Origin of the sequence: Microbacterium sp. K36, from assembly GCF_004794355.1 — a bacterium.
GTDB classification, from domain to species: domain Bacteria; phylum Actinomycetota; class Actinomycetes; order Actinomycetales; family Microbacteriaceae; genus Microbacterium; species Microbacterium paraoxydans_D.
This window is the reverse complement of sequence record NZ_SSDN01000095.1, coordinates 109,111-151,940: the sequence shown is the minus strand read 5'-3', so window position 1 is coordinate 151,940 and position 42,830 is coordinate 109,111. Positions and strand designations below refer to the sequence as shown.

The following is a 42,830-nucleotide window of genomic DNA, read 5'->3' as shown; positions in this document are numbered from 1 at the left end:
GTCGCGGTCGAGATTGTTCGTCGGCTCGTCGAGGAGGGTGATGGGAGCCCGCCGCAGCCGGATGCCGGCGATCGCGACGAGCCCGGCCTCCCCTCCGGACAGCTCGCCGACCGTGCGGTCGAGGAACGCGGGGGCGAGCCCGGCCTCCGCGAGGGAGGCCTCCGCCCGCGCCTCGATGTCCCAGTCATCGCCGACCGCGTCGAAGTGCGCGGGGTCGACGTCACCGGCGGTGATGGCCCGCACAGCATCGAGGGCGGCCGTCGCCCCGAGGAGGTCGGACACCCGGCGGTCCACGTCGAGGGTGAGCTGCTGGGGGAGGAAGGCGACCTCGCCCGAGGTGCTGAGCGTTCCGGAGGTGGGGGCGAGCTCCCCGGCGATCAGCCGGAGCAGCGTCGACTTGCCGGCGCCGTTTCGGCCGACCAGGCCCGTGCGGCCCGAGCCGAAGGCTCCGGAAACGCCGTCGAGGGCGACCGTGCCGTCGGGCCAGGTGAGGGACAGCCGGTCGAGGACGACGGCGGCGTGCGAGGAAGAGGGCTGTGACATGGGGTGTCTCCTGTCGAGTGCGAGGGTGCACTGACACCGAGCCCTTCGGACCGTGGAGTCACGGAAGCGGAGGAGGGCGTCTGCCGGGGAGTCGGCGATCGTCGGGTCAGCGCGCGAGAAGAGGGGCGCGGAGGCGACGATTCAGATCAAAGGACTTCCAGACACGGCGGACAGGACGCCACGACGATACCCGGGCGTGTCGCGCCGCGCAACTCCCGGGCGTGTCGCGGGTCCGTCGCGCGGGGGATGCGGCGCCGCTCCCAGGCTCCTACCGTGGAGGCATGGCAGACGATCGGAACCCCAGTCCCGACGAGATGCGCGCACGGACGGGCCTCGGCATCGGTCTCGCGCTCGGCGTGGCCATCGGCGTCTCGATGGGGATGGCGCTGGGCAACTGGATCCTCGGCATCGGGATCGGTCTCGCGATCGGCGTCGCCCTGTCCGTGGCGTTCCGCGGTTCCGGGGGTGGCAGGGGAGACGCGGCGGAGGGCGCCGCCGCCGACCCGGACTCCGCCGACGGCGCTCAGGACGGCCGGGACCCCTCCGCCTGATCCGCGCCGATCCCCTCGACCCAGGTCGTGAGGAACCGGTGCACGTCGCCGAGCTCCTCCTCCGAGATGCTGTGGGTGAGACCGCTGTAGACGCGACCGGAGAGGGACGAGTGCGCGGGGAGCCATTGCGCCGTGTGGGCGATCAGCGGCGCGGGGATGACGTCGTCGTGCGAACCGCGGCCCCAGAAGACCGGGGGGCTGACCTCCGCGAGGTGCGCATCGCCGGGGAGGGGGTCCGGGGCGGCGTACCCGCTCAGCGCGACGACCGCACCGAACCGCTCGGGGGCCAGCCGCAGAGCCTGCAGCGACACTGCGGCGCCCTGGGAGAACCCGAGCAGCGCCACCGACGGCGCGTCCGCCGCGGCGTCGTCGAGCCAGCGCAGGAACGCCTCGGCCGCGAGGGTGACGGTGGCGGAGCTGCGTCCGTCCAGCCCCTCGATCGGATACCAGGAGCGGCCGGGGGTCGGCCAGGGCGGGGTCAGCGGCGCGGCGACGGCGGCCACCGCGATCCCCGGGGGCAGATACGGGACGAGGCCGAAGAGGTCGTGCTCGTCGGCGCCGTACCCGTGCAGCAGCACGAGCAGCGGGAGCCCGGCGCGGTCGGTGGGCGACCAGCGCGTCGCCGCATCGTCGATCGTCAGGTTCTCGGTCACACCGTCATCCTGCCAGGGCTCGCGCCGGTGCTGCCCAGGAGCGAGGACGGCTGGTAGAAAGGAGGCATGGCGGTGCGCACACCCGATCCGGAGCCGGAGCCCGAAGACGAGGGCCTCGGTTCGTTCCGCGATGCGAACCCGCCGGTGCCGGATGCGAACCCCGGCTGGCTGAGCGATGTCGAGCTGGAAGAGGCGCGGCGCCACCTTCCGATGCTCTACGTCGAGGCGATCCCCGTGCGCACCGACGGCTCCGGCCAGGTCACCGAGATCGGCGTGCTGCTGCGGTCCACCCCGCTCGGCGAGATCACGCGCACGATCGTGTCGGGTCGCGTGCGCTTCGGGGAGACGATCCGCGACGCGCTGTTCCGCCACGTCGAGAACGATCTCGGCCCCATGGCCTTCCCGCTCCTGCCGCCGCAGCCGCTGCCGTTCACGGTGGCCGAGTACTTCCCGATCCCGGGGGTGAGCGCGTATCACGACGACCGTCAGCACGCCGTCTCCCTCGCCTTCGTGGTGCCCGTGACCGGGACGTGCGAGCCGCGTCAGGACGCCCTCGAGGTGACGTGGTTCTCCCCGGAGGCCGCCGCCTCCGACGCCGTCGCCGCCGAGATGGAGGGCGGCCGCGGCACCCTCATCCGCCACGCGCTCGCCAGCCTCGGCCTCCTCCGCTGACCTCGCTTCCCGACCTCCCCGCCGAAGCCCCGGCTTCGCGTCGACACCCCGGCATAGACCCGCGGGCACCCCGGGGTCTCGCCGCGAACCCGGGGTCTCGGCGATCAGGGGGCGGTCAGGGGCGCGTCAGGGGCGTGTCAGGGGCGGGTGAGGCGGGCGAGGGCGTCGACGAAGGCGTCGACGTCGGACTCCTCGGTGTCGAAGCCGCACATCCAGCGCACCTCGCGGCGGGCGGCGTCCCAGTCGTAGAAGCGGAACATGTCGCGGAGCTGATCGGCGATGCCCTCGGGCAGGGTCGCGAACACGCCGTTCGCCTGCGTCGGCTGCGTGAACTCCACCCCGACGATCGATCCGTCGGCGAGACCGTCCTCGATCCGTCCGCGGAGCCGGGCCGCCATGGCGTTGGCATGCCGGGCGTTGCGCAGCCAGAGGTCGCCGTCGAGCAGTGCGATGAGCTGCGCCGAGACGAAGCGCATCTTCGACGAGAGCTGCATGTTGAACTTGCGCGCGTAGTTGAGGCCGACGGCGGCGTCCGGGTTCAGCACGACGATGGCCTCGCCGAGCATGGCACCGTTCTTCGTGCCGCCGAAGGTCAGCACGTCCACCCCGACGTCGGTCGTGAACGCCCGCAGCGGCAGGTCCAGGGCCGCGGCCGCGTTCGACAGGCGCGCGCCGTCGACGTGCAGCTTCATGCCGCGCTCGTGCACGTGATCGGCGATCGTGCGGATCTCCTCCGCGGTGTACAGCGTGCCGAGCTCGGTGGACTGCGTGATCGAGACCACGAGCGGCTGCGCGCGGTGCTCGTCGCCCCAGCCCCAGGCCTCGCGGTCGATGAGCTCGGGGGTGAGCTTGCCGTCGTCGGTGGGGACGGTGAGGAGCTTGAAGCCGCCGATCTTCTCGGGGGCTCCGCCCTCGTCGACGTTGATGTGCGCGGTCGAGGCCGCGATCACGGCCCCCCAACGCGGCAGCATCGACTGCAGGCCGGTGACGTTCGCGCCGGTGCCGTTGAACACGGGGTACGCGGCGGCGGTGTCGCCGAAGTGCGCCTGGAACACCTCCTGCAGGCGGGCGGTGTAGGCGTCCTCGCCGTAGGCCACCTGATGGCCCCCGTTCGCGGCCGCGAGGGCCGCCAGGACCTCGGGGTGGATGCCGGAGTAGTTGTCACTGGCGAAGCCCCGGATGGCGGGGTCGTGCGGGATGCTCACCGGACAAGCCTAATCGCCTTCCCCTACCGGATGTCCGAGGCCCGCTCTACCCTCGAACCCATGGAACGCAGCGCGGCGAAGACCGCTTTCGCGAACGTCCTCGTCAACACGTTGGTCGCCAACGTCACGACGAGCTTCCTGTGGTTCGCCCTCACCTTCTGGGTCTACATCGAGACCCGGTCGGTGCTGGCCACGGGCATCATCGGCGGTGCCTACATGCTGTTCGTCGCGTTCTTCGCGATGGTGTTCGGCACCATCGTCGACCGTCATCGCAAGCACCGCGTCATGCTCCTGTCGAGCGTCATCTCGGCGGTGGCCTTCCTCGTCGCGGGCATCCTCTACCTCTGGCAGCCCGAGGCGTCCCTGCTCGACCTCGGCGGACCGTGGTTCTGGCTGTTCTCCGGCGTCATCCTGTTCGGCGGGGTGATCGAGCAGCTCCGCAACATCGCGCTGTCCACCACGGTGACGCTGCTGGTGCCGGAGGAGAAGCGCGCCAACGCCAACGGTCTCGTCGGCACGGTGCAGGGGCTCGCCTTCCTCGTCACGAGCGTCTTCTCCGGCCTCTCCATCGGCTTCCTCGGCATGGGCTGGACTCTGGGGATCGCGATCGTGGCGATGGCCCTCACCTTCGCGCACCTGCTGTTCATCCGGATCCCGGAGTCCGAGCCCGAGGTCGACCCGGAGGCGAAGAGCGCCGTCGACTTCCGCGGCAGCGTCCAGGCCATCCGCCAGGCGCCCGGACTGTTCGCGCTCATCGTCTTCTCGACCTTCAACAACCTCATCGGCGGCGTCTACATGGCGCTCATGGATCCGTACGGGCTCACGCTTTTCGACGCGCAGATGTGGGGGTTCGCCCTGGCCTTCGCGTCGACCGGATTCCTGATCGGCGGGGGACTGGTGGCCAAGTTCGGCCTGGGCAGGAAGCCCGTGCGCACGATGCTGCTCGTCGTGATCGCGATGGGACTCCTCGGGGCGATCTTCATGCTGCGGGAGTGGTGGCCGCTGTACGTCCTCGGCATGTGGGTGTACATGGCGCTCGTGCCGCCCGTCGAGGCCGCGGAGCAGACAGTCATCCAGAAGGTCGTGCCGTTCGCGCGCCAGGGGCGGGTCTTCGGCACCGCGGCGGCGATGGAGGCGGCGGCGGCCCCGATCACCGCGTTCCTCATCGCTCCGATCGCCGAGTTCCTCGTGATCCCGTACATGGACAGCGCGCAGGGGCAGCGGCAGTGGGGGTGGCTCCTCGGCGAGGGCGAGGCGCGCGGCATCGCGCTGATCTGCCTCTTCGCGGGGCTGATCATGGTGGTGGCAGCCACCCTGGCCTTCTTCACCAGGTCGTATCGCACGCTCACCGAGCTGTACGCGACCGCCCCCGACCCGGCTCCGGAGGAGGCTCCCGAACCGGCAGCCGACGCCGTGGACGAAGCGGGCGACGGCCCGCACGCGTTTCGAGACGCCCCACCGATCGTCCCCGGCATACCGCCCGAATCCCGGTGATCGTCCGAGGAGGGGTACTCAGCCCAGGTCGAGCACCCGGTCGTTGAGGTCCGCGGCGTCAGTGTCCCAGAGCCCCACGAGACGCGCGGCGAGGACATCGTGGTCGAGGGCCTTGGCGCGGAACACGACGGCAGCGGCCCGCAGCGGTTCGTCGGCCTCCCGCGCCGCCTTGGAGAATCCCTGGGCGACGGCGCGGGTCCAGGCCTCGCTCGCCGCTTTGACCGCTGCATAGTTCGCTCCACCCGCGAGGGGGCGTGCGACGACGGTCGACGATACGACCGCGAATCGTCCGGCGGCGGAGGCGCGGAGGTGGGCGTCGAAGGCGCGGCTCGTCGCCTGCACCGCCACCAGCGCCGGCAGCAGCGCCGCGAAGTCGTCGTCGGTCTGCCCGGCGAGTCCGCCGCCGCCCCGCCAGCCACCTACGAGGGGCACGACCGCATCGACCGTCTCGAGTCGCGAGGCGAGCGCCGTCATCTCGGCGAGGGAGGTCGCATCGGCGAGCTCGGTCTCGGCGCCCGCCTCGGCCAGCGGACGCAGCCGCTCGTCCGTACGGCCGGTGGCGATCACCCGGGCCCCGGCGTCGCGCAGCGCCCTCGTCGCCGCGAGGCCCGCCGCGCTCGTGGCTCCTGCCAGCACGACCACGCGGCCCTGCGCTCCCTCGATCTTCGGCGTCGTCATGCGGTGTCCTCTCGGTCGGAGATGCCTCTGCGGCCGGACCCGGGATCCGGGTCTCCGGCCGCAGAGGGGGTGCGCCCCAGCGTCACAACGAAGCGATGCGGATCAGTCGTCCGTACCGCGGATGCCGACCGTCGACTCGATGACCGGCTTCATCTTCTTGTCGAGCGTCTCGAAGAACATCGACAGCGGGAACTCGTCGTCCAGGACCGCGTCGGTGTAGCCCTTCGGTGCTCCGGCGAGGATCTCGTCCGACAGCCCGCGCGCCCACTGAGAGGCAGGATGCGGGGTCAGCGTGCCGCGGACCAGGTCATACGCGGCGAGCCAGTGCGCGACCTTGGGGCGGTCGATCGAGTGCCAGTACAGGTCGTCGATCGCGTCCCCGAGGGCCACGACGGCGTCCGGCACGTTCTCCCAGTCGAAGGCGAGCGCCGTGTCGGTCCAGTGCAGCACGCCGCGCTGGTGCAGCCAGGCGAACAGGAGCTGACCACCCACCGCGTCGTAGTTGCGCACGCGCGTGCCGGTGATGGCGAAGCGGAAGATGCGGTCGAAGATCACGGCGTACTGCACGAGGTGCGCGTACTCGTGCATCTCCCGCTCGGTCTCCGTGAGCTCCTCGCCCGCGGCGACCCGGGCATCCAGGGCCCGCTCGATCTTCACCGACTCGCGGAACGCCGTCATGTCGCAGCGCATCTCCTCCAGCGAGTAGAGGAAGAACGGCATCCGCTGCTTGATCATGAACGGGTCGAACGGCAGGTCTCCGCGCATGTGGGTGCGGTCGTGGATGATGTCCCACATCACGAAGGTCTTCTCGGCGACCTCCTGATCCTCCAGCATCGCCGCCGCACGCTCGGGGGGGTCGAGGTTGGTGATCTCCGAGGCCGCACGGACCACGCGGCGGTAACGGGCGGCCTCACGGTCCTGGAAGATCGCGCCCCAGGTGAAGGTCGGGATCTCGCGCATGGCGACGGTCTCCGGGAAGAGCACCGCGGAATTCGTGTCGTAGCCGGGCGTGAAGTCGACGAGGCGCAGCGAGACGAAGAGCTTGTTGCCGTAGTCGCCCGCCTCGAGTGCGGCGATGAACTCCGGCCAGATGGTCTCGACGATGAGCGCCTCGACCAGGCGGTCGCTGGAGCCGTTCTGCGTGTACATCGGGAAGACCACGAGGTGGCGGATCCCGTCGATGCGGTGCTGCTGCGGCTGGAACGCCACGAGCGAGTCGAGGAAGTCGGGCACGCCGAAGCCCTCGGAGGCCCAGCGCTCGAAGTCGGCGACGGAGGCGGCGAGGTAGTCCGCGTCGTGGGGGAAGGCGGGGGCGAGTGCCCGGATCGCCGCGGTGATCTCCCCGACGAGCGCGGTCGCCTGGTCCCGGGTCGCTGAGCTCGTCGAAGCGCCAGGGATCGAGCCGTCCTTGATCTGCAGCTCGCGGATGGCGATCGCCGCCTGCTTGAGCTGCGCCCAGGCGGGGGAGTTCTCGACGATCGACGCGTCCTCGACGACCTCGGGTTCGCCGACGACGGCCTGAACAGCGGAACTGTTGGCGGAAACGAGGGACATCGGAACCTCCGATCGCAGTGAAAAACGGAAAGATTCCGGTGATAACGGAATCCTGACGATAATCTTACAGCTATGGATGATTCTGTCGACCGTTCGATCCTGGCGACCATCTCCCGTGACGGGCGGGCCACGCTGTCTCAGCTCTCCGACGCCGTCGGGCTGTCAGTGTCGGCGGTGCAGTCCCGGCTGCGGCGGCTCGAGACCCGCGGCGTCATCACCGGCTACCGCGCGATCCTCGACCCCGAGCAGGCGGGCACTCCCTTGTCCGCCTTCATCGAGATCACGCCGCTCGATCCGGCCCAGCCGGACAACGCCCCCGAGCTCCTGGAGCACCTCGATGCGATCGAGGCCTGCCACTCCATCGCCGGCGACGCGAGCTACATGCTCTTCGTCCGCGTGCCGACGCCGCGCGACCTGGAGCAGCTCGTCCGCGACGTCCGGCTCGCGGCGAACGTGAGCACGCGCACGACCGTGGTCCTGCAGACCTACTACGAGCACCGGCCCATCATCCCGGTCTCGACCGCCGAGTAGGGCGGCGTCAGAGCAGCGCGCCGACGAGCGCCTCGCCCAAGGGCGTGCGCACGTGCTGCATGCGGGAACCGTCCCGCTCGCTCGCCACGAGCCCGGCGTCCCGCAGCACGGTGAGATGGTGCGACGCCGTCGACAGCGCGAGCCCCGCATCGGCGGCCACCTCCGAGGTCGTGCGGGGAGTCCCCGCGGTGAGGAGGATGCCGGCGCGCGCCGGGCCGAGCAGGGCGCCCAGGGCTGCCACGGTCTCGGCCGTGTCCCGTGCCCACCCCGCGGTCACGCCCCGGGCGGGATAGAACAGCGTCGGCTGTGCCGGCGGCTCGGTGAGCACAAGGCAGCCCCAGGACGAGAGGACGGAGGGCACCAGCACGAGGCCGCTGCCGCGACAGTCCACCTCTTCACTGTGTCGGCGGAGCGAGACCCGCACCGCACCCGCGCCCCACGAGACCTGGGGATGGAGGGCGCCGGCCATCCCGGCGATGCCGGTCGTCGCGATCACCCGGGCACGAACGGCGATGTCGGCCCGGAGGAGGCGCTCCAGCTGAGGCCAGGTCGGTGCCAACGCGGCCTCCCAGACCTCCTCCCAGGCGTCGGCGATCATCGCACGTGCGCGCGCCGGCCGGGCGGACAGGTCGCGCAGGGCCTGACGCTGTGCACCCGTCGAGCGCTGGATCCGCTTGCCGAGGTCGACGCGCAGCGGGTCGAGCGCCGCCTCCCGCAGGGCGGCGAGCTCGGCCTCGGGGGTCAGGTCGTCGCGCGGAGTGCTGGTGAGGAAGTCCGGAAGGTAGCCGTCGTCGCCGATCACCGTCGCCAGGAGCGCGAAGGCGTCGCGCGGCAGCCCCTCCCGCGCGGTGCGGAGCCACCCCCATTGCAGAGGGTGCGCCGCCGGGCGGAGGAGCACGCGCACCGCATGCGCCAGTTCGTGCCCAGGGGAGATGCCGAACCGCACCGCCTGGATGTCACCGGGACTCAGGTGGAACTCGACCCGGTGATCCGGGTGGTCGACGCCCTCGACGGGCACGGAGTTTCGATCCACGTCGAAACTCTAGGAGGTCCCACGTGTGCTGTCGACACTGGGGTCATGACCGAGACCGACCTTCCCGTCCTCGTCCCGAGTGGGGCGATCCGCATCGGCACAGGGCGCAGCCGCCGATTCGTCGGCGCCGAGCACGGAGCCGCCGTCTCCTACTTCTTCGTCGAGAACCAGCCAGGGGAGGGGCCCGGGCTGCACTGGCACCCCTACTCTGAGACCTGGATCGTGCTCGAGGGCACGGTGCGTATCCGGATCGGCGATGACGCCCTCGTCGCGCGAGCCGGAGATACCGCCACCGCGCCCGCCTTCACGCCACATGGCTTCACCAATGCGGGGACCGGGCTCCTCCGGATCCTCTGCATCCACGCGTCCGACACGATCATCCAGACGTTCCTCGACGAGGACTGAGAGCGGAGACCACCATGTCCTTCCAGGCGTACCTCGACAAGGTCGAGACCCAGACCGGCCTCACGCCGCGGCAGTTCATCGACCTCGCCCACGAGCACGGCTTCGACGAGAGCACGAAGTCCACCGTCGTCCTCAACTGGCTCAAGCAGGAGTACGGGCTCGGCCACGGCCACGCGCAGGCGATGGTCCACGTCATCCTCAAGGGACCGAAGATCAGCGACAAGCACGTCGGCACGACCGGGTCGCACGCCGACAAGACCGACGAGCTCTGGCTCGACGGCAAGGACAGCAACCCGCACCGCTGAGCTCGTCGCCTCGCCGCGACGACTAGGATTCCGTGGGTGGCAGCATCCTCCCAGCGCAAGAAGAAGTCCGGTCGTCGCACCCCGTCGCGCACCAGCGGCAACCCGGCCAAGCGGCCGGTCGTCGAAGCGGGTCCCGTGACGATCGGCGACTGGATCGGTGCGGCACGTCTGCGCACGCTGCCCCTCGCGATCGCCCCCGTCGTCATCGGTACAGGAGCCGCGCGGAGCACGGGTCCGGAGTTCCACTGGGTGATCGCGCTCGCGTGCCTCGCCGTGGCGGTCCTGCTGCAAATCGGCGTGAACTTCACCAACGACTACAGCGACGGCATCCGCGGCACCGATGCCCATCGAGTGGGCCCGGCGCGGCTCACGGCCTCCGGCCGCGTGAAGCCGCGCACGGTTCTCGTCATCGGCCTGGTCTTCTTCGCGCTCGCCGCCGTGGTCGGCGTCGCGATCGTCGTACGCACGGAGCAGTGGTGGATGCTCGCGGTCGGCGCGGCCTGCATCGTCGCCGCGTGGTTCTACACCGGCGGGAAGCGGCCGTACGGGTACTACGGCCTCGGCGAGGTCTTCGTGTTCGTGTTCTTCGGGCTCGTCGCCACCCTCGGCACCACCTGGGTGCAGGTCTTCATGCTCCCGCAGCAGGCCTGGCTGGGAGCGATCGCCGCCGGACTGTTCGCCTGCGCGGTGCTGCTGGCCAACAACCTCCGCGACATCGATCAGGACCGCGAGGTCGGCAAGCGCACGCTGACGGTCCTCATCGGCCGCCGCGCCACGCAGGTCCTCTTCACGCTCTTCGTGCTCGTGCCGTTCGGCATTGCCGTGTTCCTCGCGTTGCTGTTCCCGATCGCCTGGCTCGCGCTGCTCGCGCTCCTGGCCGGTCTCCCCGCGATCGTGATCGTCTGGACGTACCGGCAGCCGCGGGAACTGGTGATCGCCCTCGCGCTCACCTCTTTGACCTCACTGCTCTACGCCGGCGCCCTGTTCTGGGCCTTCGCCGGCTGACTCTGCTCCCCGTCGTCCGCGCCTCGCCGGGCACAGCTTCGGAGCTCGCGACGGACACGCCGTTGTCTCGGACCTATCCTCGGCGCGTCGTGCGGTCCCTCCGAAGTTGTGCCCGGTGACCATGCACAGGGGGCCGAGATGCCGGTCGAACCTATGGGTCAGCCGAGAGTTTTACGACCCGGTCCAACAATCGGACCTGCCTCGGATCTCCGAAGCTGAGCCCGGCGGGCGTGCGTCAGGGGCGGTCGTCGGGGGAGCGGTCGACGAGTTCGTCCTCGGCGTCGGCGTCGGCCTGCTGCCCGGAGACCCTTCCCTGTCGACGCTCGTGCAGGCGTGCCGAGGCATCGGAGAGCGGGGCGCGGAGGAACAGCATCGAGATGCTCACGCCGATGAGGGCGGCGAAGATCGCCGCCAGCCACCAGAACTCGCGGAAGATCGGGAAGAAGAGCCACAGGATGGCCAGCGGGACGAGGAACGCCAGCAGGCGCAGCACGGTGTAGACGAGGAGGGGGGCGGGCTTCTTCACCCCTTCAGTCTACGTTCGCGGATCTGTGCCCCCTCCGTGACGCCGGAGCCCGAGAGCCGCGAACGGGATGCCCCGCACCACGCGCCGCCACGGATGCTCGCCCAGGGTCCACAGCAGTTCGTCATCCGGATCGAGTGCCAGGTCTTCGCAGCCGACCGGCAGCGCCACCGGGGTTCTGGTGAGGGACGGGCGCGGTCCCGACCACAGCACTCCGGGGCGCAGGTGGTCGGACTGTGACACGAAGTAGCGGTCCCCCCACCGCACGGCTCCTTGCATGTGCCGGATCCCGGGGGTGAAGCGCTCCCGTTCCACGAAGCCGCCGTCGGTGCCGTCGGGGATCGTGAACTCGCCGATCGCCCCGGTCTCCTGACCCCGGTACTCGCCGATGAGCACGCGGGGGAGCGGCGTCCCGTCCGCGTCGAACACCCGGCCGAGGAAGGAGCAACGCAGGGCGACCGGGTGGCGTCGCGTCCGCACCGCGACGACCGTCGTCCGTCGGTCCCGGCGGCTGGTGCCTCCGCGGATCCGCTGCGCCTCCGTGCCGTGCACGCGCCGGAGCGCCCCCAGGTCGAACTCCCAGATGCCCTGACCTGTCGCCGCCGCGAACAGGCGGTCGCCGAACCAGGCGAGACCACCCGCATGGATGGGCGCGGGCTGGAGGACGCCGTCGTCGTCGGCGACCGCCAGCACGATGTCGATGCGGCGGGCGCGCTCGCGGTCCACGAGCACGACCCGCGAGGCGAGGTGGCGCCCCGAAGCGTCCTGGCGGAACCAGCTCACCGCGAGGGCGCGCCGTCCGCGGCGCTCGCCGACGTCGATGCCCTGGGGGTACCAGCGCTGCGTCCAGGAGCGGGCGGTGAGCCAGCGCAGCTCGATGCCGCCGCGCCGGCGACGCCGACGCATCGGACGCCACATCGTGTTCCACGGCCACCGCATCCCTCCATCGTCGCCGATCCGGAGAGCGCGTGCGAATTTTCACGGATTGACCTAGGTCGATTCGCACGATCGAACAGACAGTTGTATCGTGTTACGTGTTGAGTGCTGATCTTCATGGAGTCGCGCTCGACGACGCCTCGCGGTCCGCTGGTGGGGGCCAGTACCGCCGCGAGGTGGCCGTCGCCTCACGGTGACGGTTCACCGGGTGTTCGCATCCGGCAGTGCAACGCACTGGGGGTGTGGCTCGTTCGGGTGCGGGCCACACCTCAGCGCGCGTCTCGCGCCGTCACCGGGCGTTCATCACGCGGTCGCCCTCCGGACACCGTCGCCTGTCAGGATGACGAGCCCATCGTCCATCCCGGGAGCTCTGTGCGCACGCCCCTCGTCACCGTCATCCTGCCTGCCAAGGACGCCGGGCCGTACATCGGCACCACGCTGGAGACGCTCACCCGGCAGTTCGATGATCCGGCCGCCCTCAAGCTCGTGGCGATAGACGACGGCTCGCGAGACGACACCGGCACGCTCTTGGAGCACTACGCGGGTCGGTTCCCGCGCGCTGAGGTGCTCCGCAATCCGGAACCGCGCGGGCTCGCCTCGGCACGCAACCAGGGGCTCGCGCACGTGGAGGGCGAGGCGTTCTGCTTCGTCGACGGCGACGACTGGATGCAGCCGCAGCGCCTCGCGGTCCTCGCCGCGCGTCTGCGAGAGCTCCGATGCGACTTCCTCCGGACGGATCACGTGACCGTGTCCGGGATGCGGCGCGCGCTCGTCCGTGCTCCGTATCCGTGGCGGGAACGGGTCGTGCCGCCCCGGGAGGCGATCCTCCCGGTCGATGAGCCGAGCATGGTGGACTACCCGTTCGCCTGGGCGGGACTGCTGCACCGCCGCATGCTCGACCGCGGCCTGGCCGAGTTCCCCTCCGGCCTCTTCACGGCCGAGGACCGCCCGTGGGTCTGGCGCCTGCACCTGGAGGCCGCCTCATTCGCCGTGGTGGACGCCCCGGCGCTGCTCTACCGACGCGGCGTCGAGAGCTCGCTCACCCAGGTGCACGATCGCCGCCAGCTCGACTTCGCCCCGGCGCTGACCCAGGTGCTCGACCTCGTCCGGGCGGACCGCGAGGCCGACCGCTTCCTTCCGAAGGCCGTCTGGACCACGCTCGCCCTCAGCGCGCATCACCTGGTGCGCTCACGGCGCATGGCGCCGCCTGTGCGGAGGGAGATGCGCCGGCGCATCCGGCTGCTGTTGCAGGATCTCCCCGCCGCGGAGGTCGCCGGGGTGCTCGCCCGGCTCGACGGTCCCCGTCGGCGGGTGCTGGCGCGCAGCCTGCGCCGCGGAGGTCACGCCGGATGACTCGCCTCTTCGCCCTGCACAGCGCCTACGGACTCGCGACCGCGGCCGCCGCGATCGACGCCGGCCTGCTCGACGAGGACACCGACGGCGGCGATCGGATGACGGAGCGGGTGCTCGTGCCGTTCACCTCGTCGCGCGTCCCGGAGACGGTCGTGGGCATCGCCGAGGATCCTACGCTGCGCTCCCTCCGCGGCCGTTTCCATCGGGTGGAGGGGCTGGCCGACGTGCTCGGTCCCCTGCATCCGAGTGCGTGGGAGCCGACGGATGCCGACCTCCCCGTCTTGGGCCGGCTACTCGCGCGAGCGTGGCGGCTCGACCCGCGGGAGATCGAGCTCTTCGTGCAGAGCCCCCAGGTCGCACCCGCTCGCACGCTCCTCTCCCTGTTCCCGGAGGCCCGGGTGACCATCGTCGGCGACGGCCTCATGACCTACGCGCCGATGCGGGTCCGGCTGCCGCATGCGGTTGCGGCACGCATCGAGCGCGTCGTGTACGCCGACGTGGTGCCCGGCGTCCGTCCGCTGGCGGGGTCTCCGCACGCGGTGCCTGTCCCGGTGCCTCCCGCGCCCTTCACCGCCGCTCTGCGCGAGACGGAGGAATCCTCAGAGGGGCTCTCTGCTGCAGGGCCGGCGACCGTTCTCGTGCTCGGGCAGTACCTCGCAGCCCTCGGCCTCCTGACCGCGGCCGAGGAGCTCGCGCTCCAACAGCGGCTGGTCGACCGGGCGACGGCGGAGCATGCGGAGCGCATCGTCTTCAAGCCCCATCCCGCGGCACCGCCGCAGCTCGCCCACGCCGTGCGCGCGCATGCGGAGAGTCGCGGTCTCACGTTCGTGGAGGATCGCGGTCGCCTGCCTGCCGAACTCCTGGCGGAGCGCCTCGATGCACGCGCCGTCGTGGCGACCTTCTCGACGGCTCTGCCCACGGTCCGTACCCTGTTCGGGCGGACGATCGGGGCCGCAGGGACGACGGAACTGCTCCGCACCCTCGCCCCGGTGGAGAACAGCAACCGCATCCCGCTGACGATCGTCGATGCGCTCACCCGGACGCCCTCGCCCTACGCCGACTCGGATCGGCTGCAGCTCCTCGTCGACGCGGTGGGCTACATGATGCAGCCGGAGATCGCGGGGCACCTTCGCGCCAGGGCCGAGGAGCTGCTCGACGGCCTCGACCAGGACGAGCGCCGCCGTTACTTCTCGCCGGACCGGCTGAGTTCGCTCGCCCTCCCGGGAGGGTCGCCGCCGCGGGGCGCGCGCGGCCTGCTGGCTCCACGCGGAGGCGTGGGTCGGGTCGAGGAATGGCGGCTCACGGCTGTCGGCGCCCGCCGCCGAGCGGGCCGAGCCTGGCGGGAGATCCGGGGACGATGAGGAGACACGACATGGACGAACGCGTGCGGCAGGCGGTGGCGATCATCCCCGCGCGGGGCGGGTCGAAGCAGATCCCGAGGAAGAACCTCGAGCGTGTGGGAGGGGTTCCGCTGGTGGCCAGAGCCGTTGACGCCGCGCGGGCGGCGGCGTGCTTCGATCTCGTGGTCGTCTCGACCGACGACGACGAGATCGCCGCGGTGGCCGAGGAGGCGGGCGCACGGGTCATCCGGCGCCCGGCCGAGCTCTCCGGAGACACCGCAGTCTCGGAGGCGGCGATCCTCCATGCACTCGATGAGCTGGAGCGCGAGGGTGAGCGCTTCGAGGTCGTCGCCTTCCTGCAGGCCACCTCGCCGTTCCTCCCGAGCGCGGCGCTGGCCGATGCCGTCGCCGCCGTGCGGCAGGGAGAGTCCGACAGCGTCTTCTCCGCCGTCGAGACCTACGGCTTCCTCTGGCGCCGGGGAGCCGACGGCGCGGCCGAGGCGATCAACCACGAGGCCGGCCACCGCCCTCGCCGCCAGGACCGAGAGCCGCACTACCTGGAGACCGGAGCCTTCTACGTTTTCCGGGCCGACGGGTTCCGCGCCCATCGACACCGTTTCTTCGGTCGTATCGGGATCGCCCCCGTGCCCGACGAGACCGCGATCGAGATCGACGACGACGCACAGCTCCAGGCAGCCCGGGCCCTCGCGGTTCTGCACGAACGGCCTGGGCGCGTCCCCGCCCGCGCCGTGGTCACCGACTTCGACGGCGTGCACACGGACGACACCGCGATCATCGACGCCGCGGGCGGGGAGCGGGTGCGGGTCAGCCGGGAGGACGGGATGGGCGTCGCGCTCCTGCGGCGGGCGGGGGTGCCGATGCTGATCCTCTCCACCGAGGTGAACCCCGTGGTGCGAGCCCGAGCCGACAAGCTCCGTGTCCCCGTCCTGCACGGGATCGACGACAAGGAGGCCGCACTCCGACAGTGGGCCCGGGAGCAGGATGTGGCGCTCGCCGACGTCGCATACCTCGGCAATGACGTCAACGATCTGCCCGCGATGCGGATCGTGGGCTGGCCGGTCGCCGTCGCGGACGCGCACCCGCTCGTGCGGGCGGAGGCACGCGTCGTGCTACGGCGGCGCGGCGGCGATGGAGCCGTGCGCGAGCTCGTCGAGCGGGTGTTGTCGAGCTGACGGCCTCCGGTAACCGTCCGGTCGGCCGGTGTTCATCCGTGGCCCGTACTCAGGAAGGACGGGGTGAGAACCGCCCGACGACCGGAGGAATCATGACTGTCAGCATCGGATCGCACGTGATCGGCGGCGGACGTCCCGCCTACGTCATCGCGGAGATCGGCCTCAACCACAACGGCGACGTCGACATCGCGAAGCGCCTCATCGACGTCGCGGCCCGAGCCGGCGCGGACGCGGTGAAATTCCAGAAGCGCACGCCCGAGATCTCCACGCCGGAGCACATGCGCGACGTGCCGCGGGAGACGCCGTGGGGAACGATGACGTACCTCGACTATCGCCGTCGGGTGGAGTTCGGCCGTGACGAGTACGTCGAGATCGGCGACCACGCCACGATGCAGGGCCTGGACTGGTTCGCCTCGCCGTGGGACGTGCCGAGCGTCGCGTTCCTCGAAGGCCTCCACGTCGTGGCGCACAAGGTCGCGTCGGCGAGCCTGACCGACACGGAACTGCTCGTCGCGCTGCGGGAGACCGGGAAGCCGGTCATTCTCTCGACCGGCATGTCCACCATGGAGCAGATCGATCGTGCGCTGGACACGCTCGGCACCGACCGCGTCGTCCTCATGCACGCGACCTCGACCTATCCCCTCGAGCCCGAGGAGGCGAACCTGCGGGTGATCGCGACCCTGCGGGACCGCTACCCCGGGATCCCCGTCGGCTACTCGGGACATGAGCGCGGCCTGCAGATCTCGCTCGCCGCGGTCGCGATGGGGGCGGTCGCCGTGGAGCGTCACATCACGCTGGACCGGACGATGTGGGGCTCCGACCACGCCGCATCCCTGGAGCCCGGAGGGCTGGAGCACCTGGTCCGCGACATCCGGGTCATCGAGAGCGCGGTGGGCGACGGCGTCAAGCGCGTGTTCGACAGCGAGCGCGCGCCGATGGCGAAGCTCCGCCGCGTGCCCGCATGACCGCCGGCGCCGGGATGCGCGTGGTCGCCATCGCGGACGCCGACTCGTTCGTGAAGTGGGCGGCATCCCTGCTGGGGGCCGTGCCTGGCCTGCGGTCGCAGCTCCTGCTGGTGCGCACGCCGCTGACGGTGAGTGGCGCGCAGCAGGATGCGGCACTGGCGGGCACCGGCTTCGGCGCCGCTGACGTCACCCGGCTCGACCTCGACCGCGTCGCCGGATGGCTCGAGGCCGAGCGCCCTGACGTCGTGCTGCTCGCCGGGCGGGGACCGTTCGTCCGGCTCCTCGGCCGAGTCGTCGATGCGCTGCCGCATCGCCCCGTAACCGTCTCCGGGCTTCCCGGCATGGCGATCCCCGCCCAGCGCGGGGCGCTCGATTACCGGCGACACACCGACCTGCTGGTCGTGCACTCACACCGCGAGCGCCGGGCGTTCGCCGAGCTCGGCGAACGCATCGGGGTGCAGATGCCGATCGCGCTGGCGACCCTCCCCTTCGCGCGGGGTCGGGAGCGGTGGGGCGGCAGCCGTCTCCGGGAGTCCGGGGCGGCCGGATCCCTCTCCGCGCGTACGGGCGGAGTCGCTCTCGCGGAGCGTCGTGTCACCGCAACGCCAGCGGCGCTCCGGCGGCCCGGGGCGACGGATGTCGTCTTCGCTGCGCAGGCCCTCGTACCCGCCCGCCCCGAGCAGCGAGCGGCGATCGCCGCTCTGCTGGTGCGCGCCGCGGAGGCTGAACCGTCGCGCCGGGTGGTCGTGAAGCTGCGATCCCGGCCGGGGGAGGCCGAGACCCACCTGGATCGTGATCCTTACACCCGGCTCTTCGCCGGGGGCCGCCCGGCGAACCTCGTGTTCTCGCACGCGCCGATGGCGGCCGCTCTCGAGTCCGCCGCTGGCCTGGTCACGGTGAGTTCGACGGCGGCGGTCGAGGCGCTGGCCCACGGGGTTCCTGTGATCGCGCTCGACCGCTTCGGGGTGCACAAGAGCCTCCTCAACACGGTCTTCATCGGAAGCGGCCTGCTGGGCGGCGCGGGCGAGGTCGTCGCCGGCCGATTCCGCCACCCGCACCCGTCCTGGCTCCGCGACAACTACTTCCACTCGGAGGCGGAGTCGGACTGGTGGGACCGGGTACAGGAGCTCGTGGCGCTGCGGCGGGCCGGGGCCCTGCCGCATCGCCGGGTGCCCGCGGCCCGGGGCGGGGCATGGCATGAGGCCTGGCATCGCGCGAGCGTGCTCGGCCGCGCGGACCGCTCCCTCAGCGGACGCCTCGCGCTCGCCGCCGGCGTGCCCGCGACGCGTGCGCTCTCGGTGCTGCGGTCGGCTCGCCGTCGGACCGATCAGGACACCTGGGCCGACCCGACCACGGACTACACGCTCGAACCGAACCCCTTCCAGGACTCGATCCGCCGCTGAGTCGCGGCCGGTCCGCGCTTCAGACCGTGCGCCAGTCGTGGCTCTCGATCGCCGCACCCGCCTGTGGCCCCATCTGCAGCATCCCGCCGTCGATCACGACGGAGGCCCCGGAGATGTAGGCGGCCTCCGGCGAGGCGAGGAAGGCGATCAGGGCGGCCACCTCGCGCGCGTCGCCGGGGCGTCCGAGCGGGATCCCGGGGCGGTCCTCGGCGTGCGGATCGATGTCGGTCTGCCCGGTCATCGGGGTCGCGATCTCGCCTGGGGCGACGCTGACGGCACTGATCCCGTAGCGCCCGAGCTCCAGCGCGAGGTTCTTCATGAGGCCCCCGAGGCCGTGCTTGGCGGTGTCATACGCGCTCGCACCCACCATCGGCTGGTGCTCGTGCACGCTGGTCACGGAGATGAGCCGCCCCCCGCGCCCCGCGGTGACCATCGCCCGGGCCGCCCGCTGCAGGCAGACGAAGGCTCCGGTGAGGTCGGTGTCGAGCACGCGGTTCCACTCCTCGAGCGTGACGTCGAGGAACGGGGTCTGGAGTCCGGCGCCGGCGTTGTTGACGAACACGTCGACGCCCCCGAGTTCCGCGATCAGCTCGTCGATCACGTCGCCGCACGCGGGGATGTCGGAGACGTCGAGCTGTGTCACCACCGCGCGGGCGCCGTGGCTGCGCACCTCGTCCGCGGTCTCCTGGGCGCCGGCCTGGTCGCTGTGCCAGGTGATGCCGACGTCGATCCCTGCTGCGGCGAGGGCGACGGCGGTGGCCCGGCCGATCCCGGAGTCGGCCCCGGTCACGATCGCGCGGCGGGCCTCGGCCTCCAGCCGTGCCTGCGGCTCTCCGGCCTCCGCCATCGGTGTCGGGGTCTTGTCGTTGTGCTGAGATTCGGACATGTCGGCCTCCTGCTCGGTCGTCATCGGTGCGAGCGACGGTACGGGGGCGGCTCGGCGCGGGCGAACCGGTTGACGGCGAGCGACGGCGACGCTAGCGGGACGGGGTGCCGCCGCGGAGGGCGGCGGCACCCGAGTCCGAGCTCAGCTGCTTCGGCGGATCGCCCTCACACCGACCACGAGGCCCACCGCGGCGACCGCCAGTGCGGACACCCAGCCCCACAGGACGGTGACATCGCCGAGATCGCCCGCGAAGAGGGCGCGCTCCGCCTGCACCACCCAGTTCACCGGATTGACCGCGGCGACGACGCGCATCCAGTCCGGAGCCGCATCGAGAGGGAGCAGCATCCCGGACAGGATCAGCAGCGGGAAGATCAGCGACTGCTGCACGCCCCAGAACAGCCACTCGCGATCCTTCGTCGCCAGGGCGAGAGAGTACGAGAGCGAGCCGAGGCCCACGCCGAACACAGCGAGCAGCGCGAGGCCGATGAGCAGGCCGGGGATGTCGGCGGCGAAGCCGAACGGCCAGGCGATCAGCACGATGATGAGTGCCTGCACGACGATCGGCGCGATCTCCTTCAGTGCGCGGCCGACGAGCAGCGAGGATCGGGCCAGTGGGGCGACGAGAGTGCGCTCGTGCGAGCCGGTCATCATCTCGTACTGCAGGTTCGACCCGGTCGAGCCGGTGCCGAACAGCACGATCATCACGAGCACGCCCGGGACGAACCAGGCCAGCGTCTCCCCGGCCGGACGCCCGGAGTCGCCGATCAGCAGCGGGGCGAACAGGCCGAGGAAGACGAGCGGCTGGAGCAGGCTGAAGATCAGCGTGAACGGGTCGCGGAGTACGGGCTTGAGCTCCCGGCTCAGCACGTTCCTGGTGTCGCGCGCGAGGTTCGGACGCACGAGGGTGTCGGTGGGGATGGTCATGAGCGGGCTCCTGTCGTGCTGTTCCGGGAGGCGGCGGGCGCCGGTTCCATGGCGGATGCCTCATCCGCGGCATCTGCGCCCTCTCCGGCTTCGCGCAGGGTGCGGCCGGTGAGGGCGAGGAAGACGTCGTCCAGCGTGGGCGGCACCCCCGTCGCGCGGCGGACCAGGATGCCGGCACCGTCGAGTTCGCGCACGATCACCGGGAGCAGGCGGTCGCCGTCCGGAACCGCGAGCGACACGGCGGCCCCGTCGATCGTGACCTCGGCCGTGCTGAGCCCGGCGACCACGGCACGGGCCCTCTCCGCCTCTGTGGCATCCGCGAACCCGAACGTCAGCACGTCCCCGGCGAGTGTCGCCTTGAGGGAGGCCGCGTCGTCGTCGGCGATGATGCGTCCCCTGTCCATGACCATCACGCGCTCGGCGTAACGGTCGGCCTCCTCCAGGTAGTGCGTGGTGAGGAACACGGTGGTGCCGTGCTGCGTGCGCAGGTCGAGGATGTGCTCCCAGAGGTTCGCCCGACTCTGCGGGTCGAGTCCGGTGGACGGCTCGTCGAGGAAGATCAGCGGCGGCGCGTGCATGAGCCCGAGCGCGATGTCGAGCCGACGCTTCTGCCCGCCGCTGAGCTGCTGGACGGTGCGCGTGGCGAACGATGTGAGGTCGAGCGACTCGATGAGTTCGTCCGCCCGGTGCGCGCTGTCCCGCTTCGACATCCCGTAGAAGGCGCCCTGGCTCAGCAGCTCATCACGGACGCGCTGAGAGAAGCTGCCGCTGGTGAGCTGTCCGACGTAGCCGATGCGGGCCCGTACACCCGCCGCGTCGGTATGTATGTCGTGGCCCACCACCCTCGCACGCCCCGAGGTGGGCGGGATCAGCGTGGTCAGCATCCGCAGGGTCGTCGACTTGCCGGCGCCGTTCGGGCCGAGGAACGCGACGAGCTCTCCGCGGACGGCGGTGAAGGAGACGTCGGTCACGGCATGGACCGGCGTCTTCTTGACGGTGAAGGTCTTGGTGAGGCCTTCGGTCTCGATGAGGGGTTCGTTCATGACCGCGAGCGTAGAAGCGAACCAGGACAGATCCTGTCCGCGATATCTGGCAGTCTGGCGAACATGAGCGACACCACCGTGCGGGCCCTCGCCCTGCTCAACCTGCTGCAGACGCATCGGCACTGGCCGGGAACCGAGCTCGCCGCGCGCCTCGGTGTCACCGAGCGCACCGTTCGGCGCGACGTCGATCGGCTCCGCGAGCTCGGATATCGCGTCGAGTCGACACCGGGAGCCGCTGGAGGGTATCGGCTGGAAGCGGGGAGCGCCGTCCCGCCACTGCTCCTCACCGACGACGAAGCCGTGACCATGGCCATCGGCCTGCGGGTCGCCGCGACGCAACAGGTCGTCGGCGGCGCGGAGGTCACGCTCACCGCGCTCGCCAAACTCGAGCAGGTCCTGCCGTCGGCGCTGCGACAGCGGGTGAACGCGCTCGCGGCCTCGGTGCGTCCGCCGCGCATCGGCGACGCCCCCGCCGTCTCGCCCGTGGTGATCGGGGAGGTCGCCTTGGCGACGCGGGACGCCGAACGCCTGCGCTTGCGGTACGTCGACGGGGAGGGGACAGAGAGCGTGCGCCGGGTCGAGCCCCATGCCCTCGCGCCCGCCGGCCGCCGGTGGTTCCTGCTGTGCTGGGATCTCGACCGCGACGACTGGCGGACGTTCCGCGTCGATCGGATCGCGGCGGTGGAGCACACGCGGGTGCTCTTCACGCGGAGGCCTCTGACCGAGGAGGAGATCGAGGAGCGGGTCCTCATCGCCTCGTCGTGGTCTCCGCAGAAGATCGAGACGGACGCTGTGATGGACCTGCCGCTCGCCGAGATGCAGGCCCGGTTCGGACCATGGTCGCAGGGCGCGACGGCAGAGGACGCTCAGCGGACGCGCTGGCCGGTCGGCGGTTCGGACTGGCGCGAGGCGATGTACGGGCTGCTCTGGATCCCCGCGGGTGTCGAGTACACGACGAGCTTCCCGGAGCCGCATCGGTCGGAGTTGCGCGAGGCGGTGGAGCGTCTCCTGCGAGCGCTCGACGCGACGCCCTCCGCGTTATCCGGCGACTCATAGTGTTATCCCAGGCAACGGTCCTGGCGGGGATGATCACGGCCGGGTAACGTCATCCCCATCGCGGCGATCCGGGCGGTCCCGGGCCCCGGCTCATATCCGGAGGCGTTGCGGGTTCGACTCCCGCCGTCGCGTCCACTCGGTCCCCTGCGCGGCCGCTCATCCCGGATGATGGAGGCATGCCTTCCGCCCCTCGTCCCGGACTCCGGGTCTCCGCGGGTCTGACGATCCCGGAGGCCGAGCTGTCCTGGCGGTTCTCCCGGTCCTCGGGGCCCGGCGGTCAGGGCGTGAACACCACCGACTCCCGGGTGGAGCTGGTGTGGGACGCGGCGAACTCCGCGTCCCTGTCATCGACCCAGCGCGACCGGATCCTGGAGCGGCTCCGCGGACGGCTGGTCGACGGCGTGCTGACGATCGCCGCCTCCGAGCACCGCGCGCAGCTGCGCAATCGGGAAGCGGCCAGGGAACGGCTCGCCGCGCTCGTCGCGGAGGCGATGCGTCCGCCGGCGCCGGCCCGGCGGGCGACGAAGCCGAGTCGGGGATCGAAGGAGCGGCGGCTGACGGCGAAGCACCGCCGCACCGACGTCAAGAGCTTGCGACGGCGCCCCCGCGAGGACTGACGTCCGCCGGCCGCTCTGCGCTGGGCGAGCCGGTGAGCCGCTCCTCGATCGGGGCCCAGCCGTGCTCGAGGAGCGCGGAGCCGGCGTCGAGCACCTCCTGCTGGTCGTCGCTCTCGGTGACGAGGATCTGCATCTGCAGGACGAACCGCGCGTACACCCGGACCTCGGGGGTGGGGGTCGGGATGCCGAGCTCGTCGGCGATGGCCGCGGCGAGCGCATCCTCATGGCGCAGCCACATCTTCGACGCGTAGTCGCGGAGCGCCGGCGTCTCGTTGAGGAAGCGCAGGAAGACGCGGGCCACGTCGTCGCCGTGCTCGTCGAGGTTGGCGCCGACCTCGGCGGCGTAGAAGTCGTGGATGGCCCGATTGATCGTCACGCCGGTCGGCCGGTCGCGCACCGCCGAGACGAGGCGATCGCGCTGCTCGTCGTCCTCGTCGAAGACGAGCGCCTCCTTCTGCGGGAAGTGGGCGAACACGGTGGTGGGGGAGACATCGGCGGCATCGGCGACCTCGCGGATGCTCACGTTGTCGAATCCGCGCTCCAGGAACATCCGGGTGGCCACGTCGGAGATGTTCTTGCGGGTCGCGGCCTTCTTGCGCTCGCGGCGGCCCGGGGGCGGGGGCGTCGTCATGCGGCCACCCTATCGTGCACTCGCTCAAAAAGTGTATTGACATCAAAACTGGTATCGATACACTTTCGGTATGACTTCACCTCATCTTCCCGTTCGCGGCGCCGGCCGCGCCTGGGTCATGCTCGTCGTCCTGACGATGCTCACGGTCATCGGCATGACCGTCGTCCTTCCCGTCCTGCCGTTCGTCGTGCTGCAGTACGTCGCGCACGAACACGACCTCGCTCTCTGGGTCGGCGTGCTGGAAGCGGTCAACGGCCTGTGCGCCTTCCTCGCCGCACCGCTCCTCGGGCGGCTCTCCGACCGGTTCGGACGACGACCCGTCATCATCGTCGCGGCGTTCGGCGCGGCCTTCTCGATGGCACTGTTCGGCGTGGGCGGGGCGATCTGGGTGCTCGTGCTCGCCCGTGTCATCCAGGGGCTGACGGCCGGAGACCTTCCCGCCCTGTTCGCCTACCTGGCCGACATCACGCCGCCCGAGAAGCGCGCGCAGCGCTTCGGCCTCCTCGGCGCACTGACCGGCATCGGCACCATGATCGGTCCCGCCATCGGCGGTCTGCTCGCGGCGGTCGATCTGCGTTTGCCCGTGTTCCTGACCGCGGCGGTCGGCCTCACGATCGCGGTCCTCAGCATCTTCCTGCTGCCGGAGAGCCTGCGGCCGGAGAACCGCATCGCCCGGATCGCTCTCCGCGACGTCCAGCCGTTCGGCGTGTTCCGTACCGCGTTCGGTCGGCCCGAGCTCCGCGGACTGATGATCGCGTTCGCACTGCTCGCGCTGCCGTTCGGCTTCTTCGTGAACAACTTCAGCGTGCTGGCCCTCGACGCCATCCAGTGGGGACCGACGCAGATCGGCCTGCTCACGGCGGGGGTCGGCATCATCGACATCCTCATCCAGGGCGTGCTGCTCGGCATCCTGCTGCCGCGGATGGGGGAGCGCGGCGTGATCGTCAGCGCCATCACCGCGCAGGCGATCGGTCTCGCCGGTCTCGCGGTCGTGGCCTCGCTGCTCGCCCAGCCATGGCTCTTCATCGTCGGCGCGCTCCTGCTCGCCGCCGGTCAGGGCGCGGCGCAGGCCGCGATGGACGGGGCGATGTCCAACGCCGTCGGCGACGACGAGCAAGGCTGGCTCGGAGGCGCCACGCAGTCCCTCAACGCCGCGATGGGCACCATCGCCCCGCTGATCGCGGCGGCCCTCTACACCGCGGTCAGCCATGCCGCGCCGTACTGGCTCGGCGTCGGGATCATGGTCGTCGCCGCGCTCGTCGTCGCGCGCGCACACATCGCGAACACCGCGAAGCGCCCCGTCTCGGAGGCGCAGGACGCCGTCGGCGTCGCCGAAGCGCGGGTGTGAGCCGAGGTGTCCGGAGCGGCAGCGAGGATCCGCGGGGGTCAGCGCTCCCCGCGGACGAGCTCCACTCCTGCCCCGGCGAACTGCCGCAGCGTGGCATCGGGGAGGAAGGCCCGGGTGAGGGCGCCGCCGATGCGGGTGAGGTCGCTCTCGTCCCGGAAGAGGAGGTACATGGTCTCGTAGCGGGGGTGGAACTTCTCCTTGAAGCGGTGCAGCGAACGGAAGCCGTAGACGGGCTCGAGCGCGTCGGCCAGGCGCTCGCTCAGCGCGGCGATCACCCCCGCGTCCGGCGGGTAGTCGTGCGCGAGGGGAGCGCCGGAGAGCGACATGATCTCGGCGCCCTCCTCCGAGAACTGCTGAGCGGAGGCGCCGATCAGATACTCCATCACCGGTCCGAAGCCGCCCTCGCGGCGTCGCATGAGGTCGAGGGTCCAGCCGCGCACCACCCCGCCCTCCCCGTACACGGGCAGCCAGGACAGGAAGCCGTCGACGTCGCCGTTCGGAGCGATCGCGAGGGCGAGCCGCACCTCGGGGTCCTCCGCCTCCTCCAGGGTTCCCAGCGTGAACCGCATCTCCGGGAGATCCTTGTCGCCGACCCACGCCTCCGAGATCCCGCGGAGCTGCTGCCGCAGACCCCAGGTCTCCGCGGTCAGATGGGTGAGCCGGAAGGTCATCTGCTCCCGCCCCGCCCGGTTGAGGGAGGTGCGCACGGGCTGCCAGCGCTTGCCGGTGAAGGTGAGACCGGGGAGGTCGACGATCGTGTCATCGGCCACCACGAGGCTGCGCCACGTCTCCGGGACCGCCGCCCTCGTCGCCTCGTCCGCACTGAAGAAGCACGGCACGAGGCCGGCGTCCTCGGCCGCGCGGATGAAGTCGCGCACCGCCGTCACGCGGGACTCCGCCGGGCCGATCGGGTCGGCGAGGGCCAGGGCCACGCCGTTGCGGCGCTGGTACGCGACGATCCCGCCGTCCACGCGGGCATAGCCGTTGCCCTCCCAGGTCGTCATCCAGGAGAGCGTGCCGCCGCCATGTGCCCGCAGTTCGCGACGGAGCTGGTCCGTCGTCGGGGCGGGCTGCCGGCCGAGTCCGGTCGAGCGGCGCGCGCGGAAGGCCCGGCGCACGGCGATGAGGTAGACGAGCACGAGCGCCCAGAGCACGCCCGTGGCGAGCGTCAGCTCGGTCTCGGCGTCGATCACCGTCTCGAGCTGCGCCTCGCTCGTGAGGATGATAAGCACGAGCACGAGGGTGGCGGCCAGCACATTGAGCGGACCGAGGACGATGGCCACCACCCAGGCCCAGCGGCGACCGCGCCGCAGGCCGTTCGCGATGAACAGGATCACCGCGACGTCGATCGCCGTGTCGATGAAGCCGCCGGACGCCGGTTCCGTCGGGCCGAACGGACCGTCAGTCGGTACGAGGACCGTGATGATCTCGATGGCCACGAGCGTGAGCACCGCCATCACGGCGATCAGCCGCTGCTCCCGGACGGTCGTGCGCCGCACGCGCAGGCTCCGGTCGACGAAGAGGATGAGCAGCACCGCGAACAGGTGCTCGAGGTCGGCCAGCTTTCCCCAGAACATCATCGCGACGAAGACGAACCCGAGGAGCACCAGCCACGCGCGCACCCGCCAGGGCGGACGGAACAGGCCGACGGCGGCGGCGATGCAGGCCATGGTCCCGCCGGACGCCCCGACGTCGAGGGCCTGCGCCTGGGTCTGCGCCCACGCCCACGGCAGCTGCGACGCCAGCAGCAGGAACAGGGCGGTGGCGAAGACGGCGAAGAGCTGCCCGACCGAGAAGTAGGCGATGGCGACCCGGGTTCCGCGACGGTGCTCCAGGAAGCCCATGCCCCAGAACCCGGCGATGGTGAAGATGTACACCCAGGGTTCGTTGACAAAGAACGTCCCGGTGACCGGCGTCCACCACTTGCCCTCGGCCAGGCTCGGCAGCCCGTAGGCGACGGCGGGGAAGAGGGCAGAGTCCTCGAACGGCCGCCACAGCCCCTGCCAGATCACGCCGGTGAGCAGCACGAGACTAATCATCGTCAGCGTCGCCGGCGTGGTCCGCAGGGCCCCGAACAGGAGTCGGGCCGACGAGGGGCGCTCCGAGGTCATGCGCTCAGCGTAGAGGTGGGGCCGCCGCACGGCGACCCCACCCACCGGATCACTCGGCGACGGCCTTCGCGATCGCCTCCTCCAGGTCGTTCCACTCGACGAGCTCGACCTTCTCGCCGTCGACGAAAAAGGTCGGGGTGCTGCTCACGCCCAGCCGCTCGCCGTCGCGCTTGTCCTGCTGCACGCGGGCGAGGGTCGCCGGATCGGCGACCGCGGCATCGTACGCGGCCATGTCGAGCCCGAGCTCTTCGGCGAACGCGCGGAACACCTCGGGCGTCTCCGCCGACTGCTCGCCCCACTGGGCCTGCGTCTCGAACAGCCGGTGGAACATCTCCTCGTAGCGGTCCTGCTGCGCGGCGGCCTCGGCGGCGAGAGCGGCCTGGGTCGAGTTCACGTGCCCGGGCAGGGGGAAGTACCGGGTCACGTAGCGGATGTCGCCCTCGTAGGTGGCGCGCAGCTCCTCCACGATCGGGTAGAAGGCGCCGCACGCCTCGCACTCGAAGTCGAGGAACTCGACGACGGTGACGGCGTCGGGGCCGCCCTCGTCGAGCACGTGGGAGTCGGTGCGGACGGTGGGCAGTTTCTCGCCGGCCTCGGGATCGGGCTGCGCGGGCTGCTGACTGAGGGCGTAGACGATGCCGACGACGAGCAGCACGACGGCGACGGCGACGGCGATCAGGGTCGCCTTGACGGGGGTCTTCATGGGGTCTCCAAACACGGGTGATACGACGAGGGGTGCCGCGGAGGCGGCCGGAGCCGGCGTCGGATCAGGTGCGGGAGATGGAGAGCTGGATGAGCGAGACCGCGGGCAGGAACGGGCGGGGGCCGGCGCGGAAGCGTGCGGTCGTCCGCGGAAGGAGACCGCGGAACCGGAGGCCGCTGCGGGTGCGCAGGAGCCGGAAGAGAAGGACGAGGGCGGCGCAGCAGAGGGCCGCCGCCGCGCACGCCGCCGCGGCGGCCGGATCCGCCGGTGCGGTCTCGGCGACCGGTCCCGCCGCCGAGGTGTCGACCGGCTGCGAGACGCCCGGGGCGAGGCACAGGGTCGCATGCGCATCCGCCGACCCGTGGGAGGCCGACCACGCGCCGACGACGAGGAGGAGCGCGAGGCCGACGGCGATCACGATCCGGCTGTGCAGGATCCGCTCGGCGCGCGCTCGCGGCGTCGGGACGGGGGCGAGGGGCGGCATGTCCCGCGCAGTCTAGCAACGGGGTCTTTGCCGTCCCCCGGGGCCCGTCCGGCCCCGACATGCCTAGACTGGAGGGGTGGCGAGACTACTGATCGTCGGCGGCTTCCTCGCCGCCGTGTTCTGGGTGTACAGCATCGTCGACTGCGCCGTGCAGCCGGCGACGCGGCACCGGGGCGTGCCCAAGGCCGCCTGGGTCGCCATCGTCGTCCTCATCCCCGTCATCGGCGGGATCCTCTGGTTCGTCATCGGCCGTCGCCGGGCGAACGACCAGGGCGTGCCGCGGGTCGTCGCCCCCGACGACGACCCCGCGTTCCTCCGCAGCATCAGCAAGGCGGAGCAGGACGCCCGGATCCGGCGCCTGGAGGAGGAGCTCGCGCGGCTCGACGAGGAGACCGACGAGCCACCCGCCGCGGACCCGCGCCCGTGACGTCGTCGCCGGCGATGGAGGCGGCGGCCTCCCTGTTCGCCGAACTCGTGGCCCACGGCGTCCGTGATGTCGTGCTGTCCCCGGGGTCACGCTCGCAGGCTCTCGCGCTCGCCGCGGCGACCCTCGCCGACGAGGGCGCGCTCCGCGTGCACGTGCGGATCGACGAGCGGGTCGCCGGGTTCACCGCCCTGGGCATCGCCAGGGAGACGAGGGTCCCCGTCGCGGTCGTGTGCACGAGCGGCACGGCCGTCGCGAACCTCCTCCCGGCCACGATGGAAGCCTTTCACTCCGGAGTGCCGCTGCTGCTGCTCACCGCGGATCGGCCTCCCGAGCTGCGGGGGGTCGGCGCGAATCAGGCCACCGTCCAGGACGGCCTCTTCCACCCCTGGGTCCGGGCGCAGATCGACGCGCCCGTCCCCGGAGACGGTGACTGGGACGGACTCGCCGCACGAGTGGTCGCCCTCGCGCTCGGAGCGGTGGAACCCGAGTCCGGGCTTCCCGGCGTGGCCGGGCCCGTGCATCTGAACCTGCCGTCCCGCGAGCCGCTGTCGGGCGCGATGCCCGCGCGCACGCTGTCGCCGGGGGAGGCGCCGCGGCTTCCCGAGCCCGAGGCGTTCCCGCTGGAGCGCGGTCCGCGCACGGTGGTCCTCGCGGGCGCCGATGCGGGTGCCGCGGCGGAGGAGATCGCCCATGCCGGGGGGTGGCCGCTCATCGCGGAGATCGTCAGCGGCGCGCGGTTCGGACGCCAGGTGGTCCATGGGTATCGCCGGCTGCTGTCCCGCGACGACCTCGGCGGGCGCATCGAGCGGGTGGTCGTGCTCGGACGCCCCACGCTCAGCCGCGAGGCCGCGCGCCTGCTGTCCCGCGCCGACGTGGAGGTGATCGCGGTCCGGAAGGGCGGCGAGGAGCTGAACCTGAACCACCGCACCCGTGCCGTCGCGGCTGTCACGGTCGCCGCGGGGGAGACCGACCGGGAGTGGCTCGGCGGGTGGATGCGGGCCGCCGCCGACGAGGCCGTGGATCTCAGCGAGAACGCGCCCGACACCGAAGGACTCTTCTCCACCGACTTCGCCGCCCGCCGCGACGCCGTGCGCGCGGAGCTCGACGCCGTGCGGCGCCCGCTCGACCGCGAGCGCCTCGTCGATGCGGTGTGGCGGGCGACCTGGCCGCATGACCGTCTCGTCTTCGGATCGTCGCGCCTGGTCCGCGTCGCCGACGAGGTGCTCGGCGGCAAGAAGGTCCCCGTGCACGCCAACCGGGGACTCGCCGGGATCGACGGCACGATCGCCACCGCCACGGGCGTCGCCGTCGCGAGCCAGGCCGCCGGGGCGCCGGGCGTGACCCGCGTGCTGCTCGGCGACCTCGCGTTCCTCCACGACGTGGGGGCGCTGCTGTTCCCGGACGACGAGACGGAGCCGCGCCTCCAGGTCATCGTCGGCAACGACGGAGGCGGGACGATCTTCGACGGCCTGGAGGTGGCGGGCACCGCGCCGGCCGCACACCTCGATCGCGTGTTCTACACCCCGCACGGTGTCCGCCTGGAGCACCTCGCGCTCGCCTACGGCTGGGAGTATCAGCGGGTGACCACGCGCACCGCTCTCGACCAGGCGCTGACGACGCCGCGCGGCGGCCGCCAGATCATCGAGGTGCCGCTGCCGCGGTGAATGGCATCATGTGCGTATGAGCGCGCACACCTGGACGCAGAACCTGCGGGTGCGGCCCGGCTTCCGCCTCGCCGAGGTCGATCCCGACGGCAAGCCCGGCTACGACCACGGCAAGTCCCGCGGCACGGCCGACCTCGAGGCCGGTCTCGAGCAGCTCAACGACCTGCAGGAGCGGCTGTTCGCCCAGAGCCGGACGGGCACCGCACAGGATGCGGTGCTGCTCGTCCTGCAGGCGATGGACTCGGCGGGCAAGGGAGGCATCGTCCGACACGTCGTCGGCGGCGTCGATCCGCAGGGCGTCGCGCTCGCCGCGTTCAAGGCGCCGACGGAGGAGGAGCGCCGGCACGACTTCCTGTGGCGCGTCGAGAAGCGGGTTCCGGAGCCCGGGTTCATCGGGGTCTTCGACCGCTCGCACTACGAAGACGTGCTCATCGGACGGGTGCGGCACCTCGCCGATCCCGCGGAGATCGAACGGCGCTATGACGCGATCAACGCGTTCGAGGAGCGCGTCGCGGCCTCCGGCGTCCGCATCGTCAAGGTCATGCTCCACATCTCGCCGGAGGAGCAGAAGGCGCGACTGATGGAGCGCCTGGAACGCCCCGACAAGCACTGGAAGTACAACCCGGGCGACGTCGATGAGCGGATGCTGTGGCCCGAGTACATGGAGGCGTATCAGACCGTCTTCGACCGCACGTCGACGGAGGCCGCCCCCTGGTACGTCGTACCGGCGAATGCGAAGTGGTACGCCCGGCTGGCCGTGCAGGAGCTGCTGCTCGCCGCCCTGGAGGACATCGATCCGCAGTGGCCGGTCGCCGACTTCGACGTCGAGGCCGAGAAGAAGCGTCTCGCCGCGAGCTGACCGCGCCGGGAATCAGGCCAGCGCGTCGACGAGCGGGCGGAACTTCACCCGCGTCTCGAGGAGCTCGCTCTCCGGATCGGATCCGGCGACGATCCCCGCCCCGGCGTACGCGGTGACCGCGATCGCGTCGTCCGTCGTCGCGAACTGCGCGCACCGCAGGGCGATGGCCCACTCGCCGTTGCCGTCGGCGTCGACCCAGCCGACCGGTCCGGCGTAGCGCCCGCGGTCGAACGGCTCGAGCTCCCGGATCGCGGCGATGGCCGTCGGTGTCGGGGTGCCGGCGACGGCGGCGGTCGGATGCAGGGCGCGCACGAGATCGAGGGCCGAGCGGCCGTTCTCCAGCTCGCCTTCCACATCGGTCGCGAGGTGGAAGAGGTTGGGCAGCTTGAGCAGGAAGGGCTGCTCGCTCGCCGCGAGGGCCCTGGTGTACGGGCGGAGGGACGCGAGCACGCTCTGCACGGCGTACTGGTGCTCGTCGAGGTCCTTGGTGCTGGAGGCGAGGTGCGCGGACGCGGCGGTGTCCGCGTCGGCGTCGGCCCCGCGTCCGATCGTCCCGGCGAGCACCCGAGCGGTCACCGTCCGGTCCTGCACCGTGACGAGGGTCTCCGGGCTCGCGCCGATGAGTCCGTCGACCGCGAAGACCCAGGTGTCCGGGTATCCGGTGGCCAGCGCGCGGACGAGTCGCCGCAGGTCGGAGCCCGCGGGGATGGTGCCCTGGAGGTCGCGGGCGAGGACGACCTTGCTGAGCTCGCCGTCCGCGATGCGGGCCAGTGCTCCCCGCACGGCGTCCTGGTAGCCCTGCGGGCTCTGCGCTCCGGGGCCGACAGTGCCCGCCCAGTGCGGTCCGTACTCCGCGGGCTCGACGGCACCCGGCGCACGCTCGTCGTCGGAGCGGCGGATGCGGGTCTCCCAGAAGCGGTCGCCGTGTCGGCCGAGGATCCGCGACGGGATCGTGAGCACGCTGTCGGCGCGCGAGTCCTCGTCGAAGGTGAAGGCCCCGAACGCGACGAGTCCGGTTCCGGGGAGTCGCAGCGGGTCGGAGACCTCGGCCGCCGCCGCGAGGCCCTGCCAGAGTGCCGCGAGGGTCTCGGCGCGGGTGCGCCCCTCCTCGGCCGACGGGCGGAGCTCGGCGAACGGCTCGCCCACCGCCACGATCCCGTCGCCGCGGCGGAACCAGGCGAGCGGGCGGGCGGGGTCCGCGAACGAGAGGAGGTCTTCGACCGGATCGAGCTCTCGGGTCTCCACGACCAGGGGGGTGTGCTGCACGACTCCAGCCTATTCCGCGGGGCGTGCCCGCAGCCCGCGGACGTAGGGTGGGCGGATGAGCGATGCGCGTCCCGCAGCCGGTGCCGAGATGATCTTCCAGTGGCGCAAGTGGGACGGGTCGCCGCACTGGCGTCACGAGTGCGTGTACCTCGGCGCCGATCGCTGGGGCGACTGGGTGGGGCAGCCCGCCGGCTGGCACAGCGCCCGCCCTGGGGCCGAGTTCCACGCCGCCACGCCGAACGTCACCCTCGTCCCGCCGAGCGCCGACTTCGCGCTCACCGTCAATCGCCGGCACCCCCGGGGGATGCGCATCTACATCGACCTCGGATGGGACGTGCGGTGGTCGGACGACCCGCTGCTCGCGACCGGGATCGACATGGACCTCGACGTCGTCCGGGTGGAGGGGGAGCGCGGCACCTGGGTCGACGACCGCGACGAATGGGCGGAGCACAGCGCCCGCTACGGCTACCCGGCCACCGTCATGCGGCATCTGGAGGAGCTGGCGCTCGACCTCGAGACGCGGGTCAGGGAACGCACGGCGCCGTTCGACGACGCCACGGCCGATCCCTGGCTGGACCGGCTCGAAGCGCTGGAGCTCGCGCCTAGACTGGACGCGTGACCGCGAACGACAAGAACCGCGCCGATCTCGGCAAGGACCCCGCCCGCGTCAGCGGCATGTTCGACCAGGTCGCCGCCGGGTACGACCGCACGAACACGGCGATGACGTTCGGCAACGACGCGCTGTGGCGGGCCGCGACCACCCGTGCCGTCGCCCCGAAGCCGGGCGAGCGCATCCTCGACCTCGGAGCGGGAACGGCGTCCTCCTCTGCCTCCCTCGCCCGCAGCGGCGCGCAGGTCGTCGCAGCGGACTTCTCGCCCGGCATGCTCGCCGAGGGCCAGCGCCGCCACGGAGCGATGCGCAACCTCTCCTTCGTGCAGGCGGATGCCACCGCCCTGCCGTTCGCGGACGACGAGTTCGACGCGGTGACGATGTCCTACGCCCTGCGCAACGTGAACGACCCGAAGAAGGCGCTGCGTGAGCTCTACCGGGTGACCAAGCCGGGGGGACGGCTGGTCATCAACGAGTTCTCCACCCCGCCGGGGAAGCTCTTCCGGGGGGCCTACCGGTTTTACAACGCGCAGGTGCTCCCGCGCGTGGCCCGGGTCGCCGGAACGAACGGCGACGCCTACGACTATCTGAACGAGTCGATCCGCGACTGGCCCGACCAGAAGCGGCTGTCCGAATGGATCAGGGAGGCCGGCTGGCAGGACGTCGCCTACCGCAACCTCACCTTCGGCATCGTGGCCCTGCACCGGGCGCGCAAGCCCGCGTGAGCACGGCGCGAACGGCGGCACCCGACGCAGGTAGGCTGGGAGCGTGACTTCGAGCCCCAGCGCCCCGGGTTCGCGACTCGCGAGCCGTCTCGGCTTCAGCGATCGCGTCTTCGTCGGTCCCGCCGCGCGTCGCATCGCCCGCACCATCGAAGACGGACTGGAGCTGGTGGAGACCGGGCTCGCGGACGACGTGCGTGTCGCCGACCCCCTCGCCGACGCCGCCAGCCGCTATCTGTACGAGGCCGGGGGTAAGCGCATCCGCCCCGTACTCACGCTGCTCGCGGCCCAGCTCGGCGACGGGAACACCCGAGAGGTGATCGATGTCGCGAAGGCGCTGGAGATCACCCACCTCGGCTCGCTCTACCACGACGACGTCATGGACGGTGCCGACCGCCGCCGCGGTGTCCCCGCCGCGCAGACGGTGTGGGGCAACAACATCGCCATCCTCACCGGCGACATCCTCTTCTCGCGGGCCAGCCAGCTCATGTCGCGCCTCGGCGAGCGGGCTATCCGGCTCCAGGCCGACACGTTCGAGCGTCTCGTCCTCGGGCAGATGCACGAGACCCTCGGTCCGCAGCCGGACGACGACCCGATCGCGTTCTACATCCAGGTGCTCGCCGACAAGACGGGTTCGCTGATCGCCGCGGCCACCCAGGGCGGCGTGATCTTCTCGAACGCCCCCGCGGAGTATGAGGAGCCGCTGCGCGTCTACGGCGAGAAGATCGGTGTCGCCTTCCAGCTCCTCGACGACGTGATCGACCTGTCGGCCAAGCCCGAGGAGACCGGCAAGGTCCCGGGCACCGACCTCCGCGCGGGCGTCCCGACCATGCCGTACCTCCTGCTCAAGGCGGAGGACGACGACGCCGCGGCCGACCTCGCCGCCCGCATCGATGACGGCGTGGCCCTCATCGCCGACGGTGCCGATCCGGCGATCCTCGACGGACCGCTGGACGAGCTCCGCGACCACGCCGTCACCCAGAAGACCCTCGAGCTCGCCCACGCGTGGACGCAGGAGGCGATCGACGCCCTCACCGCCCTTCCGCGCGGCACCGTGCGCGAAGCGCTCACCCGATTCGCCGAGACCCTCGCCGAGCGCTCCAGCTGACACCGCACGGGCCCCCGGCCCGGGTGTCTGCCGCGACGGCACACGAAAGGACCTCCATGACCAAGCTGAGACTGGCCATCGTCGGCGCCGGCCCCGCGGGCATCTACGCCGCGGACATCCTGTTGAAGGCCGAGCGCAAGTTCGATGTGTCCATCGACCTGTTCGAGCAGCTCCCCGCCCCCTACGGACTCGTTCGGTACGGCGTCGCCCCCGACCATCCCCGCATCAAGGGCATCATCACCGCCCTGCGCGACGTGCTCGACCGCGGCGACATCCGCCTCTTCGGCAACGTCCGCTTCGGTGAGGACATCACGCTCGACGACCTCAAGAAGCACTACAACGCGGTCATCTTCGCCACCGGAGCGATCCGCGACACGTCGCTCGACATCCCCGGCATCGACGCGGTGGGCTCGTACGGCGCCGCCGACTACGTGAGCTGGTTCGACGGCCACCCCGACGTGCCGCGCGAGTGGCCGCTGGACGCCGCATCGGTGGCGGTCCTCGGCAACGGCAACGTCGCCCTCGACGTCTCCCGCATGCTCGCGAAGCACGCGGAGGACCTCCTGGTCACCGAGGTCCCCGAGAACGTGTACGAGGGACTCAAGGCGAGCGCCGTCACGGACGTGCACGTGTTCGGCCGCCGGGGCCCTGCCCAGGTGAAGTTCACGCCGCTGGAGCTCCGCGAGCTGGGGGAACTGCGCGACGTCGACATGGTCGTCTACGACGAGGACTTCGACTACGACGAGGCCTCGAAGGACGCGGTCGCGAGCAACAAGCAGGTCATGGTCATCGACCGCATCCTGCAGTCGTGGCGCAAGCGCGACTCCGTCAACAACGCCGGCGGCACGGCGTCGCGCCGTCTGCACCTGCACTTCTGGGCTCGCCCGGTCGAGGTCCGCACCGACGAGAACGGCCGTGTCGCGGCTCTCGTGTACGAGCGCACCCAGCCGGACGGCCAGGGTGGCGCGGTCGGCACCGGGGAGCTGCGCGAGGTACCAGTGCAGGCGCTGTATCGCGCGATCGGCTACTTCGGCTCGCCGCTGCCCGGCGTCCCCTTCGACAAGAAGCACGGCGTCATCCCGAACCACGAGGGCCAGGTGCTCGCGAAGGACTCCAACGACCGCGTCCCCGGCGTGTATGCGACCGGCTGGATCAAGCGCGGCCCGGTCGGCCTCATCGGCCACACGAAGTCCGATGCCATGGAGACCGTCCGGCACCTCATCAACGACCAGGGCTCGTGGTGGCATCCGGAGGACCCGTCCGAGGAGGCCATCCCGGCGCTGCTCGCCGAGCGTGGCGTGGCCTGGACCGACCTGGACGGCTGGCACCGCCTCGACGAGCACGAGATCAACCTCGGCGCCCCGCAGGAGCGGGCGCGTGTGAAGGTCGTCCCGCGCGACGAGATGGTGCGCGTCTCCCGCGGCGAGTGAGTCGTCTCGGTGCCGGGGCGTGCTCCCGGCGCCGGGTCCGCGCAGCCCTAGGCTGAGGCCATGCGACCTCGTGCACTCCTGGCCCTCGGCGCCGTGGCCGTGCTCCTGCTGTCCGGCTGTGCGCCCGAGCCCGAGGTGAAGCCCACCGGAACTCCGACGGCCGCCGCCACGGTCGCGCCCACTCCCGCGTCGGCGGAAGCGCCCACTCCGGCCTTCGACGTGGACTGCATCGATGTCGCCGAAGCGATGTCGGGCTCCGCCGGCGAGGTCGAGGGTGAGGTGGCGGAGGTGCTGGGTGTGTGGTCGTCGCCGAGCTGGTACCCGGGCCCCGCGCAGCATATGTTCCAGCGGGCGGGCGGCATCGCCTGCTCGGCGGGGACGGTGGAGCACAACTGGGAGGTCACGATCCTCCCCGGGGCCGAGGAGACGATCGCGGGCGCGGAGTCCCGCGGTGGGTACTACGGTGAGGAGTCTCGCTGCGAGAGCGGCGGATACTGCTTCTTCCAGCTGGTCGACGGCGACGTCCTGGTCTCGGCGACCGTCGTGGACCCGGAGAAGGGGCCGGACGACACGGCGACGCTCGAGGAGGCCCTGCGCGGACTCGGCGCGGCAGCCGTGGCGTCGCTGCGGGAGGTGGATGTGCCGGAGAGTGCGGTCGAGGGCGTGGACTGCACGCGGTTCCTCACCGCGACGGAGCTCGCAGAGCAGGTCGACGCCGAGGTGCACGTGATCGACGCGTTCGGCGGGTGGTCCATCCCGGCCGAGGTCTACCAGGAGCGCAACGGTGCGCGGATCTGCTACTACGCCTCCGGGGACGACGAGTACGCCGCGCAGGGGTACATCATGCTCACCACGCTGCCCGGTGGCGCGTGGGCGTTCGACGGGCTCGAGGATGGAAAGGAGATCGCGATCGAGGGCGCGGATGCCGCCCGCACCGGCGTCGACGAACTCCGCCGTCCGGTGCTCGATCTTCGCGTGGGTGCGGATTGGCTGCGTCTCACGACGTTCGACGGGTCGGGGATCGACGACCTCGCGCCGATCGCGGCCACCATCGCGGACGACTTCGCCGTCGCCCGTCCCGGCGGCGAGTGACGCCGTGGGCTAGCCTGGGCGCGAGGGGGAGGACGCATGGCCGAGTGGGTTCCGGATGTTCTCGGCGATGAGTTCGCCCAGCTCACCCTCGACCTCGGCAGCGACGAGCAGGGTCCGGTGGTCGCCACCCTCGTGCGGGCTCTGCCGACTCCGGTCCCGTGGTGGGAGCGCGCTCGGCGCCGTCGCCCGTTGCTCGAGAGCGTGGACGTGCTCTACATCCACGGGTGGTCGGACTATTTCTTCCAGAAGCGGTTGGCCCGATTCTGGACCGCTCGTGGCGCCCGCTTCTTCGCCCTCGACCTGCGCAAGTACGGGCGCAGCCTGCGCGAGGGCCAGACCCCGGGCTACATCACCGACCTGTCCACCTACGACGAGGACATCGCCGCGGCCCTGGACGCGATGGGGCGCGGCGAGGATGGCGAGGAGAGCGGGCGACGCCTGATCCTGTTCGGACACTCCACCGGCGGCCTGACGCTGAGCCTGTGGGCGTCGCGGCATCCCGGTGCGGCCGACGCCCTCATCCTGAACAGCCCCTGGCTCGAGTTCCAGTTCGCTCCCGTGCGCGCCGCGATCGCCCCGATGGTCGAGTTCCAGGCACGGATCCGGCCGCTCGACGTCGCGCCGCAGGTCGACCTCGGCTACTACACCCGGGCGCAGCAGGAGGTGGCCGACCCGGACGACCCGATGGAGGTCAACACCACGTGGCGCCCGGTGCAGACGATGGCCGTGTACGCCGGGTGGCTCAATGCGATCCTCACCGGGCACAAGGCCGTCGCCGCGGGTCTCGACGTCGCGGCGCCGGTCTGCGTGCTCCTGTCGAAGCGGTTCGTGCCCCCGACCCGATGGTCGGACGACCTGACCTCCGCCGACTCCGTGCTCGTCGTCGATGACATCGCCCGCGCGGCCCTGCGGCTGGGGTCCACGGTGACCGTCGAACGGATCGACGGCGCCCTGCACGACGTGTTCCTGTCCCGGCACGACGCCCGGGAGGACGCGTACCGCCGCCTGCACCGCTGGGTCGTCGGCTGGCGCGCCGCTCAGACGTAGTACATCGCGCGCGCGAGACGCTCCGCCTCATCGCCGTCGCCGGTGCGCACCGCCTCGGCGAACTCCGCATAGACCTGTCGCATCCGCTCGCGATCGCCGGGACGCACCACCCACCCGCGCAGGTTCCGGGTCACGGCGACGGCGACGTCGTCGATGAGCATCCGGTGTTGGCGGTTTCCGCTGTGGTCGGCGAGGTAGGCGAAGACGGCCCACCGCGCCCGCGCCGTCGACGCCCCGTCGGTGAGCGATTCCTGCATCCGTGCGATGAGATCCTGCACGCGCTCGCGTTGGACGGCGCTCAATCTGGGCACCGCCATCCGCGCCGTGATGCCGCCCTGGTAGCCGGCGAACTCCAGCGATTCGGCCACCACCTGCGGCGTGACCATCGTCACCTCCGTGTACCGGCTCGGGTACATCGTCACCAGCCCCAGCCGCTCCAAGCGCTGCAGCGCTTCGCGCACCGGCGTCCGTGAGACGTGGAGCTCGTCCGCCACGTCGACGTCCCGGATCCGGTCGCCTTCGGCGAACTCTCCCTCCGTGATCAGCCGCCCGATGTGGTGGAACACCTCATCCGCCAGCAACTGCTTGTTCTCTCCGATGCTCTTCGACTCGATCTGCGCCATGGCCCAGCCCCCGGTGGTTCTTGGTCCGCGACCGACGTCCACTCCCGGGCGATGAGGGGAGCGACGGCCGCAGGATTGCCGTCATGCCTCCTCGGGGGGCCGATCCGCGTGGGGGCGCGCAGCGGGCGGGGAGGCCTGTCATGAACCCGGGACCCGTCGGCGTGCGACGTCGGCAGACCCCAGGCCGACGCGAGCTTCGGGGGGCCCGCGCCGCTCCCTCCCCTGAGCCGGCGTGGCATCCTCGAAGCGCATCCACCGCGGCGATCGGGTGTCGGGCGGGGATGGCGTCGGAGTCGTGACGAGTCACGACCGCTTCCAGTCTCGACGAAGAACACCGATATCTCGGTATGCGTTGACCGGGGAAAAGAAAGGGCTCGGGATGACTCCCGAGCCCTGGCCTCCGACGCGAGTGGCGTCAGCGGTAGTTGATGAACTGCAGATCGATGTCGAGGTCGCTGCCCTTGAGGAGAGCGATCACAGCCTGGAGGTCGTCGCGGCTCTTCGACTGCACGCGCAGCTCGTCGCCCTGGATCTGGCTCTTCACACCCTTGGGGCCCTCGTCGCGGATGATCTTGCCGATCTTCTTCGCGTTCTCGGAGGAGATGCCGTCCTTCAGGCTCGACATGATGCGGAACTCCTTGCCGCTGGCGAAGGGCTCGCCCGAGTCGAGGCTCTTCAGGGAGATGCCGCGCTTGATGAGCTTGGACTGGAACACGTCGAGGACGGCGTTCGCGCGCTCCTCGGTGTTCGCGGTGATGAGGATCTGCTCGCCGCTCCAGGCGATCGAAGCGCCGGTCCCCTTGAAGTCGTAGCGCTGCTCCACCTCTTTGCGCGCCTGGTTGAGGGCGTTCTCGGCCTCCTGGCGATCCACTTTCGAGACGATGTCAAAGGAACTGTCAGCCATGCCTCAACTGTATCCGGGGGTGTGCGGAAAGTCCCGTGGGCGAGCCTCCCCGAGGTGCGCGCCGCCCCGGCGCCTCGACTTCGTCGATGCCGATGTCCCCTGGCCATCGCCGCCTTGCCGCGTCGTGACTGGATCGACCGCGTCATCCGCGATGCGCCGCATCGTGCGGGCGGCGACGTCGCACGCTGACGCTTCCGCCACGGGGCCGGGGGCCCGCTAGCCGCCGCTCGCCGTGTAGACGTTCTCGGATATCCGAGTCATCCCCTCCGGAGCGGGCGCACCGTCGGGGACGACAGTGAACGTGCCCGTCATGCCTCCGACCGAGAAGAGCGCGCCGCCACCGCCGCACCCGAGCACCCAGCTCTCCTCGTCGGCGTACGCCAAGAGGCATGCGGAAGCGTCGTCGCGGGCGCGAGCGAGCCACAGGGATGTCCCTTCGTCTTCGCCGACGAACCGGGCTGTCGCCTGGTCCACGTCGTCCCACGCGTAGCCGGGCAGATCTGCCGGAACCTCGTCCCGCGCCGCGGCTTCCCGATCGAGCACAGCGTATGCGGCTCCCACACCGGTGCATCCGCTGAGCGCGACCGCGGACAGGACGGCGACGGTGGCGGCAGCCGCCCGAACGTGGATCCTCATCCAGCGATGCTCTCGCAGATGAGCCGTACGCGGAACCCGCTGACTCTGCCGCAGCGCCTCCGACGATTCGAACTCCGGCCGATATGGAAGCGTTTTCATGCGTCGTGCCCTGCGCTGGGCCGGTCACGGGTTGATATCAACGCGGTTGCGGATTGTGATCGCCTTTCGAAACGATGCATACTGTAAGCGCTTGCAGTCTTGCAGGCGCTCAGCACTGAGAGAGGCACACACCAATGAAGGTGAACAAGAGGGGCATGGTCGCCGCGGGCGCCATCGCCATCGTTTCGGCTCTGACGCTCGCCGGCTGCTCGACCGGCTCCGGCGGCGACGACTCTTCCTCCGGTGGAGACAGCGGCGGCACGCTGACCGTCTGGGTCGACGCCGAGCGGGTCGACGCGCTGCAGGGCGCGGCGGACGCGTACCAGGAGAAGACCGGTGTCACGGTCAAGCTGGTGGGGAAGTCCGTCGACGACATGAAGGACGACTTCATCCAGCAGGTCCCGACCGGCAAGGGCCCCGACGTGGTCATGGGCGCTCACGACTGGCTCGGCGAGCTCTCGACGAACGGCGTCGTCGCGCCGATCGAGCTCGGTGACAGCTCCGAGGACTACCTCCCCGTCGCGCTCCAGGCGGCGACCTACGAGGGCACCGTCTACATGCTCCCGTACGCGGTCGAGAACATCGCCGTCCTGCGCAACGCCGACCTCGTCCCCGAACCCGCGACGAGCTTCGACGACATGGTCTCTAAAGGCACCTTCGTGGTGGAGCAGGGCGCCGAGGGCAACCCGTACCACCTGTACCCGTTCCAGACCGCGTTCGGCGCTCCGGTCTTCGGCACCGACGACAGCGGCAGCTACGACCCGACCGACCTGCAGCTCGGCAGCGAGGGCGGCTTCGCCTTCGCCGACTGGCTGGGTGCGCAGGGCGCGGCCGGCACGCTGAACACCGACATCGACGGTGAGATCGCCAAGCAGCAGTTCCTCGACGGCACCGCCGCCTTCTGGCTGACCGGCCCGTGGAACGTGGGCGCGGCCACCGAGGCGGGCATCAACGTCGAGATCGACCCGATCCCGAGCCCGACGGGGGAGACGGCCTCGCCGTTCGCCGGCGTCAAGGGCTTCTTCGTGAGCGCCGAGTCGAAGAACAAGGTCGCGGCCAACGACTTCCTCGTCAACTACCTCGGTACGGAGGACGTGCAGCTGGAGCTGTTCAAGGCCGGCAACGTCCTCCCGGCCCTCACGGCTGCCGCCGACACCGCGGCATCCGACCCGATCATCGCCGGCTTCCAGTCCGTCGGCGCCGACGCGGTCCCCATGCCGGCGATCCCCGCCATGGGTGCGGTCTGGCAGTTCTGGGGCGTGGCCGAGGCCGCCATCATCAACGGCGAGGACCCGCAGGCGACGTGGCAGAAGCTCGTCGACGACGTGACCGCCGCGATCGAGTAACGGCCGACAAGATGACGACCCTGCCGGGGTGGGCCGACCAGCCCGCCCCGGCAGGACCATGACGAGGACGACATGACCGACACCGAAGAGCGCACCGCGCCCCCCACTCCTCGGCAGCGCCAGGCGGCGAAGATCGCCGAGGCGGCATCCCGACCGATCGGGTGGATGCTGCTCAAGATCCTGTTGCTGGCGATCGTGGACGCGATCGCCGTCTACGCCGTGTTCGTGCTGCTCGTGCAGCGCGAGTGGCTGGTGCTCGGCCTCGTCGTCGCGGTGACGGTCGTCGTCAACTACATCTACTTCTCCCGCAAGCGCATCGCGGCGAAGTACCTCACGCCCGGGATCATCTTCCTGGTCCTGTTCCAGGTCTTCACGCTCCTCTACACGGGCTACATCGGCTTCACGAACTACGGCACCGGTCACAACGGGAGCAAGGAGCAGGCGATCTCGTCGCTGCTCGCCTCCGCGCAGGAGCGCGTCGAGGACTCTCCGACGTACCCCGTCACGGTTGTCGAGCAGTTCGGCACCTACGGCCTCCTCGCCACGGATCCGGAGGACGGCGATGCGCTCCTCGGCACGGCGGAGCAGCCTCTCGCCGAGGTCGACGCGGAGTTCGACGGCGGCAAGGCCGTCGCCGTGGACGGGTGGACCACTCTTCCGCTCGCCACCGTCTTCACCCTGTCGGAGGAGCTGGAGCAGCTCTCCGTCCCGTTCAGCGACGACCCCAACGACGGCAGCCTCCGAGCGCCCGACGGACAGAACGGCTACCTCTACGTCTCGACGCTGACCTACGACGCCGATGCCGACACGATCACGGACACCGCGACCGGCACCGTCTACAGCGACACCGGC

Annotated in this window: 45 protein-coding genes and 1 tRNA gene (1 of these 46 running past the window's edge); 27 read left to right on the top strand and 19 right to left on the bottom strand. The window is 71.2% G+C overall.

The window, feature by feature from the left end:
• Positions 1 to 543 (bottom strand): ATP-binding cassette domain-containing protein (locus tag DW296_RS13745; RefSeq protein ID WP_136052667.1); only part of this gene is annotated, 543 nt, incomplete at its 3' end.
• Positions 544 to 824: 281 nt separating this feature from the next.
• Between DW296_RS13745 and DW296_RS13740 the strand changes: the two genes are divergently transcribed.
• Complete coding sequence (locus DW296_RS13740) at positions 825 to 1,094, top strand: hypothetical protein (RefSeq protein WP_136052666.1); 270 nt, start codon at positions 825 to 827, stop codon at positions 1,092 to 1,094.
• Here the strand turns inward: DW296_RS13740 and DW296_RS13735 are convergent.
• A complete protein-coding gene (locus DW296_RS13735; RefSeq protein ID WP_136052665.1) occupies positions 1,067 to 1,747 on the bottom strand; it encodes an alpha/beta hydrolase in 681 nt (226 codons plus the stop codon). The genes DW296_RS13740 and DW296_RS13735 overlap by 28 nt on opposite strands.
• Positions 1,748 to 1,813: 66 nt before the next feature.
• On the opposite strand from DW296_RS13735, the gene DW296_RS13730 reads away from it, so the two are divergent.
• Entirely contained in the window at positions 1,814 to 2,419 is a 606-nt protein-coding gene (locus DW296_RS13730) for a DUF4916 domain-containing protein (RefSeq protein WP_025102462.1), read from the top strand.
• Positions 2,420 to 2,556: 137 nt separating this feature from the next.
• Here DW296_RS13730 and DW296_RS13725 read toward each other — a convergent pair whose 3' ends face one another.
• Positions 2,557 to 3,624, bottom strand: coding sequence for a threonine aldolase family protein (locus tag DW296_RS13725; protein ID WP_136052664.1), 1,068 nt, complete (start codon positions 3,622 to 3,624; stop codon positions 2,557 to 2,559).
• Positions 3,625 to 3,684: 60 nt separating this feature from the next.
• On the opposite strand from DW296_RS13725, the gene DW296_RS13720 reads away from it, so the two are divergent.
• The gene (locus DW296_RS13720) at positions 3,685 to 5,118 is read left to right on the top strand and encodes an MFS transporter (protein ID WP_136052663.1); all 1,434 of its coding nucleotides are present in this window, start codon (positions 3,685 to 3,687) and stop codon (positions 5,116 to 5,118) included.
• A gap of 18 nt (positions 5,119 to 5,136) precedes the next feature.
• On the opposite strand, the gene DW296_RS13715 is transcribed toward DW296_RS13720, so the two are convergent.
• Both DW296_RS13715 and DW296_RS13710 read right to left on the bottom strand, forming a co-directional pair.
• Positions 5,137 to 5,796, bottom strand: a complete 660-nt coding sequence (locus DW296_RS13715) for an SDR family NAD(P)-dependent oxidoreductase (protein WP_136052662.1) — start codon at positions 5,794 to 5,796, stop codon at positions 5,137 to 5,139.
• A gap of 102 nt (positions 5,797 to 5,898) precedes the next feature.
• Positions 5,899 to 7,350: a DUF6421 family protein gene (locus DW296_RS13710; RefSeq protein ID WP_136052661.1), complete on the bottom strand. Its 1,452-nt coding sequence runs from the start codon at positions 7,348 to 7,350 to the stop codon at positions 5,899 to 5,901.
• Between the two features lie 72 nt (positions 7,351 to 7,422).
• Between DW296_RS13710 and DW296_RS13705 the strand changes: the two genes are divergently transcribed.
• On the top strand, positions 7,423 to 7,881 hold the full coding sequence (locus DW296_RS13705; protein ID WP_136052660.1) for an Lrp/AsnC family transcriptional regulator: 459 nt from the start codon (positions 7,423 to 7,425) through the stop codon (positions 7,879 to 7,881).
• Between the two features lie 7 nt (positions 7,882 to 7,888).
• On the opposite strand, the gene DW296_RS13700 is transcribed toward DW296_RS13705, so the two are convergent.
• A complete protein-coding gene (locus DW296_RS13700) occupies positions 7,889 to 8,914 on the bottom strand; it encodes an ArsR/SmtB family transcription factor (RefSeq protein WP_136052659.1) in 1,026 nt (341 codons plus the stop codon).
• Between the two features lie 45 nt (positions 8,915 to 8,959).
• Between DW296_RS13700 and DW296_RS13695 the strand changes: the two genes are divergently transcribed.
• From DW296_RS13695 to DW296_RS13685, 3 genes are read left to right on the top strand one after another with little or no spacing between them, the layout of a single operon-like run.
• Positions 8,960 to 9,319, top strand: coding sequence for a cupin domain-containing protein (locus DW296_RS13695; RefSeq protein ID WP_136052658.1), 360 nt, complete (start codon positions 8,960 to 8,962; stop codon positions 9,317 to 9,319).
• 14 nt (positions 9,320 to 9,333) lie between these two features.
• Positions 9,334 to 9,624, top strand: coding sequence for a DUF4287 domain-containing protein (locus DW296_RS13690; RefSeq protein ID WP_136052657.1), 291 nt, complete (start codon positions 9,334 to 9,336; stop codon positions 9,622 to 9,624).
• A gap of 36 nt (positions 9,625 to 9,660) precedes the next feature.
• Positions 9,661 to 10,629, top strand: a complete 969-nt coding sequence (locus DW296_RS13685; RefSeq protein WP_136052656.1) for a 1,4-dihydroxy-2-naphthoate polyprenyltransferase — start codon at positions 9,661 to 9,663, stop codon at positions 10,627 to 10,629.
• Positions 10,630 to 10,864: 235 nt separating this feature from the next.
• Here the strand turns inward: DW296_RS13685 and DW296_RS13680 are convergent, their stop codons facing one another.
• Together DW296_RS13680 and DW296_RS13675 are read right to left on the bottom strand one after the other, a co-directional pair.
• Positions 10,865 to 11,155, bottom strand: a complete 291-nt coding sequence (locus tag DW296_RS13680) for a DUF4229 domain-containing protein (protein ID WP_136052655.1) — start codon at positions 11,153 to 11,155, stop codon at positions 10,865 to 10,867.
• Between the two features lie 9 nt (positions 11,156 to 11,164).
• Positions 11,165 to 12,091, bottom strand: a complete 927-nt coding sequence (locus DW296_RS13675; protein ID WP_136052654.1) for a hypothetical protein — start codon at positions 12,089 to 12,091, stop codon at positions 11,165 to 11,167.
• Between the two features lie 369 nt (positions 12,092 to 12,460).
• Here DW296_RS13675 and DW296_RS13670 point away from each other — a divergent pair, with 369 nt between their 5' ends.
• The 5 genes from DW296_RS13670 to DW296_RS13650 all read left to right on the top strand — a co-directional run bounded on the left by DW296_RS13670 (position 12,461) and on the right by DW296_RS13650 (position 18,342).
• Positions 12,461 to 13,441, top strand: coding sequence for a glycosyltransferase family 2 protein (locus tag DW296_RS13670; RefSeq protein WP_205808005.1), 981 nt, complete (start codon positions 12,461 to 12,463; stop codon positions 13,439 to 13,441).
• Positions 13,438 to 14,802, top strand: coding sequence for a polysialyltransferase family glycosyltransferase (locus DW296_RS13665; RefSeq protein ID WP_136052652.1), 1,365 nt, complete (start codon positions 13,438 to 13,440; stop codon positions 14,800 to 14,802). Before DW296_RS13670 ends, DW296_RS13665 begins: the two co-directional genes overlap by 4 nt.
• 11 nt (positions 14,803 to 14,813) lie before the next feature.
• Positions 14,814 to 15,974, top strand: a complete 1,161-nt coding sequence (locus DW296_RS13660; protein WP_136052651.1) for an acylneuraminate cytidylyltransferase — start codon at positions 14,814 to 14,816, stop codon at positions 15,972 to 15,974.
• A 92-nt stretch (positions 15,975 to 16,066) separates the two neighbouring features.
• Complete coding sequence (locus tag DW296_RS13655) at positions 16,067 to 16,939, top strand: N-acetylneuraminate synthase family protein (RefSeq protein ID WP_136052650.1); 873 nt, start codon at positions 16,067 to 16,069, stop codon at positions 16,937 to 16,939.
• Positions 16,936 to 18,342 (top strand): DUF6716 putative glycosyltransferase, encoded by a 1,407-nt coding sequence (locus tag DW296_RS13650; RefSeq protein ID WP_136052649.1) that lies wholly within the window; start codon positions 16,936 to 16,938, stop codon positions 18,340 to 18,342. Before DW296_RS13655 ends, DW296_RS13650 begins: the two co-directional genes overlap by 4 nt.
• A gap of 19 nt (positions 18,343 to 18,361) precedes the next feature.
• Here DW296_RS13650 and DW296_RS13645 read toward each other — a convergent pair whose 3' ends face one another.
• From DW296_RS13645 to DW296_RS13635, 3 genes are all read right to left on the bottom strand, one after another.
• The gene (locus DW296_RS13645) at positions 18,362 to 19,189 is read right to left on the bottom strand and encodes an SDR family oxidoreductase (RefSeq protein WP_136052671.1); all 828 of its coding nucleotides are present in this window, start codon (positions 19,187 to 19,189) and stop codon (positions 18,362 to 18,364) included.
• A 180-nt stretch (positions 19,190 to 19,369) separates the two neighbouring features.
• Positions 19,370 to 20,152, bottom strand: a complete 783-nt coding sequence (locus DW296_RS13640; RefSeq protein ID WP_136052648.1) for an ABC transporter permease — start codon at positions 20,150 to 20,152, stop codon at positions 19,370 to 19,372.
• Complete coding sequence (locus DW296_RS13635; RefSeq protein WP_136052647.1) at positions 20,149 to 21,195, bottom strand: ATP-binding cassette domain-containing protein; 1,047 nt, start codon at positions 21,193 to 21,195, stop codon at positions 20,149 to 20,151. Before DW296_RS13635 ends, DW296_RS13640 begins: the two co-directional genes overlap by 4 nt.
• 63 nt (positions 21,196 to 21,258) lie before the next feature.
• Between DW296_RS13635 and DW296_RS13630 the strand changes: the two genes are divergently transcribed.
• The 3 genes from DW296_RS13630 (at position 21,259) to arfB (ending at position 22,868) form a co-directional block, all read left to right on the top strand.
• Positions 21,259 to 22,251, top strand: coding sequence for a helix-turn-helix transcriptional regulator (locus DW296_RS13630; protein ID WP_136052646.1), 993 nt, complete (start codon positions 21,259 to 21,261; stop codon positions 22,249 to 22,251).
• Positions 22,252 to 22,310: 59 nt separating this feature from the next.
• Positions 22,311 to 22,386: transfer RNA gene (locus DW296_RS16520), tRNA-Met, on the top strand.
• A 41-nt stretch (positions 22,387 to 22,427) separates the two neighbouring features.
• A complete protein-coding gene (gene arfB, locus DW296_RS13625) occupies positions 22,428 to 22,868 on the top strand; it encodes an alternative ribosome rescue aminoacyl-tRNA hydrolase ArfB (RefSeq protein ID WP_136052645.1) in 441 nt (146 codons plus the stop codon).
• Here arfB and DW296_RS13620 read toward each other — a convergent pair.
• The gene (locus tag DW296_RS13620; RefSeq protein WP_136052644.1) at positions 22,834 to 23,499 is read right to left on the bottom strand and encodes a TetR/AcrR family transcriptional regulator; all 666 of its coding nucleotides are present in this window, start codon (positions 23,497 to 23,499) and stop codon (positions 22,834 to 22,836) included. The genes arfB and DW296_RS13620 overlap by 35 nt on opposite strands.
• 70 nt (positions 23,500 to 23,569) lie before the next feature.
• On the opposite strand from DW296_RS13620, the gene DW296_RS13615 reads away from it, so the two are divergent.
• Entirely contained in the window at positions 23,570 to 24,847 is a 1,278-nt protein-coding gene (locus tag DW296_RS13615) for an MFS transporter (RefSeq protein ID WP_240743093.1), read from the top strand.
• A 38-nt stretch (positions 24,848 to 24,885) separates the two neighbouring features.
• On the opposite strand, the gene DW296_RS13610 is transcribed toward DW296_RS13615, so the two are convergent.
• From DW296_RS13610 to DW296_RS13600, 3 genes are all read right to left on the bottom strand, one after another.
• Entirely contained in the window at positions 24,886 to 26,958 is a 2,073-nt protein-coding gene (locus tag DW296_RS13610) for a bifunctional lysylphosphatidylglycerol flippase/synthetase MprF (RefSeq protein ID WP_136052643.1), read from the bottom strand.
• A gap of 49 nt (positions 26,959 to 27,007) precedes the next feature.
• Positions 27,008 to 27,661, bottom strand: a complete 654-nt coding sequence (locus DW296_RS13605; RefSeq protein WP_136052642.1) for a DsbA family protein — start codon at positions 27,659 to 27,661, stop codon at positions 27,008 to 27,010.
• Between the two features lie 64 nt (positions 27,662 to 27,725).
• Positions 27,726 to 28,145, bottom strand: a complete 420-nt coding sequence (locus DW296_RS13600) for a hypothetical protein (protein ID WP_136052641.1) — start codon at positions 28,143 to 28,145, stop codon at positions 27,726 to 27,728.
• Between the two features lie 76 nt (positions 28,146 to 28,221).
• Between DW296_RS13600 and DW296_RS13595 the strand changes: the two genes are divergently transcribed.
• From DW296_RS13595 to DW296_RS13585, 3 genes are read left to right on the top strand one after another with little or no spacing between them, the layout of a single operon-like run.
• A complete protein-coding gene (locus DW296_RS13595) occupies positions 28,222 to 28,572 on the top strand; it encodes a PLD nuclease N-terminal domain-containing protein (protein ID WP_136052640.1) in 351 nt (116 codons plus the stop codon).
• 14 nt (positions 28,573 to 28,586) lie between these two features.
• A complete protein-coding gene (gene menD / locus DW296_RS13590) occupies positions 28,587 to 30,236 on the top strand; it encodes a 2-succinyl-5-enolpyruvyl-6-hydroxy-3-cyclohexene-1-carboxylic-acid synthase (RefSeq protein ID WP_136052669.1) in 1,650 nt (549 codons plus the stop codon).
• 16 nt (positions 30,237 to 30,252) lie between these two features.
• Positions 30,253 to 31,095 carry a polyphosphate kinase 2 family protein gene (locus DW296_RS13585; protein ID WP_136052639.1) on the top strand — a complete coding sequence of 281 codons (843 nt, stop codon included), beginning with the start codon at positions 30,253 to 30,255 and terminating at the stop codon, positions 31,093 to 31,095.
• Between the two features lie 12 nt (positions 31,096 to 31,107).
• Here the strand turns inward: DW296_RS13585 and DW296_RS13580 are convergent, their stop codons facing one another.
• Complete coding sequence (locus tag DW296_RS13580) at positions 31,108 to 32,361, bottom strand: isochorismate synthase (protein WP_136052638.1); 1,254 nt, start codon at positions 32,359 to 32,361, stop codon at positions 31,108 to 31,110.
• 55 nt (positions 32,362 to 32,416) lie between these two features.
• Between DW296_RS13580 and DW296_RS13575 the strand changes: the two genes are divergently transcribed.
• Genes DW296_RS13575 through DW296_RS13550 form a run of 6 tightly spaced genes read left to right on the top strand, consistent with a single transcriptional unit; the run spans position 32,417 to position 38,370 of the window.
• Complete coding sequence (locus DW296_RS13575) at positions 32,417 to 32,980, top strand: DUF402 domain-containing protein (RefSeq protein WP_136052637.1); 564 nt, start codon at positions 32,417 to 32,419, stop codon at positions 32,978 to 32,980.
• Positions 32,977 to 33,696, top strand: a complete 720-nt coding sequence (locus DW296_RS13570) for a class I SAM-dependent methyltransferase (protein ID WP_101848414.1) — start codon at positions 32,977 to 32,979, stop codon at positions 33,694 to 33,696. The genes DW296_RS13575 and DW296_RS13570 overlap by 4 nt, the downstream gene beginning before the upstream one ends.
• Before the next feature lie 43 nt (positions 33,697 to 33,739).
• A complete protein-coding gene (locus DW296_RS13565) occupies positions 33,740 to 34,801 on the top strand; it encodes a polyprenyl synthetase family protein (RefSeq protein WP_060921235.1) in 1,062 nt (353 codons plus the stop codon).
• A gap of 56 nt (positions 34,802 to 34,857) precedes the next feature.
• Positions 34,858 to 36,231: an FAD-dependent oxidoreductase gene (locus DW296_RS13560; protein ID WP_136052636.1), complete on the top strand. Its 1,374-nt coding sequence runs from the start codon at positions 34,858 to 34,860 to the stop codon at positions 36,229 to 36,231.
• A gap of 60 nt (positions 36,232 to 36,291) precedes the next feature.
• Positions 36,292 to 37,323, top strand: a complete 1,032-nt coding sequence (locus DW296_RS13555; RefSeq protein WP_136052635.1) for a hypothetical protein — start codon at positions 36,292 to 36,294, stop codon at positions 37,321 to 37,323.
• 36 nt (positions 37,324 to 37,359) lie between these two features.
• Positions 37,360 to 38,370, top strand: coding sequence for an alpha/beta hydrolase (locus DW296_RS13550; protein ID WP_136052634.1), 1,011 nt, complete (start codon positions 37,360 to 37,362; stop codon positions 38,368 to 38,370).
• Here DW296_RS13550 and DW296_RS13545 read toward each other — a convergent pair.
• From DW296_RS13545 to DW296_RS13530, 3 genes are all read right to left on the bottom strand, one after another.
• Positions 38,361 to 38,993, bottom strand: coding sequence for a GntR family transcriptional regulator (locus tag DW296_RS13545; RefSeq protein ID WP_136052633.1), 633 nt, complete (start codon positions 38,991 to 38,993; stop codon positions 38,361 to 38,363). The genes DW296_RS13550 and DW296_RS13545 overlap by 10 nt on opposite strands.
• A gap of 415 nt (positions 38,994 to 39,408) precedes the next feature.
• On the bottom strand, positions 39,409 to 39,897 hold the full coding sequence (locus tag DW296_RS13540; RefSeq protein ID WP_062765250.1) for a YajQ family cyclic di-GMP-binding protein: 489 nt from the start codon (positions 39,895 to 39,897) through the stop codon (positions 39,409 to 39,411).
• 216 nt (positions 39,898 to 40,113) lie between these two features.
• Positions 40,114 to 40,533 carry a hypothetical protein gene (locus tag DW296_RS13530; RefSeq protein WP_136052632.1) on the bottom strand — a complete coding sequence of 140 codons (420 nt, stop codon included), beginning with the start codon at positions 40,531 to 40,533 and terminating at the stop codon, positions 40,114 to 40,116.
• A gap of 233 nt (positions 40,534 to 40,766) precedes the next feature.
• Between DW296_RS13530 and DW296_RS13525 the strand changes: the two genes are divergently transcribed.
• Positions 40,767 to 41,978, top strand: a complete 1,212-nt coding sequence (locus tag DW296_RS13525; protein ID WP_062765244.1) for a sugar ABC transporter substrate-binding protein — start codon at positions 40,767 to 40,769, stop codon at positions 41,976 to 41,978.
• Between the two features lie 72 nt (positions 41,979 to 42,050).
• Positions 42,051 to 42,830: the 5' end (the start) of a maltose ABC transporter permease MalF gene (gene malF, locus DW296_RS13520; protein ID WP_136052631.1), read on the top strand. Its footprint extends 825 nt past the window's final position; 780 of the gene's 1,605 nt are visible here — the first part of the coding sequence; it begins with the start codon at positions 42,051 to 42,053; the stop codon falls past the right edge of the window.

Excerpts from the sequence above, each read along its gene's own strand:
- DW296_RS13740 (WP_136052666.1), top strand. The coding sequence starts at position 825 with ATGGCAGACGATCGGAACCCCAGTCCCGACGAGATGCGCGCACGGACG.
- DW296_RS13730 (WP_025102462.1), top strand. The coding sequence starts at position 1,814 with ATGGCGGTGCGCACACCCGATCCGGAGCCGGAGCCCGAAGACGAGGGC.
- DW296_RS13720 (WP_136052663.1), top strand. The coding sequence starts at position 3,685 with ATGGAACGCAGCGCGGCGAAGACCGCTTTCGCGAACGTCCTCGTCAAC.
- DW296_RS13715 (WP_136052662.1), bottom strand. The coding sequence starts at position 5,796 with ATGACGACGCCGAAGATCGAGGGAGCGCAGGGCCGCGTGGTCGTGCTG.
- DW296_RS13710 (WP_136052661.1), bottom strand. The coding sequence starts at position 7,350 with ATGTCCCTCGTTTCCGCCAACAGTTCCGCTGTTCAGGCCGTCGTCGGC.
- DW296_RS13705 (WP_136052660.1), top strand. The coding sequence starts at position 7,423 with ATGGATGATTCTGTCGACCGTTCGATCCTGGCGACCATCTCCCGTGAC.
- DW296_RS13695 (WP_136052658.1), top strand. The coding sequence starts at position 8,960 with ATGACCGAGACCGACCTTCCCGTCCTCGTCCCGAGTGGGGCGATCCGC.
- DW296_RS13690 (WP_136052657.1), top strand. The coding sequence starts at position 9,334 with ATGTCCTTCCAGGCGTACCTCGACAAGGTCGAGACCCAGACCGGCCTC.
- DW296_RS13675 (WP_136052654.1), bottom strand. The coding sequence starts at position 12,091 with ATGCGGTGGCCGTGGAACACGATGTGGCGTCCGATGCGTCGGCGTCGC.
- DW296_RS13665 (WP_136052652.1), top strand. The coding sequence starts at position 13,438 with ATGACTCGCCTCTTCGCCCTGCACAGCGCCTACGGACTCGCGACCGCG.
- DW296_RS13660 (WP_136052651.1), top strand. The coding sequence starts at position 14,814 with ATGGACGAACGCGTGCGGCAGGCGGTGGCGATCATCCCCGCGCGGGGC.
- DW296_RS13655 (WP_136052650.1), top strand. The coding sequence starts at position 16,067 with ATGACTGTCAGCATCGGATCGCACGTGATCGGCGGCGGACGTCCCGCC.
- DW296_RS13650 (WP_136052649.1), top strand. The coding sequence starts at position 16,936 with ATGACCGCCGGCGCCGGGATGCGCGTGGTCGCCATCGCGGACGCCGAC.
- DW296_RS13645 (WP_136052671.1), bottom strand. The coding sequence starts at position 19,189 with ATGGCGGAGGCCGGAGAGCCGCAGGCACGGCTGGAGGCCGAGGCCCGC.
- DW296_RS13640 (WP_136052648.1), bottom strand. The coding sequence starts at position 20,152 with ATGACCATCCCCACCGACACCCTCGTGCGTCCGAACCTCGCGCGCGAC.
- DW296_RS13635 (WP_136052647.1), bottom strand. The coding sequence starts at position 21,195 with ATGAACGAACCCCTCATCGAGACCGAAGGCCTCACCAAGACCTTCACC.
- DW296_RS13630 (WP_136052646.1), top strand. The coding sequence starts at position 21,259 with ATGAGCGACACCACCGTGCGGGCCCTCGCCCTGCTCAACCTGCTGCAG.
- arfB (WP_136052645.1), top strand. The coding sequence starts at position 22,428 with ATGCCTTCCGCCCCTCGTCCCGGACTCCGGGTCTCCGCGGGTCTGACG.
- DW296_RS13620 (WP_136052644.1), bottom strand. The coding sequence starts at position 23,499 with ATGACGACGCCCCCGCCCCCGGGCCGCCGCGAGCGCAAGAAGGCCGCG.
- DW296_RS13615 (WP_240743093.1), top strand. The coding sequence starts at position 23,570 with ATGACTTCACCTCATCTTCCCGTTCGCGGCGCCGGCCGCGCCTGGGTC.
- DW296_RS13610 (WP_136052643.1), bottom strand. The coding sequence starts at position 26,958 with ATGACCTCGGAGCGCCCCTCGTCGGCCCGACTCCTGTTCGGGGCCCTG.
- DW296_RS13605 (WP_136052642.1), bottom strand. The coding sequence starts at position 27,661 with ATGAAGACCCCCGTCAAGGCGACCCTGATCGCCGTCGCCGTCGCCGTC.
- DW296_RS13600 (WP_136052641.1), bottom strand. The coding sequence starts at position 28,145 with ATGCCGCCCCTCGCCCCCGTCCCGACGCCGCGAGCGCGCGCCGAGCGG.
- menD (WP_136052669.1), top strand. The coding sequence starts at position 28,587 with ATGGAGGCGGCGGCCTCCCTGTTCGCCGAACTCGTGGCCCACGGCGTC.
- DW296_RS13585 (WP_136052639.1), top strand. The coding sequence starts at position 30,253 with ATGAGCGCGCACACCTGGACGCAGAACCTGCGGGTGCGGCCCGGCTTC.
- DW296_RS13575 (WP_136052637.1), top strand. The coding sequence starts at position 32,417 with ATGAGCGATGCGCGTCCCGCAGCCGGTGCCGAGATGATCTTCCAGTGG.
- DW296_RS13560 (WP_136052636.1), top strand. The coding sequence starts at position 34,858 with ATGACCAAGCTGAGACTGGCCATCGTCGGCGCCGGCCCCGCGGGCATC.
- DW296_RS13555 (WP_136052635.1), top strand. The coding sequence starts at position 36,292 with ATGCGACCTCGTGCACTCCTGGCCCTCGGCGCCGTGGCCGTGCTCCTG.
- DW296_RS13550 (WP_136052634.1), top strand. The coding sequence starts at position 37,360 with ATGGCCGAGTGGGTTCCGGATGTTCTCGGCGATGAGTTCGCCCAGCTC.
- DW296_RS13545 (WP_136052633.1), bottom strand. The coding sequence starts at position 38,993 with ATGGCGCAGATCGAGTCGAAGAGCATCGGAGAGAACAAGCAGTTGCTG.
- DW296_RS13540 (WP_062765250.1), bottom strand. The coding sequence starts at position 39,897 with ATGGCTGACAGTTCCTTTGACATCGTCTCGAAAGTGGATCGCCAGGAG.
- DW296_RS13530 (WP_136052632.1), bottom strand. The coding sequence starts at position 40,533 with ATGAGGATCCACGTTCGGGCGGCTGCCGCCACCGTCGCCGTCCTGTCC.
- DW296_RS13525 (WP_062765244.1), top strand. The coding sequence starts at position 40,767 with ATGAAGGTGAACAAGAGGGGCATGGTCGCCGCGGGCGCCATCGCCATC.